General features: G+C 61.0%; 43 protein-coding genes and 1 pseudogene (1 of these 44 running past the window's edge). 25 read left to right on the top strand and 19 right to left on the bottom strand.

Annotated features, from left to right (window positions below; all coding sequences use genetic code 11):
* Positions 1 to 9 precede the first annotated feature (9 nt).
* The 4 genes from NPS47_RS17890 to NPS47_RS17875 all read right to left on the bottom strand — a co-directional run bounded on the left by NPS47_RS17890 (position 10) and on the right by NPS47_RS17875 (position 2,675).
* Positions 10 to 1,251 carry a DUF1835 domain-containing protein gene (locus NPS47_RS17890; RefSeq protein WP_274296146.1) on the bottom strand — a complete coding sequence of 414 codons (1,242 nt, stop codon included), beginning with the start codon at positions 1,249 to 1,251 and terminating at the stop codon, positions 10 to 12.
* Between the two features lie 225 nt (positions 1,252 to 1,476).
* On the bottom strand, positions 1,477 to 1,809 hold the full coding sequence (locus NPS47_RS17885) for a YegP family protein (RefSeq protein WP_274296145.1): 333 nt from the start codon (positions 1,807 to 1,809) through the stop codon (positions 1,477 to 1,479).
* Between the two features lie 64 nt (positions 1,810 to 1,873).
* Positions 1,874 to 2,293: a GFA family protein gene (locus NPS47_RS17880; protein WP_274296144.1), complete on the bottom strand. Its 420-nt coding sequence runs from the start codon at positions 2,291 to 2,293 to the stop codon at positions 1,874 to 1,876.
* Between the two features lie 52 nt (positions 2,294 to 2,345).
* Positions 2,346 to 2,675, bottom strand: coding sequence for a hypothetical protein (locus NPS47_RS17875; RefSeq protein WP_274296143.1), 330 nt, complete (start codon positions 2,673 to 2,675; stop codon positions 2,346 to 2,348).
* A gap of 181 nt (positions 2,676 to 2,856) precedes the next feature.
* Here NPS47_RS17875 and NPS47_RS17870 point away from each other — a divergent pair, with 181 nt between their 5' ends.
* The 3 genes from NPS47_RS17870 (at position 2,857) to NPS47_RS17860 (ending at position 6,939) form a co-directional block, all read left to right on the top strand.
* Positions 2,857 to 3,375, top strand: a complete 519-nt coding sequence (locus tag NPS47_RS17870; RefSeq protein WP_274296142.1) for a sigma-70 family RNA polymerase sigma factor — start codon at positions 2,857 to 2,859, stop codon at positions 3,373 to 3,375.
* Positions 3,376 to 3,380: 5 nt separating this feature from the next.
* Positions 3,381 to 4,346, top strand: a complete 966-nt coding sequence (locus NPS47_RS17865; RefSeq protein ID WP_274296150.1) for a FecR family protein — start codon at positions 3,381 to 3,383, stop codon at positions 4,344 to 4,346.
* A 79-nt stretch (positions 4,347 to 4,425) separates the two neighbouring features.
* On the top strand, positions 4,426 to 6,939 hold the full coding sequence (locus tag NPS47_RS17860; protein ID WP_274296141.1) for a TonB-dependent siderophore receptor: 2,514 nt from the start codon (positions 4,426 to 4,428) through the stop codon (positions 6,937 to 6,939).
* Between the two features lie 39 nt (positions 6,940 to 6,978).
* Here NPS47_RS17860 and NPS47_RS17855 read toward each other — a convergent pair whose 3' ends face one another.
* Positions 6,979 to 7,893 carry a LysR family transcriptional regulator gene (locus NPS47_RS17855; protein WP_274296140.1) on the bottom strand — a complete coding sequence of 305 codons (915 nt, stop codon included), beginning with the start codon at positions 7,891 to 7,893 and terminating at the stop codon, positions 6,979 to 6,981.
* Between the two features lie 203 nt (positions 7,894 to 8,096).
* On the opposite strand from NPS47_RS17855, the gene NPS47_RS17850 reads away from it, so the two are divergent.
* From NPS47_RS17850 to NPS47_RS17830, 5 genes are all read left to right on the top strand, one after another.
* Positions 8,097 to 9,434 carry a nucleobase:cation symporter-2 family protein gene (locus NPS47_RS17850; protein ID WP_274296139.1) on the top strand — a complete coding sequence of 446 codons (1,338 nt, stop codon included), beginning with the start codon at positions 8,097 to 8,099 and terminating at the stop codon, positions 9,432 to 9,434.
* Positions 9,435 to 9,467: 33 nt separating this feature from the next.
* The gene (locus tag NPS47_RS17845; protein WP_157192956.1) at positions 9,468 to 9,977 is read left to right on the top strand and encodes a nucleoside deaminase; all 510 of its coding nucleotides are present in this window, start codon (positions 9,468 to 9,470) and stop codon (positions 9,975 to 9,977) included.
* Positions 9,974 to 10,333, top strand: coding sequence for a hydroxyisourate hydrolase (locus NPS47_RS17840; RefSeq protein ID WP_274296138.1), 360 nt, complete (start codon positions 9,974 to 9,976; stop codon positions 10,331 to 10,333). Before NPS47_RS17845 ends, NPS47_RS17840 begins: the two co-directional genes overlap by 4 nt.
* 138 nt (positions 10,334 to 10,471) lie before the next feature.
* Positions 10,472 to 11,848, top strand: coding sequence for a pyridoxal-phosphate dependent enzyme (locus NPS47_RS17835; protein ID WP_274296137.1), 1,377 nt, complete (start codon positions 10,472 to 10,474; stop codon positions 11,846 to 11,848).
* Positions 11,845 to 13,020, top strand: a complete 1,176-nt coding sequence (locus tag NPS47_RS17830) for a cystathionine gamma-synthase (protein WP_274296136.1) — start codon at positions 11,845 to 11,847, stop codon at positions 13,018 to 13,020. The genes NPS47_RS17835 and NPS47_RS17830 overlap by 4 nt, the downstream gene beginning before the upstream one ends.
* Before the next feature lie 102 nt (positions 13,021 to 13,122).
* Here the strand turns inward: NPS47_RS17830 and NPS47_RS17825 are convergent, their stop codons facing one another.
* Positions 13,123 to 13,833 (bottom strand): methyltransferase family protein, encoded by a 711-nt coding sequence (locus tag NPS47_RS17825; RefSeq protein ID WP_274296135.1) that lies wholly within the window; start codon positions 13,831 to 13,833, stop codon positions 13,123 to 13,125.
* A 92-nt stretch (positions 13,834 to 13,925) separates the two neighbouring features.
* On the opposite strand from NPS47_RS17825, the gene NPS47_RS17820 reads away from it, so the two are divergent.
* The 10 genes and pseudogenes from NPS47_RS17820 (at position 13,926) to NPS47_RS17775 (ending at position 21,349) form a co-directional block, all read left to right on the top strand.
* Positions 13,926 to 14,435 (top strand): GNAT family N-acetyltransferase, encoded by a 510-nt coding sequence (locus tag NPS47_RS17820; protein WP_274296134.1) that lies wholly within the window; start codon positions 13,926 to 13,928, stop codon positions 14,433 to 14,435.
* Positions 14,436 to 14,576: 141 nt separating this feature from the next.
* Positions 14,577 to 15,017 (top strand): Ohr family peroxiredoxin, encoded by a 441-nt coding sequence (locus tag NPS47_RS17815; RefSeq protein WP_274296133.1) that lies wholly within the window; start codon positions 14,577 to 14,579, stop codon positions 15,015 to 15,017.
* A 172-nt stretch (positions 15,018 to 15,189) separates the two neighbouring features.
* A complete protein-coding gene (locus NPS47_RS17810) occupies positions 15,190 to 15,651 on the top strand; it encodes a MarR family winged helix-turn-helix transcriptional regulator (protein WP_274296132.1) in 462 nt (153 codons plus the stop codon).
* A gap of 36 nt (positions 15,652 to 15,687) precedes the next feature.
* Positions 15,688 to 15,789 (top strand): annotated as a pseudogene (locus tag NPS47_RS17805) (ferric siderophore receptor protein); the annotation flags it as partial.
* A 140-nt stretch (positions 15,790 to 15,929) separates the two neighbouring features.
* Positions 15,930 to 16,691 carry a hypothetical protein gene (locus NPS47_RS17800; protein WP_274296131.1) on the top strand — a complete coding sequence of 254 codons (762 nt, stop codon included), beginning with the start codon at positions 15,930 to 15,932 and terminating at the stop codon, positions 16,689 to 16,691.
* A 17-nt stretch (positions 16,692 to 16,708) separates the two neighbouring features.
* Positions 16,709 to 17,131, top strand: a complete 423-nt coding sequence (locus NPS47_RS17795) for a hypothetical protein (RefSeq protein ID WP_425313526.1) — start codon at positions 16,709 to 16,711, stop codon at positions 17,129 to 17,131.
* Positions 17,132 to 17,160: 29 nt separating this feature from the next.
* Positions 17,161 to 17,826 (top strand): response regulator transcription factor, encoded by a 666-nt coding sequence (locus NPS47_RS17790; RefSeq protein ID WP_274296130.1) that lies wholly within the window; start codon positions 17,161 to 17,163, stop codon positions 17,824 to 17,826.
* Positions 17,802 to 19,148: a sensor histidine kinase gene (locus NPS47_RS17785; RefSeq protein ID WP_274296129.1), complete on the top strand. Its 1,347-nt coding sequence runs from the start codon at positions 17,802 to 17,804 to the stop codon at positions 19,146 to 19,148. Before NPS47_RS17790 ends, NPS47_RS17785 begins: the two co-directional genes overlap by 25 nt.
* Positions 19,149 to 19,300: 152 nt before the next feature.
* Positions 19,301 to 19,615 (top strand): hypothetical protein, encoded by a 315-nt coding sequence (locus NPS47_RS17780; protein WP_274296128.1) that lies wholly within the window; start codon positions 19,301 to 19,303, stop codon positions 19,613 to 19,615.
* A gap of 36 nt (positions 19,616 to 19,651) precedes the next feature.
* Positions 19,652 to 21,349 carry a phosphoethanolamine transferase gene (locus NPS47_RS17775; protein WP_274296127.1) on the top strand — a complete coding sequence of 566 codons (1,698 nt, stop codon included), beginning with the start codon at positions 19,652 to 19,654 and terminating at the stop codon, positions 21,347 to 21,349.
* A gap of 14 nt (positions 21,350 to 21,363) precedes the next feature.
* On the opposite strand, the gene NPS47_RS17770 is transcribed toward NPS47_RS17775, so the two are convergent.
* From NPS47_RS17770 to NPS47_RS17710, 13 genes are all read right to left on the bottom strand, one after another.
* Positions 21,364 to 22,329: an SdiA-regulated domain-containing protein gene (locus NPS47_RS17770; RefSeq protein ID WP_425313525.1), complete on the bottom strand. Its 966-nt coding sequence runs from the start codon at positions 22,327 to 22,329 to the stop codon at positions 21,364 to 21,366.
* Between the two features lie 54 nt (positions 22,330 to 22,383).
* The gene (locus NPS47_RS17765) at positions 22,384 to 23,907 is read right to left on the bottom strand and encodes an ArnT family glycosyltransferase (protein ID WP_274296126.1); all 1,524 of its coding nucleotides are present in this window, start codon (positions 23,905 to 23,907) and stop codon (positions 22,384 to 22,386) included.
* 4 nt (positions 23,908 to 23,911) lie between these two features.
* The gene (locus NPS47_RS17760; protein ID WP_274296125.1) at positions 23,912 to 24,196 is read right to left on the bottom strand and encodes a lipid-A-disaccharide synthase N-terminal domain-containing protein; all 285 of its coding nucleotides are present in this window, start codon (positions 24,194 to 24,196) and stop codon (positions 23,912 to 23,914) included.
* Entirely contained in the window at positions 24,193 to 24,936 is a 744-nt protein-coding gene (locus NPS47_RS17755; protein WP_274296124.1) for a glycosyltransferase family 2 protein, read from the bottom strand. The genes NPS47_RS17760 and NPS47_RS17755 overlap by 4 nt, the downstream gene beginning before the upstream one ends.
* On the bottom strand, positions 24,933 to 25,943 hold the full coding sequence (locus NPS47_RS17750; RefSeq protein WP_274296123.1) for an NAD-dependent epimerase: 1,011 nt from the start codon (positions 25,941 to 25,943) through the stop codon (positions 24,933 to 24,935). Before NPS47_RS17750 ends, NPS47_RS17755 begins: the two co-directional genes overlap by 4 nt.
* Positions 25,940 to 27,268, bottom strand: a complete 1,329-nt coding sequence (locus tag NPS47_RS17745) for a UDP-glucose dehydrogenase family protein (protein WP_274296122.1) — start codon at positions 27,266 to 27,268, stop codon at positions 25,940 to 25,942. Before NPS47_RS17745 ends, NPS47_RS17750 begins: the two co-directional genes overlap by 4 nt.
* Positions 27,269 to 27,379: 111 nt before the next feature.
* Positions 27,380 to 29,113, bottom strand: coding sequence for an ArnT family glycosyltransferase (locus NPS47_RS17740; RefSeq protein WP_274296121.1), 1,734 nt, complete (start codon positions 29,111 to 29,113; stop codon positions 27,380 to 27,382).
* Positions 29,114 to 29,196: 83 nt separating this feature from the next.
* The gene (locus NPS47_RS17735) at positions 29,197 to 30,048 is read right to left on the bottom strand and encodes a phosphatase PAP2 family protein (RefSeq protein ID WP_274296120.1); all 852 of its coding nucleotides are present in this window, start codon (positions 30,046 to 30,048) and stop codon (positions 29,197 to 29,199) included.
* A gap of 2 nt (positions 30,049 to 30,050) precedes the next feature.
* Positions 30,051 to 30,740 (bottom strand): histidine phosphatase family protein, encoded by a 690-nt coding sequence (locus tag NPS47_RS17730; RefSeq protein ID WP_274296119.1) that lies wholly within the window; start codon positions 30,738 to 30,740, stop codon positions 30,051 to 30,053.
* Positions 30,741 to 30,936: 196 nt separating this feature from the next.
* Entirely contained in the window at positions 30,937 to 31,689 is a 753-nt protein-coding gene (locus tag NPS47_RS17725) for a hypothetical protein (protein ID WP_274296118.1), read from the bottom strand.
* A 224-nt stretch (positions 31,690 to 31,913) separates the two neighbouring features.
* On the bottom strand, positions 31,914 to 32,552 hold the full coding sequence (locus NPS47_RS17720; RefSeq protein WP_274296117.1) for a hypothetical protein: 639 nt from the start codon (positions 32,550 to 32,552) through the stop codon (positions 31,914 to 31,916).
* A gap of 118 nt (positions 32,553 to 32,670) precedes the next feature.
* Positions 32,671 to 33,063 (bottom strand): GFA family protein, encoded by a 393-nt coding sequence (locus tag NPS47_RS17715; protein WP_274296116.1) that lies wholly within the window; start codon positions 33,061 to 33,063, stop codon positions 32,671 to 32,673.
* Between the two features lie 46 nt (positions 33,064 to 33,109).
* Positions 33,110 to 34,021: a LysR family transcriptional regulator gene (locus NPS47_RS17710; RefSeq protein WP_274296115.1), complete on the bottom strand. Its 912-nt coding sequence runs from the start codon at positions 34,019 to 34,021 to the stop codon at positions 33,110 to 33,112.
* 268 nt (positions 34,022 to 34,289) lie between these two features.
* Between NPS47_RS17710 and speB the strand changes: the two genes are divergently transcribed.
* The 7 genes from speB to NPS47_RS17675 all read left to right on the top strand — a co-directional run.
* Positions 34,290 to 35,261, top strand: coding sequence for an agmatinase (gene speB, locus NPS47_RS17705; protein ID WP_274296114.1), 972 nt, complete (start codon positions 34,290 to 34,292; stop codon positions 35,259 to 35,261).
* Between the two features lie 14 nt (positions 35,262 to 35,275).
* Positions 35,276 to 36,784: an aldehyde dehydrogenase family protein gene (locus tag NPS47_RS17700; RefSeq protein WP_274296113.1), complete on the top strand. Its 1,509-nt coding sequence runs from the start codon at positions 35,276 to 35,278 to the stop codon at positions 36,782 to 36,784.
* A 95-nt stretch (positions 36,785 to 36,879) separates the two neighbouring features.
* Positions 36,880 to 37,059, top strand: a complete 180-nt coding sequence (locus NPS47_RS17695) for a hypothetical protein (protein ID WP_274296112.1) — start codon at positions 36,880 to 36,882, stop codon at positions 37,057 to 37,059.
* Positions 37,056 to 38,525 (top strand): purine-cytosine permease family protein, encoded by a 1,470-nt coding sequence (locus tag NPS47_RS17690; RefSeq protein ID WP_274296111.1) that lies wholly within the window; start codon positions 37,056 to 37,058, stop codon positions 38,523 to 38,525. The genes NPS47_RS17695 and NPS47_RS17690 overlap by 4 nt, the downstream gene beginning before the upstream one ends.
* A gap of 4 nt (positions 38,526 to 38,529) precedes the next feature.
* Positions 38,530 to 40,215, top strand: a complete 1,686-nt coding sequence (gene betA, locus NPS47_RS17685) for a choline dehydrogenase (protein ID WP_274296110.1) — start codon at positions 38,530 to 38,532, stop codon at positions 40,213 to 40,215.
* 399 nt (positions 40,216 to 40,614) lie between these two features.
* The gene (gene cycA / locus NPS47_RS17680) at positions 40,615 to 42,033 is read left to right on the top strand and encodes a D-serine/D-alanine/glycine transporter (protein ID WP_274296109.1); all 1,419 of its coding nucleotides are present in this window, start codon (positions 40,615 to 40,617) and stop codon (positions 42,031 to 42,033) included.
* A gap of 81 nt (positions 42,034 to 42,114) precedes the next feature.
* Positions 42,115 to 42,874: the beginning of a sigma-54-dependent transcriptional regulator gene (locus NPS47_RS17675; protein ID WP_274296108.1), read on the top strand. 773 nt of this gene lie beyond the right edge of the window; only the first 760 of its 1,533 coding nucleotides appear in the window; its start codon is at positions 42,115 to 42,117; its stop codon lies beyond the right edge, outside the window.

Raw genomic sequence — 42,874 nt, 5'->3', positions numbered from 1 at the left:
CCACCTCGTTTATGCTCGCCACACCGGCCAGAGATTCTGGTCCAGTGCCCAATGCCCTTGCCCGGCCAACAGGCGTACACCGCCGACCCAGCGCTCGGGCGCTTGCTGGTCCAGCCAGTAAGCCTCGCCCGCCAACACCCGCTCACCCAGGGCCGTCAGCTTCAGTGGTCGTCGCACCCATTCCAGCTCAGTCTGCGCTTCGCTGACCAGTGGCGTCGGCGAATCAATCAACGGCCGCAACAACGCGTGAAACATCGTGTCGCCCAGAAATGGCAGCGGTTCACGCTTGGCCATCAGTTCGGCAAACACCCGCCCGAAGGGTACTTCGCCAAACTCGCCAATAATCTGCAATGACAGGCGCTCGCTCAGCGACAGGCCATCACTCAGCCCCGGCAACTCCTGCAACTGTCGTAACAGGGCACGCGCCAGGAAGGGCAGGGCCAGGTCCTGGCGGTGTGCCAGTTGCGCCCAGGCTTCGGGTGACGGCGCGCAGTACGCCGCCCAGGCCTGTCGCGCCAGCTGTAACATCGGCTCGGTGACCGCCTGGCGTTGCGGCCACAGCCAGGCCAGTACATCCGGCGCCAGCTGGCCGATGCCGATAAAACGCTGCACGCCGGGCATGGCGTCGATCTGAATCACTTCCAGGCGCTGTGGCAAGCGCTCCAGACTCGACAGCAAGCGAATCAGAAACAGCTGATCGTAGGCGTCTGCTTCGCACCAGAGCACAGCGCGCGGACAATCGCCAATAGACGGCAGGTGACCGTACTCATCAAGCATCTTGCGCTGCACTTGCAGGCGGTCAAGGGCGTAGGCCTGGCTGATGTAGTCGATGCGCAGCGATTGGTACTGCTCGCTCGGCAGGTCGCGTACCGGGCCCATGCACAGCGGATCAGTGAACATGTGAAACGCGCCGGTAAAACCGGCCAGGTGCAAGCTGTGCTCGATGTCGTTGCCACAGCGCCAATGCTGGGTGCGCGCTTCATCGTCGGCGACGAACCGAGGGTGGCGTGCGGCAAAGTCGATGGCGTCGATATGCGCCTTGAGTTTGGGCCAGCTGGCAAACCCCAGATCGCGGGCAATCAGCCATTGGGCATCCGCCAGACGTGGTGTGAGGGGTGAGGCGTGAAGTTGCGCCAGTTGTTCCGGCGCCGTGCCCGAGCGCAGGCGCTGGAGCAGTTCTTTGGCGCGCTTGCGCTGTTGTTCAAGGTTGATGCGCCCATCATGAGACGGCGACGACAGTCGAGCAGACATACGAACTCCTTGTGCGAGCCTTGTCCGCTGTCAGGCCGGGAGTCGTAGTGAGAATTCCTGGAGTACTGTCCTGGGCGCAGCCCTTTCCGCGGACGGGTGGCGTGGATGACGCCGGCTGCGACTATAGGCCTGACTCTGGGCAAAAGGCAATTGTCGGCACGGCTCGTCATGCGAGGGCAACAGGCCCCCTGTGCACACGGTTGGCGTGCACAGGGGGCCTTGCGTTCAGGTATTGTCCTTGATGGTCTTGCTGCTGCCATTGGTTTTCACCGAAGCAATGCCGGCATCACGCGATTGCGCGGTGGCATACATCTGGCTGCTGCCAATGATCTGGTGGTTGGCGGCTTTGAGGTTGAAATGAAATTTGCCATTGCTGGCTTCTTTCTTTTCGTAGCGCTCATCCGTAGCGCTGTTGGCCTGGACCGAGGCAATGCCACTTTCGGCAGAGGCCTTGGCCTTGTACAGCTCACTGGTAAGAATCGTCTCGCCATTACCTGCCTTGAGAACAAAGCGGTACTGACCGTCACTGCTGGTGCTCAACTCAAACCATCCTGCCATGGGAACTCCTTATTACGCAGATAAGCCTGGGTGCGCTGCTTGCGTGCTCGCTTGCAGTGACAAGTCAGTATGGTGGGCTTTGTGCGCTTGTCCAATCGCAGGGCAAGTCCAGCCAGGACAGCCCGGACTGCACATGCACATGTTTCTGCCGGGCAGGTTCGAACGCTGTGTCCAGCGTCCCGAGGGCGACGCTGACCCAATCGGCAAATGGCCCTGTCGCATTGCGCCAGAACAGGTTCGCGCCACAGGTCGAGCAGAAGCTGCGACTGACACTTGGCGACGACCTGAATACGCGCAGCAGTTGATCGGGATCGCTGACCGTCAAGCTTGTCCCTGGCACGCTGCCATAACTTGCAAACGCCGCTCCATGCGCCTTGCGGCATTGGCTGCAGTGGCAATGGCTGACGGCCTTGATCGGCCCCTCGATGCGGTAAGTGACGGCGCTGCACAGGCAGCTGCCGTGATACGCCGATGTGCTATCCATGCGTTTAAGCGTCCAGGACCAAAAGGCTGAAGATCATACACGCGGCCATTCGCTAGCGCTGCGCGACCGCGTGCTGGACACACTGCTCGTAGTAAGTCTGCTTGATCGCTGCCGGCTTGAGCCGCGACTGGCTGTTGTAGGTCTGCTCGGTGATGCCCATGGCGGTCATGCGCATCCACGGCTTGGGGAATTTGCGCACCTGCAGTTTTTTCCGCGCCGAGTACAGGGTCACACCCGACAACTTTGATTGCTGTGCGCCAGCGGCGATATCCGATCCCCAACTGCACACATACCGATCATTCTTGCCCAGCGCCTTGGCCTGGGCACCGAGGGCGAAAGTGGCGAGAAACAACGCTGCAAGGGTCAATCCATAAGCCCGCATAGTGTCAACCTAAGCTGTTGAAAGGAAAGCAAGTTTGCCAACGAAGGAGGCGGCGGGGGGCCAGCAGTTTGCCTTATTTTTCGCTTATCTTTCAGGGTGCGTCGGCAGCAGAGGTTGCGCAGGGCAGGGGCGACTGGATACTATTCGGAACAATTCTCACTTACATGTGCCGGGTGTGTTCATGGCTGCCGTCGAGCCGACTTTCCAGCGTGCGATTCATGAACTGTACAGCGAGCACCACGGCTGGCTGTTCGGTTGGCTAAGGCGCAAACTGCGCTGCCCGCAGAACGCTGCCGACACGGCGCAGGACACCTTCCTGCGGATTCTCGGTTCGCGTGATTCGCTGGTCGGCATCCGCGAGCCACGGGCTTTCCTCAGCACCACGGCACGCCGGCTGATCATCGACAAAGCCCGCCGCCAACACATCGAAGACGCCTACTTGCGTGAGCTGGCGCTGACCGTCGAGGTGCTGGAGGGCCACCAGTCGCCAGAACAGATCCTCGCCACCCTCGAAGCCCTGGAGCAGATCGCCTTTGTCCTTGAAGGCCTCAACGACAAGGTGCGTCAGGCCTTCGTCGATTACTACCTGGATGAACAGACCCAGGTTCAGATTGCCAAGCGCCTTGAGGTGTCCGAACGCATGGTGCGCAAGTACCTGTTGCAGGCGCTGATGCACTGTAACCAGGCCCTCGACGTGTGAGCGCGATGAACGCCGAGGACAGCATCGAGGCTCAGGCTGCCGAGTGGGTGCTGCGCCTGAGCGAAGGCGAATTGAGCGCGCAGGAGCGTCAGGCGTTCGAGCGCTGGCGTACTTTCGACAGCCGCCATCAGGCCACTTTCGAGCGTATCAGCAGCGTGGTTGCGCAATTGCACAGCCTGCGTTCGCAGCGGGCGCCGGCGCGGGCTGCGTTGCAGGTGCCGGTCAAGCGTCGCCTCAAGGCCCGGCATCTGCTCGGCATTGGCGTGCTGCTGGCCAACCTTGGCGTGGTCCTGAGCCTGAGCGGCTACCGGGTCGACGATCTGTTCGCCGACCTGCACACCGCCCCAGGCCAATGGCAGACGCGCACCCTGCAAGACGGTACACGCATCACCCTGTACGGCAACACTGCCATCGACCAGCAGTTCGATGGCGGTCAGCGGCGTATTGAACTGCGCCGCGGCCAGGTGCTGGTGGATGTCGCGCACGACCCGTCGCGGCCCTTTGTGGTGGTTACCGCCGACGGCAGCTTCAAGGCACTGGGCACGCGCTTTGTGGTCAGCCGCGGGGAAGGGCAGAGCGAACTGAGCATGCTGCAGTCCACGGTCGCGGTGCAGAGCGCCGACCACAGCCAGTCGCTGGAAGTGCAACGCGAGGGGCGTGCCTGGGTGCGTCAGGATGCGCTGGGGCGCTTGCCGGACATCAATCCGGCCAGCCTTGAACAGGCCTGGCAGCAGCATCAACTGGTGGTCGACCAGGTGCCGCTGCCACAGGTGCTTGAGGCACTGGCTCGTCAGCGTCGCGGCCATCTGCAGTTTGACGCCAGCGCGCTGGCCGACCTCAACGTCTCCGCCGTCCTGCCCCTGGACGACACCGACCGCGCGCTGCAGTTGCTGGCCCAGGCCTTGCCGATTCGTTTGCAGCAGTACACACCGCTGTGGACACGGGTTGAACGGACAAAAACTGAAAAATAATCATTCCCAATGGTTCCGCATTGTCAGCGTGGCCCGTCAAGCAAGAGGCCAACATGATTAAAACAGGAGCCGTTTTCCCATGCGTCGATTTGCTGACTCGCAGGCCTTGAGCCCCATTGCGCTGTGCATCCACCTGGCGTGTGCCGGTGTTGCCGTGGCCTCACCGCAACTGGCCGTGGCCCAGACCCAGCAGCGCTACGATATCCCGGCCGGATCGCTGAGCAGCACCCTCAACCGCTTCGCCCAGCAGGCGGGTGTCGCCCTGGTGTTCCAGGCTGATGAACTGGCAGGGCGTAGTAGCCAGGGCCTGGTAGGCAACTACACGGTGGAGGATGGTTTTGCCAGGTTGCTCGACGGCAGCGGGTTTCGCATCAGCCACAGCGACAGTGGTTATGTGCTGCTGCCGGTTGCCGATGCGCAAACCGGTCAAGCCCTGGAGCTGGGTGTGACGACCGTTGCCGGTCAGGGCATGGGCGAGAGCACCGAGAACACCGGCAGCTACGCGCCGGGCCTGATCAGTGTCGGCTCGAAATCGCCGACCAGCCTGCGTGAAACGCCACAGTCGGTGGCGGTGATCACCCGCCAGCTGATCGAAGACCAGCAACTGACCGACATCAACGAAGCGATGAAGGTCACGCCCGGGGTGATTACCCAGAGCACCACCTTCCGTATCCAGGATTTCATCTCGCGCGGCTTCTCCATCCAGAACCTGCAGATCGATGGCGCCGCGCCTCAGGCGCTGGGCACGGCGATGGGGTCGTTCTACTCCTCGAACATTTTCGACCTCGCCGAGTTCGACCACGTTGAGGTGCTGCGCGGCTCCGGCGCGTTGTTCGGCGGCTCGGGCGACCCGGGTGGCATCATCAACCTGGTGCGCAAACGGCCAATGGCTTACAACCAGCTGAAGCTGAGCCTGAGCGCCGGCAGCTGGGACAACTACCGGCAGGAACTGGACATCACCGGGCCGATGGGCTGGGACGGGCGGCTGCGTGGGCGGCTGGTGGTGGCCAATACCGATCGCCAGTACTTCGTCGACAAGCGCAGCACGGAAAAGCCCTTGGTGTACGGGGTAATGGAAGCCGACGTGACTGACGACGACATGCTCACTTTCGGGGTGCGCTACAACAAGTCGCATGAAAACGGCACGCAAAGTTCGGTGCCGCGTTACAGCAACGGTGCCGACCTCGGCCTGCCGCGCCACACCGGCCTGACCCAGAACTGGGCGTTCGCCGACACCACGGCGCGCGAGTATTTTGCCAAGTACGACCATCGCTTCAATGACGACTGGAAGCTCAACCTGTCGTACACCAACATCTGGGATGTCTCCTGGTTCAAGACGGCCTCCACCCTCAACGCAGTAGACCCCAACACCCACACGGGTGTGGTCTGGTACGGCACCCAGAGCCGACAGGAAAACGAGCAGCACCTGTACGACGTCAACCTGGCCGGCAACTTCCAGGCTTTCGGACTGGATCATCAGCTGGTACTCGGGGCTGACTATCAGCGCATCGACAGCCGCTGGTTGGGCACCGCGCCGCATCCGGGGGCACGCGGCCCGGTGGATGTCTTCGACCCGGACGCCACGCCATGGGACGAACCGGCCAACCACACCGATTACAGCCGCGACTACAACCCCAACGCCCAGCGCCAGTACGGCCTGTATTCCAGCCTGCGGCTGCAGTTGGCCGAGCCGTTGCACCTGATCCTCGGCGCACGGGCCCAGCGCTATCACTTCAACCAGACCTACCAGACCCGCAGCGGTACCCAGTGGACACCGGTGTCCGACGTCGACCAACGCATCGGCACCAAAGTCACGCCCTTCGGTGGCATCGTCTATGACCTGAGTGAAGAGTGGTCGGCCTACGCCAGCTACTCGGAAATCTACAAGCCACAGTCCAACAAGCTTTCCGGACCACAGCCGGGCAGCCCGCTTGAACCGATGACTGGCAAGACCTACGAAACCGGTCTGAAAGGCGAATTGTTCGACGGCGCGTTGAACACCAACATCGCCCTGTACTACACCACCCGTGAAGACGAAGCGGTCAGGGACCCAGGCTATACCGACAGCAGCAACCTGTTTGCCGGCAGCTGCTGTTACCTGAGCAATGGCAAGGTGGTCAGCAAGGGGGTGGACATCGAGGCCTCGGGTGAGCTGATGCCGGACTGGACCTTGATCGGTGGCTACACCTTCAACCTCAACCGCAATCGCAGTGCCGACACGCCGCTGAGCACGGTCATGCCCAAGCACCTGTTCAAACTCTATACCACCTACCGCTTGCCGGGGGTGCTGCAGGACTTCAAGGTCGGCGGTGGCGTGCAGGTACAGAGTGCGACCTATGTGTCAGGCACCGCCACGCGCTTCAACGCTGATGCCAGCGTGGCGCAGAGCAACGTGCCGTTCGACTTCAGCCAGGGCGGTTATGCCACCTGGAGTGCGTTGGTGGACTACAAGCTCGACGAACACTGGGACCTCACCCTCAACGGCAACAACCTGTTCGACAAAAAGTACTACCAGACCGTCGGCACCTCGACCTATGGCAACTACTATGGCGACCCGCGCAACTTCATGCTGACCCTGCGCGGTACTTACTGATCAGGACAGCATCACAGGCGGGCAGGGCAGACATCACCTTCACAAGGTGGTGGTCTGCCCCTTGCGGTCCAGCTCGAACACCTTGTTGGCCTGCAAGTGCTCCTTGAGCCAGCGTTCGGCCTTGCCCAGGCGCCGTTGCCGGGACCACAGCAGGTCGACGCCCACCTGCCAGTCAGTGTACGGGTAGGCCGAAAGCTGCAGCTCCACCAGTTCGCCGCTGGCCAGTTCGCGCTTGATCAACTGGCGCGGCAGCGTGGCCCAGCCGAGGCCGGCACGGACCATTTCCAGCAATGCCAGGTAGCTTTCGGCCTGCCACACCTGGGTTGAGCGCAGGTATTCGCTGCTCGGCAGCTTGCTGGCATGGGCGCTGAACGCCAGGCGCCGATGCACATGCAGGTCATCGAAGTTCAGGTTGGCAATGTGCGCCAAGGGATGCTGCGGATGACACACATGCAGCATGATCAGCTTGCCCAACTGCTGGAACGCCAGTTCCTGCACATACCCCGGTTGTGAAAAGGCCACGCCCAGCACCGCTTCGCCTTTGGCCACCAGTTCACTGACGTCGCCATGCACCGGGTGACGAATCACCAGGTCGACATAGGGAAAGGTCTGCTCGAACGCTTTGAGCACGGGTAACAGCGGGCCGTAGGGCGTTTCGATGGCCAGGGTCAGGCTGGGTTCGATCACTTCACTCAGGCAATCGGCATGCGCCTCCAGGGTCAGGCAGCGCTCCAGTATGGCCTCGGCTTGTACCAGCATCTTCTGGCCGCTGGCGGTCAGCACCGGGTTGCGGCTGGAGCGGTCGAACAACTCCACCCCAAGGTCGGTTTCCAGGTTGGCAATGGCGGCGCTGATGGTCGATTGGGTTTTACCCAGCTTGCGCCCGGCTGCGGAAAACGAGCCGGTTTTCACCGCCTCGACGAACATCGACAGCTGATCCAGTGAGAAACGCAAGGTGACGGCTCCTTGGGCGGGGGAGGGTGCGGGCCAATCCTCGCCTGCCGACGCCCGCTACGCAAGGTTTCATCCATCGATCAAAACGATAGCTACTAACTTGTTCCATCGCTTGAGCCGGGTAACTATCAGCGCGGGTCAAGCATTCCTGTGCCGGCCAGCCTTAACAACAATAAAAGCTGCACCTTCAGGAGACACGCGACATGAGCATAAAACGGGTTCATCCGGTGGACGAAGTCCTGCCATTGCGCCAGTTGTTCACTTTCGGCCTGCAACATGTACTGGTGATGTATGCCGGCGCCGTAGCGGTTCCCTTGATTCTTGGCAGCGCCCTGGGTTTGACCTCGGCGCAGATCGTCATGCTGATCAATGCCAACCTGCTGACGTCCGGCATCGCCACCCTGATCCAGACCCTGGGTTTCTGGAAGTTCGGCGCGCGCTTGCCGATGATCCAGGGCTGCTCGTTCATCGCCCTGGCGCCGATGATCATGATCGGCAAGGAGTTCGGCCTCAGCCAGATCTTTGGTGCGGTGATCGCCGCGGGTGCGATCACCATCGCCCTGGCGCCGGTGTTCAGCCGTCTGCTGCGGTTTTTTCCGCCGGTCGTGATCGGCAGCCTGATCACCATCATCGGCATCTCGCTGATGCCGGCTGCGGCGATCTGGCTGGGTGGGGGCAACCCGGGCGCGGATGATTTCGGCAAGCCGGCCAACCTGCTGCTGGGCCTGGCCACGGTGGCGGTGACGCTGGTGATCTATGCGCGTTTCTCCGGCTTTATCGGCAACCTCAGTGTGCTCATCGGCCTGTTCGTCGGCAGTCTGATTGCCGCCGCCTTCGGCATGACCAACTTCAGCCGGGTGGGGGAAGCGGCCTGGTTCGAACTGAGCCCGCCGATGGCCTTTGGTATGCCTGAGTTTTCGCTGATGCCGATCCTGGTGATGACCCTGGCGATGCTGGTGATCATGGCCGAGACCACTGGCAATTGCCTGGCCATCGGCAAACTGACCGGTAAACCGACCACCCAGCAGACCCTCGGCAATGCCTTTCGTGCTGACGGTCTGTCGACCATGCTCGGCGGGCTGTTCAACAGTTTCCCCTACAACGCCTTCACCCAGAACACTGGCCTAATTGCGCTTTCCAACATCAAGAGCCGCTTCGTGGTGGCCGCAGCCGGCGCGATCATGGTGTTGATGGGCCTGTTTCCCAAGCTGGGCGCGTTGATTGCCGCAGTGCCGACGCCGGTGCTCGGTGGGTGCGCCATCGTCATGTTCGGCATGACCACGGTTGCCGGTATCCAGGAGCTTTCCCGGGTCCGATTTGAAGGCACACGCAACGGCATCATCGTCGCGGTGTCGGTCAGCGTCGGGGTGTTGCCGATGTCCTTCCCGGCGTTGTTCGAACACGCCAATGGCGCACTCAAGCTGGTGCTCGAAAGCGGCATCTTCCTCGGCGCGATCACGGCCATTGTCCTCAACGTCCTGCTCAACAACGAAAAACAGCCAACCGAGACGCTCGCCAGCGACGCCGGACTGGCTGACTGACGCATTCCCTTTATCACTGCCAAGGAGTTTCCCATGACCAGCTTTACCAACCTCACCCCCGCTGGCGTCAGCGCGCTGGACCTTGAACTGCTGCGCCGTACCATTGAGCTGTCCGAGCAGTCCCGGCAACGCGGCCGCCATCCCTTTGCCGCGCTGGTGGCGGACCGTAATGGTCAGGTGATTGCCCAGGCCGGCAACAACTCGATGCCACCTGAAGGTGATCCGACCCAGCATGCCGAACTGGTCGCCGCCGCCCAGGCAGCCAAGTGCCTGAGCCCGGAGGCGTTGGCCGATTGCACCTTGTACACCAGCGCCGAACCCTGCTGCATGTGCGCCGGCGCCGTGTACTGGACCGGTATCGGCCGGGTGGTGTATGCCTTGTCTGAACATGCGCTACTGGGGCTGACTGGCGATCATCCGGAAAACCCGACGTTCTCGCTGCCATGCCGCGAAGTGTTTGCCCGCGGGCAACGCCAGGTCAGTGTCCTCGGCCCGATGCTTGAAGCGGAGGCGGCTGAACCGCACAAGGGCTTCTGGTCATGAGTGCAGGCATTTCCATTCATATCGTCGATGTTGCCAGCGGCTGTGTGGCGCAAGGTCTGGAGGTGCGACTGGTGCGTCTGGAGGGTGGGTTGCGCGAGCTGATCTGCCACGGGCGCATCGCCAGCAACGGTTTGCTGGCAGAGCTGGACGGCCAGGCCGCACGCTGCAGCGCCGGAGTCTATGAAGTCAGCCTGCAGGTGGCCGATTTCTATCGTGCTCAAGGCACGGCCCTGCCAGTGCTGCCGTTTCTCGATGAACTGGTCTACCGCTTCGGTGTGGCCGACCCGGGCCAGCATTACCACTTGCCGTTCAAACTGACGGCCTGGGGCGTCTCTTGTTTTCGCGGCGGAGCCTGACAAGCGGAGCAAACTACCGGCTGGCCGTGAACGGTTGCGGTGAGCGTCAAGCGCGCCTATGGTCCAAACGAGGCGCCGCCCGGGTTGGACCATAGGCCGCTGTTCAACCCGCACCCACTGCCGCTGCGAGGTGAGCCTATGCCTAACGATTCCCGCCCAGCCGTACTCGAACTGATCGGCAACACGCCGCTGGTCCGCGTCAGCCGTTTCGATACCGGCCCCTGTACCTTGTTCCTCAAACTCGAATCGCAAAATCCCGGTGGCTCGATCAAGGACCGCATTGGTCTGGCGATGATCGATGCGGCCGAGCGCGATGGCCGCCTGCGTCCCGGTGGCACCATCGTTGAAGCCACTGCGGGCAATACCGGCCTGGGTCTGGCGCTGGTCGGCCGGGCCAAGGGCTATCGGGTGGTGCTGGTGGTGCCGGACAAGATGTCCACCGAGAAGGTCCTGCACCTCAAGGCGATGGGCGCCGAGGTGCATATCACCCGCTCCGATGTCGGCAAGGGGCATCCGGAGTATTACCAGGACGTGGCGGCGCGGCTGACCACGGAAATTCCTGAGGCGTTCTTCGCCGATCAGTTCAACAACCCGGCCAACCCGCTGGCCCACGAGTGCAGCACGGCACCGGAAATCTGGGCGCAGATGCACCATGACGTGGACGCCATCGTGGTCGGTGTCGGCTCGGCCGGCACCTTGACCGGCCTGACCCGCTTCTTTCGCCGGGTGCAACCGGACCTGGCGATGGTGCTGGCCGATCCGGTCGGCTCGGTGATGGCCGAGTACAGCCGCAGCGGTGCCCTGGGCACCCCCGGTTCCTGGGCGGTGGAAGGTATCGGCGAGGATTTCGTGCCCTCCATCGCGGATTTATCCAGCGTGCGCCAGGCCTATTCGATCAGCGATGAGGACAGCTTCGACCATGCCCGCCAGCTGCTGCGTGCTGAAGGCATTCTCGGCGGCTCCTCGACCGGTACCTTGCTGGCTGCGGCGTTGCGCTATTGCCGCGAACAGACCGAAGCGAAACGGGTGGTCAGCTTTGTCTGCGACACCGGCACCCGTTATCTGTCGAAGGTGTACAACGATCAGTGGATGACCGACCAGGGCCTGCTGCAGCTCAAGCACTATGGTGATTTGCGCGACCTCATCGCCCGGCGTTTCGAGGATGGCCGGGTGATCAGCGTCGGCCCTGGCGACACCTTGCTCACCGCCTTCCAGCGCATGCGCCTGGCCGATGTCTCGCAACTGCCGGTACTGGAAGACGGCCAGCGGCTGGTCGGGGTGATCGACGAGTCGGATATCCTCGTCGGCATGCACGCCGACCCCACGCACTTTCGCCTGCCGGTTGCCAGCGCCATGACCGACAAGCTGCAAACCCTGCCGCCGAGTGCCAGCCTGACTACACTGCAAGCGGAACTCGACCGTGGGTTGGTGGCGATCATCGCCGATGCCTCGGGCTTCTATGGCCTGATTACCCGTGTCGACATGCTCAACCACCTGCGCAGGTCCTTGCCATGAGCCAGCCCGACGAAACCACCGCGCCGCGCGCCTTCGCCACTCGCGTGATCCATGCCGGACAGACCCCGGACCCGTCCACCGGGGCCTTGATGCCGCCGATCTATGCCAACTCCACCTATGCCCAGCAAAGCCCCGGCGTGCACAAAGGCCTGGACTACGGGCGGTCGCACAACCCCACGCGCTGGGCCCTGGAGCGTTGCGTGGCGGACCTTGAAGGGGGCACCCAGGCCTTCGCGTTTGCCTCGGGGCTGGCGACCATCGCCAATGTCCTTGAACTGCTCGAAGCCGGCTCGCACATCGTTTCTGGCAATGACCTGTATGGCGGTACCTTTCGCCTGTTTGACAAGGTCCGTCGGCAAAGCGCCGGGCATCGCTTCAGCTTTGTCGATCTGACCGACCTTGAGGCTTTCGAAGCGGCACTGGAAGACGACACCAGCATGGTCTGGGTCGAGACCCCCAGCAATCCCTTGCTCAGGCTTACCGATCTGGTTGCCGTTGCTGACATCTGTCAGCAGCGCGGCATTCTCTGTGTCGCCGACAACACCTTTGCCAGCCCCTGGGTGCAGCGGCCGCTGGAGTTGGGGTTCGATATCGTCCTGCACTCGACCACCAAATACCTCAACGGCCATTCCGACGTGATTGGCGGGATCGCCGTGGTGGGCAACCCCGAGCTGGCTGAGCGCCTGGGCTTTTTGCAGAATGCGGTGGGGGCGATTGCCGGGCCGTTCGACGCTTTTCTCACCTTGCGCGGGGTGAAGACCCTGGCCTTGCGCATGGAGCGTCACTGCAGCAATGCCCTGGAGCTGGCGCACTGGCTGGAGCGCCAGCCGCAGGTGGCGCGGGTCTATTATCCCGGGCTGGTCTCGCACCCTCAGCACGGTCTGGCACGGCGGCAGATGCATGGTTTTGGCGGGATGATTTCCCTGGACCTCAACAGCGACCTGGCTGGCGCCCGGCGCTTTCTCGAAAGCGTGCGCATCTTTGCCCTGGCCGAAAGCCTGGGCGGGGTGGAAAGCCTGATCGAGCATCCGGCGATCATGACCCACGCCAGCATCCCCGCCGAAACCCGCGCGCAGCTGGGTATCGGTGATGCGTTGGTGCGCCTGTCTGTCGGGGTGGAAGACGTCGAAGACTTGCGCGCGGACCTGGCCCAGGCGCTGGCGCGTATCTGAATACCGCAGGGACTTCATCGCCGGCAAGGCCAGCTCCCACAGGGGCAGTTCACAGTGTGGGAGCTGGCCTTGCCGGCGATGGGGCGGTCCACGTTTGCTGTATCACCAGATACCGGGAACCAGTCTGTAGTGCACGCGCTGGGCATAGTCGACATAACCCTCCAGTTCGGCCTGCAACAACTGGTCTTCCCAAATTGTCCGCACAACCAGAAGTGCCGCTGCCACTGCGCCAGGCAGCAGCGCCCAGAATGAGCCCAGCGCCAACCCCATGCCGAAGAAAAGCCAGAGGGCTGCGCTATAGCCGGGATGACGGACGAAGCGATACGGGCCGCTGTCGATCACCCGCTGATGGCGCTCCGACTGGATGCGCACCCCGGGCTCGAAAAACGGATTGACCGCCTGCGCCCATCCGGTCACGGCGATGCCCAGCAGTACCGCAGCATAGCCCAGCAGCACCAGCCAGCCCGGTACCGAGGTGTGATGAAAGCGCCCGGCATCAAGGGCTGCCACAGGCAAGACGGCAGCCATTGCCGGCAGGATGACCGCCAGGAGTGCTTTGTCCCAGCGTTTGGTACCGGCCTGAAAGCGGCTGCGCGCACGAAAGATCACCGGATTGACCCGGGCGAGTACCAGCGCCGATACCGCAAAAGCCAGTATCAGCACACCAAGGAAGATCCAGCCGGGTCGCCAAGCGAGACTGCCGGCAGGCAGGAAGATCAATGCCAGCAAAGCCAATGGCAGGCCAATCGCGTAGGCGACGACCGTGGGCCGCGACATCGGCGCCGGGTCGCGCGCGGGTTCGCTGTAGGTCATGGGCGGGTCTCCTGCTGCTGGTATTGGTCAGCGCTTTTGTCAACAATAGCGCCCGCGAAAAACGCGCTACCTGTTTATTGACCGAGATCCCCATGCCTTCGATCCCTTTCACTGTCGAACTGCTGCAAACCGGCCCTGAGCAGGCTGAGCTGATCCGCAACTTGTATCAGTTCTATGCCTATGAGTCTTCGGACTGGGAGCAAGAGGACGTGGAAGTGGACGGCCGCTTCTACATCCACGAAGAGCACCTGATCCGCTACTGGCAGGAGCCGCAGTGGAGCGCCAACCTGATCCTGGTCGATGGCTTCATCGCCGGTTTCCTGTTGATTGAGCGTAGCGAGTTCGCGGCACTCAATGCCCTGGAACTGGCCGACCTGTTCATCCTCAAGCGTTACCGGCGCAAAGGCATCGGCCGCGCCATCGCCAGCCAGGTGCTGATGAGCGGGGAGAGTGACTGGCTGGTGCGTTTCTATGATCAGGACGAAACCGCCCAGGCCTTCTGGCGGACGGTGCTGGACAACCTGCCGCGGCCGGTACGCACGATTGAACTGGATGACGAGCCTGAGCTGCTGAGTTACCTGGTCACGCGTGCGGTGCACTAGGGCTTAACCCACGATAAGACCGTCCGTCGCAGCGCCATCCGGCGCTGTTGACGTCAACGCGTGCTTGCTTGAATATTAATCCATCGCATGCGACTAAATCGCTAGCGATACAACCTAAGCAAATCCAGAGGAACACCCCCCATGAGCAAGATCGAAAAAGTCCTGTTGACCGGCAAAACCCACACCACCCTGAGCGTCGCCGGTACCACCGCACGCGGCCTGGACATCCAGCTGTCGTCACCGGGCGCCAGCAAGCCTGCCCACGAATTCAAGGCCATTGCACCGCATCCGACCGCCGAACAACTGTTCTCCGGCGCATGGTCGGCCTGCTACATCGCAGCGGTGGAACTGGTCGCCAAGGAAATGAAGGTGGCACTGCCTGCAGGGCTGGCGATCGAGATCGAAGTCGACCTTGGCCAGACCGGCAAGGACTACTTGCTCCAGGCCCGACTGACCGCGCGCTTGCCAGGCCTGGACCCAGAAGTGGCCAACGCCCTGGTGCATGCCGCCGACCAGGTTTGCCCCTACTCCAAGGCCACCCGCGGCAACATCGAGGTCACCTTGAAAGCAATCACCGAGTAACCCGGCAGGTGGGCAAGCGGCCGTAGTCTTGACATCGAACCGGCGGGAAAGGACCATCAGCTAACTCGCATGCGATTAAATCGCATGGGATGTCAGCTAAGAGAGGCCAGGTGAACGTTTTATACGCTCGCCTGGCCGTTCCTCGTTCTGCTCTAGTCAACAAGGGATAGCCATGAAACCCACTGACACCACGATGCCTGCCGACCTGAAACTCTCGGAGTTTCTGTGTTTTGCCGTCTATTCGAGCAATCTTGCCTTCGGCAAAGCCTACAAGCCGAAACTTGAGCGACTGGGTCTGACCTACACCCAATACATCACCCTGGTTGCGCTCTGGGAACAGGACGACCAGACCGTCGGCAGCCTGGGCGAAAAGCTGTTTCTCGAATCCAATACCCTGACGCCGATCCTCAAGAAGCTTGAAGGTATGGGGTACGTACAACGCCAGCGCGACCCGGAGGACGAGCGTCAGGTGCGGATCCGGCTGACGAGTGATGGCCGGCAGTTGCGCGACGAGGGCTCGGACGTGGACCTGTTCGAAGCCACCGGCCTGAGCGTAGAAGAGTTCACCCAGGTTCAGCGTGCGGTGGTCAAGCTGCGCGACAACCTGATCCGCTCATTCAAGGACCGGGAATGACGTGCAGTTGTTCGCTTGCAGCGCAGTTCAGCATTACACGTTTTCGACCGGGAGTACTGGTCAGGCGTCGCTTCCTATGGCGCCATTTCACCTGGCTATCCGCGCGCCCTGCAGCTCTCGGCAACAGTCGACTTCTGAACCGCGCCATACCGGTATGACAGGTCTTGTTAGCCGGTAACGCCAACGGAACGTTATCGGCGCTCAGGTACACCTAAGTTTTCATCTGTAGTTTGCCTCTTCTCATCTTGTCGACATCAAAGGCCGAAGAGAGGCGCGCAATGAAATCATCCACCGTCTGGTTGAACAAGGTCCCGGAAGTGACGCTGTCCTTCTGGATCATCAAGATAATGTCCACGACAGTGGGCGAAACCTTCGCCGATTTTCTCGCCGTAGACGTCGGCTGGGGGCTGGGTATCACCAGCGTGGTGATGGCCGTGTTGCTGGCCGTCGCGCTATTCATACAAATGCGCAAGCGTAGCTGTGAGCCTTGGGTGTACTGGCTGTGCGTGGTGCTGGTGAGCATTCTGGGCACCCAGATCACCGATATTCTCACCGATGAACTGGATGTCAGCCTCTACGCCAGCACCGCGGTCTTCTCGGTACTGCTGATTGCGAACTTCCTGGCGTGGTACGCCGTGGAGCGTAACCTTTCGATCCGCCTGATCGTCACCCCTCGGCGTGAGCTGTTCTACTGGACCACCGTGCTGTGTTCCTTCGCACTCGGGACCGCTGGCGGTGACCTCGCCACGGAGGCGCTGGGGCTTGGGTTTGCTGTCGGCGTGCTGATTTTCGCTGGGCTGATCGCCGCGTGTCTGATGGCTTGGCGCCTGGGAGCCAACAGCGTATTGATCTTCTGGATCGCTTATATCCTCACCCGCCCGCTAGGCGCTTCGCTGGGCGATCTCCTGACCCAGTCACGCCTTTATGGTGGCCTTGGTATGGGCGCGACCTGGACCAGTGCGCTGTTTCTTTGCGTGATTCTCATGCTGGTGGCCGTTGCCCAGGTGGGCTCGGACCAATCCAAACGTCTTGCTCCTTGAAAACGAGGTATACACTCATGATCAAAAGCCGCCCGATGCTGTTATCTATTGCCCTGGTCTGCCTGGCGGGCACTGTCAGCGTCATTGAAGGATGCTCCAAGGCTGATGAGCCGACACAGGCTGCAGCTGGCATTGGCAACGCCACTAAACTGGGTGATCTGACCCCGTTTCGTAGCATTGCGCAGGATGTTGCGGGCAAGGTCGATGCGCAGGACCTGGCCGGAGCAAAAGCCCGCATCAAGGACCTGGAGCAGAGTTGGGACGATGCCGAGGCCGGGATAAAACCGCGCGCAGCTGCGGATTGGCATCGCCTGGACAAGGCCATCGACCACTCGCTCGACGCACTGCGGGCCAGTCAGCCGCAACAGACGACGTGCAAGAGCGCCATGGACGACCTGCTCAAGACCTTCGATGCACTGCAGGGCCGTGGACAAGGCTGACCTGAGGCGAGACCCGTTCTGGAGGTGAAATGCGAGTCCTGTTGGTCGAGGATGACGAAATGATCGCAGACGCGGTCCGGGCAGCACTGGAAGCCTCAGGCTACGCTGTCGACTGGGTCGCTAACGGCCTGACGGCCGAGGCCGCCTTGCGCGCACACGCCTATGATCAGGTGCTGCTCGACCTCGGACTGCCGGGGCAGGATGGCCTTCAGGTCTTGCAGCACCTTCGCGCTGCCGAAAACCCTGTCCCGTTGCTTATCATCACCGCCCGACAGGGTCTTGATGACCGGCTGCGGGGGCTGGATGGCGGGGCCGATGACTTTATTCAGAAGCCCTTCGAAATGGCAGAGCTGTTGGCCAGAATGCGCGCCGTGATGCGGCGCAAAGGGGGGCGGGCGGCGCCTGAGCTTGGCAACGGCATTGTAGCCCTGGACCCTGTCACCAAATGCGCTCGGGTGTTGGACCAGCCGGAAGTGCAGCTGTCGAATCGGGAGTTTGCATTGTTGCAGGCACTGTTGATTCGCCCGGGGGCCATTCTTTCCCGTAGTGAGCTTGAAGACAAACTCTACAGTTGGGGCAAGGAGGTCGAAAGCAATGCCGTGGAGTTCCTGATCCACGGGCTTCGGCGAAAGTTGGGCAGCGACGTGATCCGCAACGTCAGAGGGCTGGGATGGCTGGTCTCAAAGGGCGTCTGAGGCATTCGTTGCAGCTGCGCTTGTCGCTGGCATTGTCCATGGCGATTTTGCTGGTTGCGACGTTGACCGGGGTTTTTGCCTACCTCTCGGCCTTTGACGAGGCGCTGGAGCTTCAGGACAACAGTTTGCGCCAGGTCGCCGCGCTGATTGCGCGCCAACGCGTAACGTTCCAGTACCCATCGACCCAGCACACCTTGGCCGAAGATGATGAGGAGACGCGAATCATCGTCCAGTTTCTGGCTGATGGTGCCAAGGTCAGCCACGCTGACGACAGCCATCTGCCATTGCCTATCCCTGTATCGGTGGCCAACGGTTTGTCTACCGTACAGGTAGGTGATGAGCCGTTTCGCGTCTTGGTGAGCACGGATGCCTCAGGCAAGCGCTTTGCAGTCGCCCAGGAGATAGACATCCGCAACCGCGATGCACGCGAAAGTGCCTGGCGCGGGTTGCTGCCCTTTGCCATTCTTTTTCCCGTCCTGCTGCTGGTGGTTGCAGACTTGGTGCGCAAGTTGTTTCGCCCTGTCGCTCAATTGGCATCGATGCTCGACCGTCGCCAAGATGACGATCTGCGTCCGATCGACGATCAGGCGTTGGCCAGCGAAATCCGCCCCTTCGTCCATGCAATCAACCGCCTGCTTGAACGTGTTGCCAGGGCGCTGGAGAGCCAGAAGCGCTTTGTTGCCGATGCGGCGCATGAACTGCGTACGCCGCTTACCGCGCTTTCATTGCAGGCTGAGGCACTTGAGGCTGCGCAGATGCCCAGCGCCGCGCACAAGCAGGTGGAACTGTTGCGCCGAGGTATCCGCAGGAGCCGCAACCTTATCGAGCAGCTGTTGACGTTGGCGAGTGCCCAGGCGGGTGAGCAATCAACGGCCTGGGTCTCGGTTCATGAAGTATGCCGTCAGGTCCTCGAAGACCTCATGCCGTTGGCTGAACACAAGCAGCTCGATATCGGTGTCGAGGGTGGCGATGCCTACCTGGCATTACGCGAAGTTGAGCTACGGGCAATCATCAAGAACCTGGTCGAGAACGCCATCCGCTATGCCCCGCCCCTGGGGAGCATTGATGTGCAGGTACACTGCATCGAAAAGCACGTGCAGATTTGTGTCTGTGACGATGGGCCGGGTATTGCTCCAGAGGAGTGGGAGCGCGTTTTTGACCCGTTTTATCGTGGCTCGGGCAGTCTTGAGGAAGGCTCGGGTCTAGGCCTTTCGATCGTACAAACCCTGGTCAAGCGCACAGGTGGGGTGATCGATGTGGGCTATGGCGACCCCGTCAACCGCACGGGCTGGCGGGTATGCTTGCGCTGGCCCCAATGCTGAGTTAACGCATGCAGCGTTGCGCGCTGAAGTTATGCCATCGATTAGAAAGACATATTTCCAATATGTTTTTAACATATTTTTCATGTTGGCATTTCTAGAGTGCTAATAATCTGCGTTCCATACAAAGAGGACGCTGCACAAGGCCTGAATCGATGTTTGGCTATCGGTTGATGTTTCTGGCGCTGTTTATGCTGTCGGCGGTTACCTGGATTTATCTGACACTGATTGGATTCAGCCAACAAAAACGCCTGAAGTTAGGTCGCCTTGTAATCAGGCCAGGCGTTGTTGCGTTTTTCGGATTTCTCCTGGTGCTGGCCTGCGCGGTGCTGGACTTTTTTCGAGTTGTCGAGGAAAGCCTGTTATTGCTTGCACTTGTAAGCATTGGCTTGATTGTGCCTTGGGGGGGAGTGCTGGCAACAAAATGCCATGCCCACGCTTGCCCTCGAAAGTACCAAATAAATAAATAGAACAACAATGGCATGTGATGTAGGAGTGGTGCGCTAATGAACAAGGAAGCTGTAACTTCCCAAGGGAAGAAGCTAATTCAGGGAGGGATAAATCCAGTTATCGTCATACTGTTGGTCGCCCTGTGGATGACCGTGGCAGTCAACTCGGCCTTCTGGTCGACCGTCTGGCGGGCGGTGGATGGTTTCGAAAACGGTAATCCTTTATTTCTGATCAGCTTGCCGTTGTTCGTGATGGCATGGCATTTCATCATTCTCTGGGTGTTGTGCTGGGGGCGATTGCTGCGTCCGGTGCTGGCTATCCTGATTGTCGTGTCGGCAGCGGCCAGCTACTTCATTTCGCACTTTGGCATTGTTATCGATGCGCCAATGCTGATGAATCTGTTCCAGACCGACCCGGCCGAGGCGAGCGACCTTGTGAGCCTGAAGTTTGTGCTCTGGCTGCTGGGATTTGGCCTGCTACCGGTGCTGGTGATCTACCGCCTGCCTTTGGCCCGCCCGACCTGGCGGCGGCAGGCAGTCTGGCGTCTTGGCAGCTTTGCGATAGTGATTGCATTGGTTGCGGGCGTGGTGGCAACGCAGTACCAGTCTTATGCGTCATTGCTACGTAACAACCGAGAAGTGCGCTTGATACTGGTTCCTTCGAATGTGCTGGGTGCCCTTCACAGTTATGCCAAACGTGCGTTGCACAGGCCTGAAGCGTTCGTGCAAGTGGGAACAGACGCGTGGCAACGTGTCGAGGTGACTGAAGGCGGTCGCCACAAGCTGCTGGTCCTGGTCGTAGGCGAGACCGCCCGGGCCATGAATTTCTCCCTCAATGGTTATGAGCGCCAGACCAACCCGGCGTTGGCCAGCCAGGGCGTGCTGAGTTTTCGCGATGTCAGTTCATGCGGCACCGCAACCGCCATTTCCGTGCCCTGCATGTTCCAGGACCTGGGCCGCAAGCGCTGGAAAGACCAATATGCCAGCCACCGCGAAGGCCTGCTCGACGTTCTGCAGCGCGCGGGTGTCTCCGTGCTGTGGAGAGACAACAATTCAGGCTGCAAAGGCGCCTGCGACCGTGTGCCCAGCGAAGATCTTTCCCATGCCAAGATCGCCCAGGTGTGCAATGCCGGTGAGTGTTTCGACGAAGTCCTGTTGTCGGGTTTGCAGCAGTACCTTGATGAACGCAGCGATAACACGGTGGTCGTGCTGCACATGAAAGGTAGCCATGGCCCGGCCTATTACAAGCGCTACCCGGCCGCATTCGAGCACTTTACCCCGGTTTGCCGTGACAACCAGCTCGACCAGTGTGAGGACCAGGCCATTCTCAATGCCTACGACAATACCCTGGTCTATTCGGACCACGTGCTGGCCCAGGTGATCGAATTGCTCAAGAGCAATGACACACGCTTCGACACGGCCATGCTTTATGTCTCTGACCACGGAGAATCTTTGGGCGAGAAGGGCATGTACCTGCACGGTCTTCCGTATGCCATGGCGCCGCAGGAACAGACCCATGTACCGATGGTGCTGTGGATGTCTCCTCAACTGGCGGTGCGGCGCGGTATTTCGTTGCCCTGTATGGCGCAACGCACCGGTGAGACGTTGTCCCACGACAACCTGTTCCACTCGGTACTCGGGCTGATGAATGTCCAGACCACGGCGTACCGTGGGCAACTGGACATGTTCCAGCCTTGCGAAGCTGGCCACCTGGCCGGCGAGCCAGCGAGTGCCGGCCAGGTGGCGGAGCAGTAGTACAACCGGGCAGCCTAGCGGGGCTGCCGGGTGAACTTGTAGAACAGGTTCGGCTCGCTGACGACGTAGAGGTTACCGTCGCGATCCATGGTCATACCCTCGGGTTGCGGGGCGCTGTGTTGCAAGTCTGACAGCGCCCCGACCAGCGAACGAACACTGACGAACTTCCCGCTGGCGTCCAGCTCGGTGATCGAGCGGGACTGATCGCTGAGAATCAGCAGATGCCCCGTACGCGGGTCGTAGTAGCCGTCAGACAGATCCCGTGCATATACACTGTTGTCGATCCAGTCCTGGCGATCGATGACTTTGATTTGCAACTTCCCCTGATCGATGGAACGCATTACCCCTGTCACCTCGAACAGTTGTCTGGGGTCACGCTCTTTGATGGCAAACAGTCGATCATTCGCCGCGTCGTAAGTGACGCCTTCAAAGCCCTTGTTGCTGTGAGTCGGATTGATCAACAGGGCAATGAACTGCGCTTCCTCCACTGCAATGGTGCGTGGTTGTTCAGGCAGTGTGATGATGTCGAGCTGTTGTAGCGATTCGTCAGCCACCGCGATTCGACCATTGCCCAAATAGGCCAAACCCTCAGTGTCATCGAACCCTTCAAGCGGATACTGCGCCAGGATGTCGCCGTCCTTGCTCAGCACGAGTATCTGCTTGGGCCCCTTGTTGGTGACCGCCAGCAGACGGTCCTGATCATAATCGTAAGTAACGCCGGACAGGTTTTCCAGGCCTGGCGCAACCGGTTTTGCGTCGATGGTCACATGGTAATCCGGTAGCCAGATATTGCGGCCAGGTGCCCGATCGCCCTTGAACCACGTCCAGCTCAACTGGTAGAGCTGCTGATGGAGGTGGAAATGGTTGGAGAACAGGTAGGCAAGGCCAAGTAGCAGCACGGCAAGGGTTGCCGCCAGTGCTCGTCGGAGCGATGACCGGGCGCGCGGCTGCTTACCAGCTGCACAGTTGGCCGACTTCACGCTTTGCGAAATCATTTTTTTTATTACTCTCTGTAGAGGGCCGAAGAGGCAGGGTCAACGAACAGCGAGATTCCAGTCGAAGCGGAAAACGCTCTCGGGTGGTGCAGGACGGCAGCGACCATTGTCGGCGTCGGCACCTACCACGAACCAATCGGCACGGGATGTCGCACCCAGCGCATGGGCTTTTTCCGGGTCGAAGCAATTGGCCAGTTTCACCCCAGGGACAAGCGCATAGGCACCTGGGTGCAACTGCAGCCAACCGGCGGCCTGCTCGACCGTTGAATGTTGCATGAAGCCGAAATGCACGATGGGTTGGCGGGCATACAGCCAATGACCTTCGCGCCAGTTGACCAGTACCAGATCAGCGCCGCGGGTCACTGCTGCGGCCTGGGCCATCAAGCGCTGGTGCGGGTTGAGTCCGTCCTTTACAGGTTCGATGAACCCACGGGCGAACCACAGGCAGAACCACAGTACTGCGACGCCGGTGAACACCCGACGCGCCAGCGGTCGGTGTGCGAACCAGCGTTTGAGCAGCCACGGCAGCAGCGGCGCGGCAACCAGAACCAATCCAGGCAGGGCAGGGTAGATGTACAGCTTGCGCTTGCCGGTCGACAGGCTGAAGAACAGCACGACCAGCAGGACCCAGCCAAGCAGCACCAAGGTCCGGCCATCCTGTTTTTGCAGTTGTCGACGCCAGGCCGGAATCAGCCAGGGCAGGGCAAGAACGATGGGCAGCCAGTATTTGGGAATGACCTTGACGAAGAAGTACCAGAACGGTTCGCGGTGATCCCAGGCATTGGCGTAGCGGTTCGCGGTCTGATGCAGCAGAATCTCGCGCAGGTAGGCCAACCCCTCCGGGTTGCCATCGCGCACCACCGAAATCACCATCGGCGCCAGCCACACGCAGCACGCGGCCAGTACCACCAACAAGCCCAGCGCCCATCGGCCGGCCTGCCCGGGCATTGCCACCACCCCAGGCCAGCCTTTGCGAACGGCATAGGCGTAGGGGATCAGCATCAGGGCGGGAACGAAGCCCACGCCTTTGCTGATGATGCCAAACCCCATGGCCGCACAGCCTATATAGAACCAGCGCCAGGACGGGCCTAACAGCAAGTGCCTGACCAGACCGTAGAACCCTAGCGCCACCCACAGGCACAGGAAACTGTCGATCTGACCCGTGCGCAGGATACTGTAGGTCTGGTACGTGGCCAGAAACAGCAAGGCCGCGTTGCGCCCGGTGCGCCGGTTCCACAGGCGTCGGCCCAGGTCGTAGAGCACGGCGGTGGCCGTCGCGGCTGATAGCAGGCCAGGCAGGTACAGCGCGATGTTGGGGCTACCGGTGAGCCAGGTGAAGAAAGCGATCGCCCACATGAACAGCGGTGGCTTGTCGGCATAGATTTCTGCAGCCCGGTGCGGAACGAACCAGCTACCGTTCTGCAGCATTTCCAGGGCTACGCCCAGGAACCGTTCCTCATCGACGTTCTGTGGCAGGCGCAGACCGAGCCCTGCACCCACCAGCACGACAGCCAGTACTACCAGAAACAAGCCTTCACGGCGGGGAGACAAAAATAGTCGCACGGTCTCATTCTTCCTTGAGGTTCTTGGCCTGTTGGTTGATCAACTGAAGATTGCGCAGGTACACCAGCAGCCCGAAGGCTTGCCCGGCAATGAACACCGGGTCTTCGCGGTAGATCGCATAAATCAGCAGCAGGGCACTGCCAAGCATGCTCAGGTACCAGAATCCCACGGGGATCACGCTTTGCTTTTTGTACTCGCTGTACAGCCATTGCAGGACGAAGCGGCCGGTGAACACCACCTGCCCGGCAAAGCCGAGCACCAGCCATAAGGTCTCGCTATTGAATTTCATGGTTGAACCTCCTGGGCCGTCACATTCAGGCGTGTTCTGCGGATCAGCCACCAGACGCCGAACAGATCGACAATCCCCACCAGGGCACGATCAAGGTTTCCGTACTTGGACACACCCGCCTGACGATGCCGGTGATTGACCGGGTGAACCAGCATGCGTCCGTTATGGCGCTGGATCAGCGCCGGAATGTAGCGATGCATGTGATCGAAATAAGGCAGTGCCAGGAAAGCCTTGCGGTCGATCAGCTTGAGCCCGCACCCGGTGTCAGGCGTGGCGTCCTTGAGCAAGCGCCGGCGCAGGCCGTTGGCAAAGCGCGAGGCCCAGCGTTTGCTGGCGGTGTCCTTGCGGTTGACCCGATGCCCGGCAATCAACTGAACGGCGTCATCACCTTCCTGCCGAGTGCGGGCCAGCGCCAACATGCCAGGAATGTCTGCAGGGTCGTTCTGGCCGTCGCCGTCCAGGGTTGCCAGCCAGGTGCCGCGGGCTGCCTGAGCCGCGTGATAGATCGAGGTGCTCTGGCCCAGCGAGCGCTTGTGCTCGAGGAGCCGCAACTCAGGCATTTCGCCGCGCATAAGCTCGCCGAGCAACTTCAACGAGCCGTCGGTGCTGCCGTCGTCGACCACGATGATTTCATAGGCCTCGCCCTGCAAGGCGCTGCGGATTTCTTTGAGCAGCCCAGGCAAGTTCGCGGCTTCGTTCTTGGCCGGGATGAGTACGGAGAGAGAAATGCGCTCGGTCATCGCTGTTCCTGTTGGGTAAGAGAAGGGCAGGACTCGCCCTGGAAATAGTCGCGATACCACTGCACAAATGCCTGTACGCCGGCTTCGACCGACACCTGGGGTTGGTAACCGACCCATTGCGTCAGTGCCGAAACATCGGCCCAGGTCTTGAGCACATCGCCGGGCTGTAGTGGCAGCAGTCGGCGTTGCGCGCGGATGCCCAAAGCCTTCTCCAGCGCGTCGACGAACGCCAGCAGCGGGACGGGGTGGCCGCGGCCAATATTGAACAGTTGGTAGGGCGCCGTGTTGTCCGTGGCCACGGGCGGGCGGTCACGAAGGCGGCAGATGCTTTCGACGATGTCGTCGATGTAGGTAAAGTCCCGGGCCATCTCACCGTGGTTGTAGATATCGATTGGCTGGCCGGCGAGCATCGCCTCGGTGAACTTGAACAAGGCCATGTCGGGACGGCCCCAGGGGCCATAGACGGTGAAGAAGCGTAGCCCGCTGGTCGGCAGCTGATACAAGTGCGAGTAGCTGTGGGCCATCAGTTCGTTGGCCCGCTTGGTGGCGGCGTAGAGCGATATGGGGTGATCGACCGCATCGCTGACCTGAAACGGCATCTGCTCGTTCGTACCGTACACGGAGCTGCTGGACGCATAGATCAAATGGCTGGTGCGCTGGTGGCGGCAGGCTTCGAGCAGGTTGATGAACCCCACCAGGTTGGATTGGCCGTAGGCGTGCGGGTTCTCCAGCGAGTAGCGCACCCCCGCTTGCGCCGCAAGGTGTATGACCTGCTCGAAGGGGTGACTATTGAACACCTCGGCAAGGCCTGCAGCGTCGGTGATGTCCAGGCGCTTGAAGGTGAAGCCGGGCATTTTTTGCAAAATGGCCAGGCGGTCCTGCTTGAGCGCCACGCTGTAATAATCGTTGAGGTTGTCGATGCCGACCACCTCGATGCCTTGTTCGCACAGGCGCCGTGCCACGTGGAAACCAATGAAACCGGCAGCGCCGGTGACCAGTACGGTCATGATCTTGGCTCCTGTCCACGGCCAATTCCGTAGTAGACAATACCTGCCTCGAGCAGCGTCTGCGGGACGAACAGGTTGCGGCCGTCGAACACCACCTGATCCTGCAGTTGAGCACGTAGCTGGTCCAGATCCAGGACCCGGTAATCCTGCCATTCCGTGACCACCACCAACGCATCGGCACCTTCCAGCGCCTGCTCCTTGCTTGAGACCAGGCGTAGATCGTCTCGCGGACCGTAGTGTTGCAACATGGCGGGCATGGCTTGCGGATCGTGCGCCTGGACACAGGCACCTGCTGCCCAGAGTGCCTCCAGCAGTACATGGCTGGTGGCTTCGCGGATGTCATCGGTATTGGGTTTGAACGCCAATCCCCATACCGCGAAGACCTTGCCGGACAACGATCCGGCGTAATGGCGATGAATTTTCTCGAACAGCCGGTGTTTCTGTCGATAATTGACCTGCTCCACGGCGGTCAGCAAAGTCGCCTGCATACCGGCTTGTTCGGTGACCTTGAGCAAGGCACGCAAGTCTTTCGGGAAACACGAACCGCCGAAACCACAGCCGGCGTAGATAAAGTCATAGCCAATGCGTGGATCGGAACCGATCCCCAAACGAACCTGCTCAATATCGGCCCCGACCTGTTCCGCCAGATTGGCCATTTCATTGATGAATGAAATCTTGGTGGCCAACAGGCAGTTCGCTGCGTACTTGGTCAGCTCGGCACTGCGCGCATCCATTTCGACGATCTTTTCACGATTGCGGCTGAAGGGCAGATAGAGCTCGCGCAATTGTTCGAGTGCGTGCGCGCTGGCACCGCCAATGACGATCCGGTCTGGTCGCAGGCAATCGTCGACCGCAGAGCCTTCTTTGAGGAACTCCGGATTGCTGATGACCTCAAAGCCCAGGTCGCGTTTGGGGCTGGCAGCGATTTCACTGAGCAGGCGGTCGACAGTACCCACCGGTGATGTCGATTTGTTGACAATGATTCGTGGCCCGTCGGCATGTTCCAGCAGGGTCTGCAAAACGGCGAACACCTGGCTCAAATCAGCCGAGCCGTCGGCGTTCGGCGGGGTGCCCACGGCAATAAAAACAATGTCGGAGAAGCGGCTGGCCTCTACTGCATCAGTCGTAAAGTGCAGACGGTTGCTGTCGAGCCCTTTGCGCAAAAGTTCGGGAAGCCCTGGTTCAAAGATCGGACATTCGCCTGCGCGCAGGGCGGCGATCCGCTCTTGATTGACGTCGACGCAACACACCGAGTGCCCGACCCGTGCCAGGCACGCAGCCTGTGTCAGACCGACGTATCCAGTGCCAAAAACTGTGACCTTCATTTATTACCGTTCCCCAAGCAATCCATAAAACGAAGAAAACACGTGATTTACCTTGTGCCGCACTATCGTCTGCTGTGGTAACAGACTGATGAACCGGTGTGAGTGCCTACGCTAATAGTGGCTCTGCGCGTCAGGGCGCCGAGCGGCCCAGGACGGGTTGTCCAATAACGTCTGGGCGCGCCACGCCACGATGTGCCGTGAACCGCTGGGTTCAAATGCTTCAGCATGTAGCAATGTTTGCGCCGCCAGCCCTTTCTGCTCCATGACCAGCACGCCCTGGGGGTTTGCCTTGGCCCAGGCGAGTTCATGTTTGAAAGGGACGAGTTGGGCTGGCTGTCCGAGGAGACTGGTGAAGGGGTACTGGTCGCGGAAATCTTCGGAAAAGCCTATGGGGGTGCCCTGTTTTGCCTGCTCTGCCAGAAATGCGTTCATCCCGGGCATGGCATGGTCAGTCACGGCCTCGCGCAGGATGCCAACGTGCGCCAAGGCAACAAACAGCACTGTCAGCACGCTCAGACGCGCCGCGCCGTTTGGCCCGTTCAACCAAACAGGGGCCGCCAGGGCAAGGAGCATCAGCCCGACGCCTGGCAGCGGTGACAGCTGCCTCACCCACGTTGGCCAGCCGAAGTGGCTGGCCAACAGCGGGGCACAGGCGGCAAGGGCGCCGGCGATCAAGAACGGCAGCACGGGCAGCACCTTGCCCAGCCGCGAAGGCTGGGATGCCTGCTGCAGACAGCTAGCGCCCAGTAGCGCCAAGGCAGGGAACAGGGGCACAAGGTAATGAATCTGTTTACCGCTGATCAGCGAAAATGCCAGCAGGCCGGGGGCGAACCAGGCCACGCAAAAGCGTTCTGCCAAGCCGGTGTTACGCCAGATCGTGGGTATTTGCCGCCACAGAGGCAGCCAAAGTGTCCACGGCAGAAACATGACCGGCAGCAGGGGCAGGTACCACCACCATGGGCGTGCGTGAGCGAAGGCCCTGGCCATGCGCCCTGTGGTTTGCCCCCACAGAATCATCTGCCGGTACTCCTCGCCGCCTTGCTCGATTGCCGGTATCGCCCAGATCAGGGCGATGGCGATACCGAGCAGCGTCGCCAGGAGCAAATGCCAGTACCAGCGCCATCCGATGGCAATGGGCGCGCGGCGGGCCCACCACTTTGCCAGCAGGGCGCAAGGCATAAGATAGAGAAATACCGCAGGGCCTTTGGCCAGGAGGCCAAGCCCGACACCCACGGCGAACAACCCCCAGGCCGAAGGTGTTCCTCTGGCTGCTCGCACCAATCCGATCAGGGCAATCAATACCGTTGCCATCATCAACAGGTCGAACATCAGTACGGTGCTGAAGAATGTGAATGTCAGGCAACCCAGCAGCAGCCAGGTGGCCGTCTTCACGAGCGTGGGGCGATCAGGCCACAGGTTGTTCGCCAGCACTTGCAGCAGGCACAGGTCGGCAAAGGCGATCAGCACCCCGACCAGGCGCGGCACCCAGTCATAGGCGCCGATGACCAGCCAGGCAATGTTGATCAGCCAGAACAGCAATGGCGGTTTATGGCTGTAGGGCTCGCCATTGATATGCGGCACCAGCCAGTTACCGGTGATGTGCATTTCCCAGGCAACAGCGGCATACCGGGTCTCGTCGATCGGCAATAGCGGCCTGGCCCATAGCGACGCGGCAAACAGTACCAGCAGTAAACTAGCCAGCCACCACTTTTGTTCAATGCTGCGAATTATTCTTATTCTTTCAGCAAGCAAAACCATAAACAATTCCCGACCTGAACCGCGACTTGTAGTTGGCAGTAACGACGTTTGAAACAGAAATAGCTGAGCGTTTTTGTATTCCTTCAACCAGGTACTTCACGTAGGCTGGCGTCAGGTTGTACGCTTTTTATTATCTGCAAGTTATTGAATTGGTTTTTAATCTGGCCGTTTTAACTGTCGGGGTCCGGAACAGGTGAGACTGTGTTTAAAACCTGCACCGATGACCTGCTGTCCAAGTGTTGCGGTGCGGCTTGTAACGCCAGACGACCATAAAACGCCAGGGCAGTTACCCACGTCGTCAGCCAGACAAAAATACCCGCCCAGAAGGTATGCGACATATAGTGCCAACCCTGTAGCACCCGGGTTGTTCCGTAAACGAAACCGATCAACAGGATAGCCGCCAGGAGTTTGCGCGAATGCGGCCAGCGGTGGCGCAGGGCGACAAAATACAGTGCCAGCAGGGTGAAACCACTGGAGGCGTGCCCGCCTGGCCAGCAGCGGCCGTCAGCTGCCTTCTCCAGCAAGTTGAAGTTGCTAAACCACTCCAGGTGCGGATGCGGGCCGCCATATAGCGTGGTCTCCACCGGGCAATACACACCGGTGTGGCTTTTCAGGAAGTGAATCACCCCGGTGGACAAGGCGAAGGCGACGATAATAAACAGGAAGTCACGGCGATAGCGCGTGGTAAAACGCAATACCGGTGCAATTCGGGTCGCGACCAGCAGACGGGTCATCGGCGCCTGGGGATTACCGGAAAGACGCGGCCATACGAACGACAACAGTGCACCGATGATCGACAACTCGCCTGTCCAGTCAGGCAATATCCTCGGCCACTTGTGCGTGACTTTTTCAAACCATTGATCATGCAATAAAGGGAATTGCCCCGTCGCCGGGTCAAGCAGCATATTGCTGATCAATCGGTCCGCTGTGGTGAGGTCAAAGCATATAAAGACCACCAGCGCCAACAGCAGCGGCAAGCCCAGATTGGCCAAGTAATAGCGGGCGCGAGAAGCGGGGGGCATGTTCAATTCCCTGGGTGAGTGACAAGGTTGCGCAATTTATCGGCATTCATTTGCCCGAGAATCCGGGCCTTGCCGTTGGTGTCCATGGCGACGAACAGTGCGCTGGTATAGGCGCTTGAGCGTTCGCTGTCGGGAACCTGAAAGCTTTGTTCAAGCTCGTCGATGCAGCTGCTGTGGGTGACCAGCACCAGGTTGTGTCCCGGCTGTTTGTGGCTGAAGGCTTTGTTGGCATAACTGCTATCGCATTGGTTGAGCCAGTCTTGTGTGGCAATGGCCGGGCCGAACATGAAGCCCGCTGTTTGTTGGGCCCGCACCTCAGGGCTGCTTAGCACTCGAGCATTTTTCAAGCCCAACGACTGAAATCCTTTCCCCGCTTCTGTCGCCACTTGGCTACCGGCAACGGTAATACCCGTGGGATCGTTCAAACATGGGTTGTGTGAATGATCGCAGCGCTCTGCGTGGCGAATCAGGACCATGACATTGCCTTTGGCCCATTCAGCATAGATCCCGCTGCTGACAATCTGTTGATCACTTTCCAGCTGCGGGATTCGCGCCCGTGTGGAGTTCCATGTGCAGAAAAGCACTAACGCAATCAGGGCACAGAGGGCGATGACCAGAAGCTTGCCTGGCAACCGTACATGCGACTTTAAGCGTTGAGACAACCTGGGGTGTCTGATGAGCTCCTGCAACATATGTTCACTCCGAACACAGGATGAGTGCTCGCGGCACAGAGTCACGGCACTGTAGGGAGCGGTGTGTCGGGGAGGAGTGAAATAAATGTAAAAAAAACCTTAGTAACCGCGCCCCGCCAACTTTGGTCTTCCAGGCCCAACACTGAAAAAAGAGCAGAAGCTGTAATGGCCTGCTCTTTTTTCTGCTGCGTGTTGGTCAGGAGAGCTGTGCAACGGCGCGCTCGTTGCGCGCTTTGAGGGTCGAAGCCAGGACAATCATCGCCAGCAGCACCCCACCCAGTACCAGCGACGAGCCAATGGTGCCGAAATCCAGGCCGCCTTTTTCATGGGGCTTGGTCAGGAAATCACCAAGGGTTGCACCGAATGGCCGGGTCAGGACGAATGCTGCCCAGAACAACAGCACTGGGGAGAGTTTGGTGAAGTAGCGGGCCAGCACTACTACGCCAATGGTTGAGCCGATAAACAAGGCGCCCCCGGCAAATCCAAGACCGGAATCGTCTGCCAGATAATCCCCCAGCGCAGTCCCCAGGGTGTTGGAAAACAGGATGGCCATCCAGTAGAAAATTTCGCCACGCAAGGTCTGGATCTTGTTCACGTTCAGCGAGTCGCCGCTCAGGCGCCACAGGGCAAAGATGGCCAGCAGGACAGCGATCAGAATCATCGAACCGGTGGCATAACCCAGCCCGAGGGTGCGATCCATGAAGTCGGACATGGTTGTGCCCGCGGTGCTGGTCGACAGTATGACTATCCAGTAAAGCGCCGGGTGATAGGCCTTGGATAACAATTGTGTTGCCAGGGTCAGCAGAAACACGCTGATCAGGATTAATGAGCTGATTGCATAGCCCACGTTAAGTGTCATGGACAGCAGGTCGCCTGCTGTTTCGCCCAAGGTAGTTGCGCAGATTTTCATGACCCAGAAGGCCAGGGTAATCTGTGGAAGTTTGTTCATTCGATCGCGCGCTCCAGAATTGTTTGATGTGGCCGCCCTTCGTTAAGGCGAACAAGTTTCATAAGCAATACGGCGCGCAGAGTGGATTTCGTTCGGTAAAAAATAGGTTAAGCAATTATAAAAAAAACATTGCAACAACCATTCAGTGATTATCGGGGTTTTAGGGAGACTCCGGAAACGTCAGCACGGATCGCTTGAGCGGTACTGAAATAGTCCACCGCGTATCACGCCAGGCAGACAGGCCGTAACCGGGTGGCGGGATGACGATGATGACGTGTGTCGAGGGTGCTCAGCAGGTTGCCCAGCGGTGTCGGTGACTCGCCGCTGAGCTGGCACAACAGAGCGCTGATTTCCTCGCCATTGACCGTGCCCTGGGCATGCAGAAACTGTGCGACAGCACTGACAACCGACCAGTACCGATGCACCAGGCAGCTGGCCCGGGCGATGGCCAGGGGCTCAGCGTCGAGTACCCTGCGCGCCGGAAGCAAGCGGATCAGTTCCATGGCGCGCTGGTGGTCACCGGCGCCGCTACGCTGCAGGCACCTGTCGAGTGGACAGTGTCTGTAGATGGCTTCGGCCACCGGTCCCGAAAAGCAATCCACCAGGTCGCGCTCAAGGGTGTCGATCATCGAGGGCAGGTGTTCAGCGATGCTCGGTGGTTCGAAGGCGGGGAATGGTACCAGGTACTCAGCCTCCACCAGGCCCTTGACCGCTTGCAGGTTGCCGCGCAGATCAAGCATCGGGCCGATCAGTGCTTCGGCACGGGTGCGTACTGTCACTCGCTTGATGCGCTGGCCATTCCACCAGAAGGCCAGGACGTGGCCTGCTTCATGGAAGGCAGTGCAGCGCGGGCGAGCGTTCATGATTCAGGCCTTGTTTGAGCAGGTCGCTGATCACACCATCTTCCTCCCGCCCGGGGTTAGTACAAGAGATTTTTACTATCGGCTGGCAAGAGTACGGCTATGAGCGGGCGGGGAAGGGTTACGACTCAAAGCGCCCGCTGGGATCGCGATCGCGCGGGTAGCGTCTGCTGAGCGCAAACGCCGGCAACCAGGATTCGCGGCGGACAATCCAGCTTTCATAGGTGGGTATCAGTTGATCCGGAGTATCGAGGGCACCCAGGTGTACCTCGATCTCGTCGGCGCTGCGGGCGAACACCGACGAGCCGCAGCGGGGACAGAAATGACGGCCGGCGTACTGGTGCGTCTCGCCCTCGATGGTCACTGCATCCTGAGGGAATATTGCCGAGGCGTTGAACAGCGCGCCGTGGTGCTTGCGGCAGTCCAGGCAATGACAAAGGCCGACCCGGTAGGGGCGCCCCGAGGCCACGATTCGTACGTTGCCGCAGAGGCAACCGCCGGTGAAAGAGTCCATGTTGCGCCTCCTTTGAAAACTGCTGTTGCAACAGTAGCAGACCCGCTCAAGGCAGTGGCTGGTGCATGCAGGCGGCGAGGTCTTCGAGGAAGGCGTGCAGGATCGGTGGCGGCGACACGCCGCGACGGGTGATGACGTCGAACGGCGAGGTCAGGTCCAGCGCGCTGGCACCCAGGCGGCGCATCTCGCCGGTCTTGACCCACTGCTCGGCGAAGTGCACCGGCAGGAAGCCGACATAGGCGCCGGAAATGATCAGAATCGCCGCCGCCTCGATGTTCTCGACCGTGGCAGCGGCCTTGGTCACGCCCAGTTGCTCCAGGTCGTACTCATTCATGTAACCACGCACGACGATACGGCAGGCGCGAACGTCCTCCAGCAGGCGACCGTTCGACGCCTTGCTGGCGTACAGCGGGTGGCGGCGGCCACAGTAGAGCCCCAGGGCTTCGTTGTAGAGCGGCAGGTAGGACAACCCCGATACCCGCAGGGGAAAGTGACCGATGGCCAGGTGCAGACGCCCGTCCAGCACCCGTTCCTCCAGTTCCGCAGGGGCACCGATGTAGATATGCAGATGAGCATCGTGGCCGCGCGAGACAAAGCGCTGGGTGGTACGCGGCAGCGGCGAGTCGGGGTCGGTGAGGGTGGAGTCGATGATGCCGAGGTTGAGCTTGCCGCTGATGTGCTGTTTGAGCACGTCGGCGTCCAGGCAGAAGCTCTCCACCGCGCTGAGCAACTTCAGGGTCGCCTCATGAATGGCCACGCCTTGCTCGGTGAGGCGAAAACCACTGCGCCCGCGTTGACAGAGCTTGACCCCCAGGCGGGTTTCCAGGTGCGTCATCTGCTCGCTGATTGTCGACTGGCCGGCGTTCAACGCGGCCTGCGCGGCGGAAAAGCCGCCGCACCGGACAATGGTGGTAAAAACCCTGAGCAGTTTCAGGTCGACGTCGTGGAGCTGGATCACCAAGGCCTCCCGGTCGGGCGTCACATCGCGGCGGCTGATATGAACGCACGGGCACTGTTGTTTTTTTCCAAGCTAACCATGGGCGTGTGCCGACCGCAATGGCTGTTTTGCGGGGGGCTGACATCCGTACGGATACTTCGGCTCCGGCGATGTATGCATCTGCACTTGCGCATTTTTCCCTCACCGGCCTGCCGCCATAGTGGCTGCAACGGTGGTCGAGCAGTCGCCCCGTCTCCTGACCAGAACAATAACGTGGAGAAACTCGAACATGGCAAAGCACGGTTATGAATCCGGCCGTCTGAACCTGCCCTTCGTGGGCCATTGCACCTTCGCCAAGTCGCCGATTTGCACCGACTGGGCGGCTATCGATGCCGACGTGGCGATCCTTGGCGCGCCCAACGACATGGGTACCCAATGGCGCTCCGGCGCACGTTTCGGACCACGCGGCATCCGCGAGGCATCGACGCTGTTCTCCTTCGGTCATGCCGGCGCCTACGACTTTGAAGATGACGCCACCTATCTGACCGATGACCAACTGCGCATGGTCGATGTCGGTGATGCCGATATCGTGCATACCGACATGGAATCGAGCAACGCCAACATCGAGTCGGCCGTGCGCCAGATCCTCGCAGCAGGCGCCATGCCCGTGGTGCTGGGCGGTGACCACTCGATCCACGCACCGGTGATCAAGGCGTTCGAAGGGCGCGGGCCGATCCACATCGTGCATTTCGATGCGCACCTGGACTTTGTCGATGAACGCCACGGCGTGCGCTACGGGCACGGCAGCCCGCTGCGCCGCGCCTCGGAGCTGGACCATATCGTCGGCATGACCCAGATGGGCATCCGCAACGTGTCTTCCTCGAACCGCGACGACTACGATGCCGCCCGCGACGCCGGCTCGCAGATCCTCTCGGTGCGCGATGTGCGCCGCCTGGGTTGCGAAGGTGTGCTGGCGAAGATCCCCGAGGGCCGCGACTACTACATCACCATCGACATCGACGGTTTCGACCCGTCCATTGCCCCGGGCACCGGGACACCGAGCCATGGCGGCTTCTTCTACTACGAAGTGCTGGAAATCATCCAGGCCCTGGCCCGGCGCAGTCAGGGCCGGATCGTCGGCATGGACCTGGTGGAAGTGGCGCCGGCCTACGACCCGGCAGGCGTTACCTCGATCCTCGCCGCGCAGCTGCTGATGAACAGCATCGGCTTTATCTTCCACGCGCGCGCCAACGCGCGCTGATCCGGAGACTTCCCGTGGACAACAAGGTAAAAACCTACCTGCAAGCCTTCGGCGTTTCCGAGGCTACCCAGCGTTTTCTCTGCAAACCTCAGCGTATGTTCATCGGTGGGGCGTGGCTTGAGGCCAGTGACGGTGCCAGCGCCGAGGTCATCGAGCCGTCTACCGAGGGTGTGCTGACGCGTATACCGATGGGCACCGCTGAAGACCTGGACCGCGCGGTGCGTGCTGCTCGTGCGCAGTTCGACGGCGGCCCCTGGAGCCAGCTCAAGCCGCTGGAGCGCGAGCGCCTGATTCATCGTCTGGCCGACCTGATCGACGCCAATGGCGACGAACTGGCGCAGATCGAGTCCATCGACATGGGCAAATCGGTCGCCCAGGCGCGTGCCGTGGATATCCAGGGCACGGTCGATACGCTGCGCTACTTCGCCGGCTGGGCCAGCAAGATTCACGGCCGCACCGTCGAACCCTCGCTGCCCGGCAATTATCTGGCCTACACCCGCAAGGAAGCGGTGGGCGTGGTCGGCGCCATCGTGCCGTGGAATTTCCCGTTGCAGACCATGGCCTGGAAGCTTGGCGCGGCCCTGGCCACCGGCTGCACCGTGGTGGTCAAACCGGCCGAACTGACTTCGCTATCAGCCCTGCGTTTCGCCGAGCTGGTCCAGGAGGCGGGCATTCCCGACGGCGTGCTGAACATCGTCACCGGGCGCGGCAGCGTGGTCGGCGAGGCGATGTCCAGCCATCCGGGCATCGACAAACTGAGCTTCACCGGCTCCACCCCGGTGGGCTGCTCGGTGGGCAAGGCGGCGATGGACCAGATGAAGCGCCTGACCCTTGAACTCGGCGGCAAGTCGCCGGTGATCGTGTTCGCCGATGCCGATATCGAGGCGGCGGCCGAGGCGGTCGCCAACGGTGTGTTCTTCAACTCGGGGCAGGTTTGCGATGCCGGTACCCGCGCCTACGTCGAACGCAGCATCTACCCCGCATTCCTCGAAGCATTGGCCAGGTACACGGCGACCCTGAAGATCGCTCCAGGCCTGGACCCGGACTGCTTCATCAGCCCCATGGTGTCGCGTCAGCAACAGCAGCGGGTGCTGGATTACATCGCGTTGGGCAAGGCCGAAGGGGCGCAGCTGTACTACGGCGGCGAACCGCTCGAAGGCCCGGGCTTCTTCGTACAGCCGACGATCTTCGCCGATTGCAACAACGACATGCGCGTTGTCCGCGAGGAGATTTTCGGCCCGGTGCTGGTGACCGCAGCGTTCGACACTCAGGAGCAGGCGCTGGCCCTGGCCAACGATTCGGTGTTCGGCCTGGCGGCGGCGATCTACTCCAATGACCTGGGCAGGGTTCACGGCCTTATTCCGCAACTGCGTGCCGGCACGGTCTACGTCAACGCCCATAGCACCCTGGACCCTTCCATGCCGTTCGGTGGCTACAAGCAGTCGGGCTATGGCAAGGACATGGGCGCCGAACAACTGGAGTTCTTGCTGGAGACCAAGGCGGTCTGGATCACCTTGCCCTGAGGCACAGGGCAAACCTGCGTCGCTGACGGTTGGCGGGCGGCGCGGGTTTCACATGCATCGTATTTCAAGAACAAGAACCTATCGAGGTGATGCCCATGAACAGCCAAGTGGATGTAGAGCGTGCGCAAGACCTGGACCGGCGCATACGCGCCTATGAAGAACTGGAGCGCAGGGCGGACTGGCCCGGCGCATTGAGCGCTGGTGATTTTCTCGCGCTGGCCCTGCTGACCCTGGTGATGGTTGCCGGTGCCTACTTTCTGGGAGGCCACCCATGAGCCAGTCCAGAGAGCAGGAATTTCGCCTGAGCGCCGAACGCGGCGATACCCCGTTGCTGCCCAGCGAGCGGGTGTGGGGCTTCTGGGGCTTTGCCTATGCCAACTCGGCGTTGGCGGTGGCCACCTGGGTGTTTCTGATCGGTGGCGCCACGGCGTTGTTCGTCGGGCCCTTGCAAGGCATCAGTGCGATCGTTATCGGTAACATCATCGGGGTGATTCTCGCCGCCTCGTCCACCTGCCTGCCGTGTGGCAAATACGGTGTCGAGCAGTTCACCTACCTGCGCAGCATGTTCGGTATCAACGGCAGCCGCCTGGTCTATGTACTGTCGGTGGTGGTGCTGACCATGGGCTGGCTGGCGGTGCTGGGGCTGATGTGCGGGCGGGCGCTGGACAACCTCGACACCCTGGTGCAGCACAGCCAGCCCGACGGCGACGGCTGGCTGGTACCGGCGGGTGGCTTGCTGGCCATTGTCCTGGCGGCGCTGGTGGCGATGCGCGGGCCGGACATGATCCGCCGCTTGAGCGCAGTGATCGCGCCCAGCCTGATCCTGATCATGCTGGCGCTGATGTACTTCATCTCCCAGCGCTTCAGCTTCGCCGAGCTGCTGGCCATGCCGCCGTTGCAGCCGCCGTTTGCCGATCAGCGCATCAACTTCATGATCGCCGTGGAAATCAACATCGCCGCCGGCTTCTCCTGGTGGCCGTACATCGGCAACCTGTCGCGCTTGTGCAGCAACCAGCGCACGGCGTTCTGGCCCAACCTGGTGGGCATCTTCGGCGCCGCCGCGCTGGGCGAAACCGTCAGCCTGTTCGCCGCGTCCACCCTGGGCAGCAGCGACCCTACCGCCTGGATGCGCCTGGCCGGTGGTGTGGGCTTCGGCGTGGTGGCCTTGAGTTTCCTCGCGCTGGCCAACCTGACCGGCATGGTCAACATCCTCTACACCGCCGTCATCGGCCTGCGCCAACTGGCCGGCGAGCGCTTGCGCAGTGTGCGCTGGGGAGTACTGATCGGGCTGTTTTGCGTGCTTCCGGTGCTCATCGTGCTGTGCTTTCCGGGCATCTACGACGGCTTCTTCATCTTCCTGGTATGGACCTCGGCCTTGAACAGTGCGCTGGCCGGTATCGGCATCGCCGATTACTTCTTCCTGCGTCACCAGCGCGTCAACCTGCGCCATGTGTATGCAGCGGAAGGCGCGTCGCCGGTGCGCTTCTGCAAGGGTTTCAACCCCATCGCACTGCTGGCGCTGGTGGCCGGGTTCGCGATCTATGTGGTGGTGTTCAACCCGCAGACACTGGCCAATACCAGCTTCTTCACCTTCGCTACCGCATCGCTGCCGTCCTGCCTGCTGGCCGGGCTGGTGCACTACGGGCTGACCCGATTACTGGCCACGCGGCTGGGCTGGGGCGGCTACTCCAAGGGCAAAGAACGCAACATTGAGGCCGCAGGCTTCGGCGCAAAGGATTAAAACCATGAACAAGCGATACGACTACATCATTATTGGTGCGGGCTCTGCCGGCTGCGTTCTGGCCAACCGCCTGACCGAGGACGCCGGTACTTCGGTGCTGGTCCTGGAGTTCGGCGGCAGCGACCGCAGTGTGCTGATCCAGATGCCCAGTGCGTTCTCATTGCCGATGAACACCAAGAAGTACAACTGGCGCTACGAGACAGTCGCCGAGCCGCACCTGGACGGCCGGCGCCTGCACTGCCCACGGGGCAAGGTGCTGGGCGGTTCCTCGTCGATCAACGGCCTGGTCTACATCCGTGGCCACGCCTGTGACTTCGACGAATGGGAAAGCCTGGGCGCGAAGAACTGGGGCTACCGAAACTGCCTGCCGTATTTCAAGCGCGCCGAGACCTACAAGTTCGGTGGCGATGACTATCGCGGCGGGGCAGGGCCGCTGGCCACCAACAACGGCAACAACATGCAGAACCCGTTGTACGGCGCCTGGGTGGAGGCCGGTGCCGAGGCTGGCTACATCAAGACCGATGACTGCAACGGCTACATGCAGGAAGGCTTCGGCGCCATGCACATGACGGTCAAGGACGGCGTGCGCTGGTCCACCGCCAATGCCTACCTGCGCCCGGCCATGACCCGGCCCAACCTGACCGTGGTCACCCATGCCATGACCCGACGCATTCTGCTCGACGGCAAGCGTGCGGTGGGCGTGGAGTACGACGAAGGCGGCCTGACCCACAAGGTCTATTGCAACCGCGAGGTGCTGGTATCGTCCGGCCCGATCGGCTCGCCGCACCTGTTGCAGCGCTCGGGCATCGGCCCGGAAGCGGTGCTGAAAAAGGCCGGTATCGAAGTGCGCCACGACTTGCCAGGGGTCGGTGAAAACCTTCAGGACCACTCGGAAATCTACATCCAGTACGCCTGCAAGGAGCCGGTGACGCTCAACGGCAAAATGAACCTGCTGGGCAAGGCGATGATCGGCCTGCGCTGGCTGCTGTTCAAGGATGGCCTGGGTGCCAGCAACCATTTCGAGGCGGGCGGTTTCATCCGCTCGTCCAAGGGCCTGCGCTGGCCGGACATCCAGTTTCACTTCCTGCCGGCAGCGATGCGCTACGACGGCGACAAACCGTTCAAGGGCCACGGTTTCATGGTGCTGACCGGGCCGAACAAGCCCAAGAGCCGTGGCCATGTGCGGGCCCTGTCGGCCGACCCGTATCAGCACCCGGAAATCCGTTTCAACTACCTGGAGAGCGAAGAGGACCGCGAGGGCTTTCGCCGCTGCGTGCGCCTGACCCGGGAAATCATCGCCCAGCCGGCCATGGACCGCTTCCGCGGCGAGGAGCTGGCGCCGGGGCCGCAGGTGCAGACCGATGAGCAAATCGACGCCTTCGTGCGCGCCAACATGGAAAGCACCATGCATCCCTGTGGTTCTTGCCGCATGGGTGAGGATGACATGGCGGTGGTTGATTCTTCACTGCGTGTGCGCGGGCTGCAGGGGCTGCGGGTGATCGACTCGTCGGTATTCCCCAGCGAGCCCAACGGCAACCTCAACGCGCCGACCATCATGCTGGCCGAAAGGGCTGCGGACCTTGTGCGCGGGCGCGAGCCGTTGGCGCCGTCCCAAGCACCGGTCGGTCTGGTGGAGGGTTGGGAAGAAGAACAGCGCAGCCGCGCACCGAAGCGCAAGGTAAGTGCCTGACGACCCGCTAGTGCCAGGGACACTGCTGTTCTTGTGGGAGCCGGCCTTGCCGGCGATAGGATCGCTGCGGTGTCAGGCGCTGCGCGGCGTCTGCATCGCTGGCAAGGCCAGCTCCCACAGTTAGCTGCTCTCACACGCCGGACTGAATGCGTTCCATTGGAGCGAAACCGCTACAGTGGGCCCGAGCGCAGGCGTTACGACGCTTCAGCACCTGTGAACAGCCTGATTAACCACTTTTCATGGAGTGACTTCATTACAGCCACTGAACACAACACCGCATAAAACCACGCGTTTTCGCCTGGCATAGAGCTTGCTCTTTCATTGGCACTCCGCCGCACCGGCTGAGGTGTTTGAACTTGTGACGTTATAAAAACAATTAAACTAGCAAGGTAAAGCCTAATGAAAAACTCGACGCCGGGTTCGCCTGACAGCGAAGCGCACGAACTCCAACGTAATCTATCCAACCGCCATATCCAGCTGATCGCTATCGGGGGTGCCATCGGCACCGGCCTGTTCATGGGCTCCGGCAAGACCATCAGCCTGGCGGGTCCCTCGATCATCTTTGTCTACATGATCATCGGTTTCATGCTGTTCTTTGTCATGCGGGCAATGGGCGAGTTACTGTTGTCCAACCTCAAGTACAAGTCGTTCATCGATTTTTCCGCTGATCTCTTGGGACCCTGGGCAGGCTTTTTCACCGGCTGGACCTACTGGTTCTGCTGGATAGTGACCGGCATTGCCGACGTTATCGCCATCTCCGCCTATTCACAGTTCTGGTTCCCGGATATCCCGCAATGGTTGCCGGCACTCAGTTGTGTGGGGCTGCTGCTTTCGCTCAACCTGCTGACCGTGAAGATGTTCGGTGAACTGGAATTCTGGTTCGCGATGATCAAGATCGTGGCGATTTGCGCACTGGTCTGCACCGGCCTGTACATGGTGGTCGCCGCCTATCAGTCACCTGCCGGTGATGTTGCGTCGCTGGCCAACCTGTGGAATGACGGCGGCATGTTCCCCCATGGCGCCATGGGCTTCTTCGCCGGATTCCAGATTGCGATCTTCGCCTTTGCCGGGATCGAGCTGGTAGGGACCACCGCCGCAGAAACCAAAAACCCTGAACGCAACCTGCCACGGGCGATCAATTCGATTCCGCTGCGCATCATTGTTTTCTATGTGTTCGCCTTGGTCGCGATCATGGCCGTGACGCCATGGCGTGATGTGGTCGCCAACAAGAGCCCGTTTGTCGAGCTGTTCGTCCTGGCCGGTCTGCCGGCGGCGGCCGGGATCATCAATTTCGTGGTCCTCACCTCTGCCGCGTCTTCGGCAAACAGCGGCGTCTTTTCCACCAGCCGCATGCTTTATGGCCTGGCGGTGGATGGCGATGCGCCTGGCAAGTTCAAGGCGCTGTCCAGCCGCGCAGTGCCTTCCAACGGTCTGATCTTCTCCTGTGTCTGCCTGTCGGCGGGGGCGCTGGTGATCTACCTGGTGCCGAACATGCTCGATGCCTTCACCCTGATCACCACGGTGTCGGCGATCCTGTTCATGTGCGTCTGGTCGATGATCCTGCTGTCGTACCTGGCCTACCGCAAGCAGCGCGAGCACCTGCATCGCGCCTCAAAATACCGCATGCCGGGCGGTATCTTCATGAGCTGGGCCTGCCTGGTCTTCTTCGTGGCGATGCTGGCCCTGCTGGCGCTGGAAGAAGACACCCGCAAGGCGCTGGTGTTCGTCCCGGTGTGGTTCGTCATCCTCGGCCTGGCTTACCGCTCGATGCGTCAGAAAAAGTCGGAGGGCGTGCAGTTGTCCTACGACGCGGACTGATCGCCACATTCACGTTTTTACCCCGGGGGGACGGCACAAGAGGCCGTCCCCCTGTGGTCTTTGTACAACCAGGGAGTCGTCATGCGCATTCACGTCACCTTCATCGACCGCGTTGGCATCACCCAGGAGATCCTGGCGTTGCTGGGCGCGCGCAACCTCAACCTGGACGCGGTGGAAATGATCCCGCCCAACGTCTATATCGATGCACCGGCGTTGTCACAGGCTGTGCTGGACGAACTTCACGACGCCTTGATGCGGGTGGTCGGGGTCCAGGCGGTGGAGCTTGTCGACTTTCTCCCCGGCCAGCGCCGGCACTTGCAACTGGAGGCTTTGCTTGCAGCGATGAGCGATCCGGTGCTGGCGGTGGACCCCGGTGGCCATGTGCTGCTGGCCAATCCAACGCTGGTCAGCCTGGTCGGTCGCGAGCCAGCCGGTGAGCCGCTGTCCCGGCTGTTCGCCGAACCCGAGCTGGCGCAGACCCTGATCGACAAGGGCTTTCGCCTGCCGATGTGCGAGGTGAGCCTGCAGGGCCAGGCGTTGTTGCTGGAGGCCACGCCAATCAGCGGCGGCGCCGATGCTTTGGTGGGCGGCCTGCTGACCCTGTATCCGCCCAGTCGTATCGGCGAGCGCCTGGCTTCGCTGCTGCACGATCATGCCGAAGGGCTGCAGGCGCTGCTCGGTGAGTCGACGCCGCTCAAGGAGCTCAAGGCGCGTCTGCACAAGGTGGCAAGCCTGGAAGCGCCGCTGTTGATTCAAGGCGAAACCGGCACTGGTAAAGAGCTGGTGGCGCGTGCCTGCCATGCATTGAGCGTGCGCCGCGATGCGTCCTTCCTGGCGCTTA

The organism is Pseudomonas putida (assembly GCF_028682475.1).
Classification (GTDB): domain Bacteria; phylum Pseudomonadota; class Gammaproteobacteria; order Pseudomonadales; family Pseudomonadaceae; genus Aquipseudomonas; species Aquipseudomonas putida_AG.
This window is presented reverse-complemented; position numbering and strand designations above follow the sequence as displayed.

What these genes read in the sequence shown, in the direction of transcription:
- speB (WP_274296114.1), top strand. Translation starts at nt 34,290, where the DNA reads ATGGCAAAGCACGGTTATGAATCCGGCCGTCTGAACCTGCCCTTCGTG.
- NPS47_RS17750 (WP_274296123.1), bottom strand. Translation starts at nt 25,943, where the DNA reads ATGACCGTACTGGTCACCGGCGCTGCCGGTTTCATTGGTTTCCACGTG.
- NPS47_RS17830 (WP_274296136.1), top strand. Translation starts at nt 11,845, where the DNA reads ATGAGCCAGCCCGACGAAACCACCGCGCCGCGCGCCTTCGCCACTCGC.
- NPS47_RS17875 (WP_274296143.1), bottom strand. Translation starts at nt 2,675, where the DNA reads ATGCGGGCTTATGGATTGACCCTTGCAGCGTTGTTTCTCGCCACTTTC.
- NPS47_RS17890 (WP_274296146.1), bottom strand. Translation starts at nt 1,251, where the DNA reads ATGTCTGCTCGACTGTCGTCGCCGTCTCATGATGGGCGCATCAACCTT.
- NPS47_RS17815 (WP_274296133.1), top strand. Translation starts at nt 14,577, where the DNA reads ATGAGCAAGATCGAAAAAGTCCTGTTGACCGGCAAAACCCACACCACC.
- NPS47_RS17810 (WP_274296132.1), top strand. Translation starts at nt 15,190, where the DNA reads ATGAAACCCACTGACACCACGATGCCTGCCGACCTGAAACTCTCGGAG.
- NPS47_RS17885 (WP_274296145.1), bottom strand. Translation starts at nt 1,809, where the DNA reads ATGGCAGGATGGTTTGAGTTGAGCACCAGCAGTGACGGTCAGTACCGC.
- cycA (WP_274296109.1), top strand. Translation starts at nt 40,615, where the DNA reads ATGAAAAACTCGACGCCGGGTTCGCCTGACAGCGAAGCGCACGAACTC.
- NPS47_RS17870 (WP_274296142.1), top strand. Translation starts at nt 2,857, where the DNA reads ATGGCTGCCGTCGAGCCGACTTTCCAGCGTGCGATTCATGAACTGTAC.
- NPS47_RS17695 (WP_274296112.1), top strand. Translation starts at nt 36,880, where the DNA reads ATGAACAGCCAAGTGGATGTAGAGCGTGCGCAAGACCTGGACCGGCGC.
- NPS47_RS17865 (WP_274296150.1), top strand. Translation starts at nt 3,381, where the DNA reads ATGAACGCCGAGGACAGCATCGAGGCTCAGGCTGCCGAGTGGGTGCTG.
- NPS47_RS17860 (WP_274296141.1), top strand. Translation starts at nt 4,426, where the DNA reads ATGCGTCGATTTGCTGACTCGCAGGCCTTGAGCCCCATTGCGCTGTGC.
- NPS47_RS17790 (WP_274296130.1), top strand. Translation starts at nt 17,161, where the DNA reads ATGCGAGTCCTGTTGGTCGAGGATGACGAAATGATCGCAGACGCGGTC.
- NPS47_RS17690 (WP_274296111.1), top strand. Translation starts at nt 37,056, where the DNA reads ATGAGCCAGTCCAGAGAGCAGGAATTTCGCCTGAGCGCCGAACGCGGC.
- NPS47_RS17850 (WP_274296139.1), top strand. Translation starts at nt 8,097, where the DNA reads ATGAGCATAAAACGGGTTCATCCGGTGGACGAAGTCCTGCCATTGCGC.
- NPS47_RS17880 (WP_274296144.1), bottom strand. Translation starts at nt 2,293, where the DNA reads ATGGATAGCACATCGGCGTATCACGGCAGCTGCCTGTGCAGCGCCGTC.
- NPS47_RS17785 (WP_274296129.1), top strand. Translation starts at nt 17,802, where the DNA reads ATGGCTGGTCTCAAAGGGCGTCTGAGGCATTCGTTGCAGCTGCGCTTG.
- NPS47_RS17795 (WP_425313526.1), top strand. Translation starts at nt 16,709, where the DNA reads ATGATCAAAAGCCGCCCGATGCTGTTATCTATTGCCCTGGTCTGCCTG.
- NPS47_RS17730 (WP_274296119.1), bottom strand. Translation starts at nt 30,740, where the DNA reads ATGTTGCAGGAGCTCATCAGACACCCCAGGTTGTCTCAACGCTTAAAG.
- NPS47_RS17760 (WP_274296125.1), bottom strand. Translation starts at nt 24,196, where the DNA reads ATGAAATTCAATAGCGAGACCTTATGGCTGGTGCTCGGCTTTGCCGGG.
- NPS47_RS17840 (WP_274296138.1), top strand. Translation starts at nt 9,974, where the DNA reads ATGAGTGCAGGCATTTCCATTCATATCGTCGATGTTGCCAGCGGCTGT.
- NPS47_RS17820 (WP_274296134.1), top strand. Translation starts at nt 13,926, where the DNA reads ATGCCTTCGATCCCTTTCACTGTCGAACTGCTGCAAACCGGCCCTGAG.
- NPS47_RS17720 (WP_274296117.1), bottom strand. Translation starts at nt 32,552, where the DNA reads ATGAACGCTCGCCCGCGCTGCACTGCCTTCCATGAAGCAGGCCACGTC.
- NPS47_RS17725 (WP_274296118.1), bottom strand. Translation starts at nt 31,689, where the DNA reads ATGAACAAACTTCCACAGATTACCCTGGCCTTCTGGGTCATGAAAATC.
- NPS47_RS17825 (WP_274296135.1), bottom strand. Translation starts at nt 13,833, where the DNA reads ATGACCTACAGCGAACCCGCGCGCGACCCGGCGCCGATGTCGCGGCCC.
- NPS47_RS17775 (WP_274296127.1), top strand. Translation starts at nt 19,652, where the DNA reads ATGAACAAGGAAGCTGTAACTTCCCAAGGGAAGAAGCTAATTCAGGGA.
- NPS47_RS17755 (WP_274296124.1), bottom strand. Translation starts at nt 24,936, where the DNA reads ATGACCGAGCGCATTTCTCTCTCCGTACTCATCCCGGCCAAGAACGAA.
- NPS47_RS17735 (WP_274296120.1), bottom strand. Translation starts at nt 30,048, where the DNA reads ATGCCCCCCGCTTCTCGCGCCCGCTATTACTTGGCCAATCTGGGCTTG.
- NPS47_RS17715 (WP_274296116.1), bottom strand. Translation starts at nt 33,063, where the DNA reads ATGGACTCTTTCACCGGCGGTTGCCTCTGCGGCAACGTACGAATCGTG.
- NPS47_RS17835 (WP_274296137.1), top strand. Translation starts at nt 10,472, where the DNA reads ATGCCTAACGATTCCCGCCCAGCCGTACTCGAACTGATCGGCAACACG.
- NPS47_RS17800 (WP_274296131.1), top strand. Translation starts at nt 15,930, where the DNA reads ATGAAATCATCCACCGTCTGGTTGAACAAGGTCCCGGAAGTGACGCTG.
- NPS47_RS17745 (WP_274296122.1), bottom strand. Translation starts at nt 27,268, where the DNA reads ATGAAGGTCACAGTTTTTGGCACTGGATACGTCGGTCTGACACAGGCT.
- NPS47_RS17845 (WP_157192956.1), top strand. Translation starts at nt 9,468, where the DNA reads ATGACCAGCTTTACCAACCTCACCCCCGCTGGCGTCAGCGCGCTGGAC.
- NPS47_RS17780 (WP_274296128.1), top strand. Translation starts at nt 19,301, where the DNA reads ATGTTTGGCTATCGGTTGATGTTTCTGGCGCTGTTTATGCTGTCGGCG.
- betA (WP_274296110.1), top strand. Translation starts at nt 38,530, where the DNA reads ATGAACAAGCGATACGACTACATCATTATTGGTGCGGGCTCTGCCGGC.